Origin of the sequence: Mycolicibacterium rutilum (assembly GCF_900108565.1) — a bacterium.
In the GTDB taxonomy this organism is placed as follows: domain Bacteria; phylum Actinomycetota; class Actinomycetes; order Mycobacteriales; family Mycobacteriaceae; genus Mycobacterium; species Mycobacterium rutilum.
On sequence record NZ_LT629971.1, the window covers coordinates 1986352 to 2041592 of the forward strand.

Genomic DNA, 55241 nt, shown 5'->3' on the forward strand with positions numbered 1-55241 from the left:
CCTACGGATCGTCGACGTCGTCGTCGGGGGTGGTGCGCATCCTCAAGGACCTCGACCGCGACATCAACGGCCGCGACGTGCTGATCGTCGAGGACATCGTCGACTCGGGCCTGACCCTGTCGTGGCTGCTGCGCAACCTGGCGACCCGCCATCCCCGCTCGCTGCGGGTGTGCGCGCTGCTGCGCAAGCCCGACGCGGTACGCGCCGACGTCGACATCGCCCACGTCGGCTTCGACATCCCCAACGAGTTCGTCGTCGGCTACGGCCTCGACTACGCCGAGCGCTACCGCGACCTCGACTACATCGGCACGCTCGACCCGAAGGTCTACGAGAAGTCCTGACCCGCCGCGGGGAACACCCGTCTGGCGCAAGATGAAGGGCATGAGCGAAACAGCCCTTCGCATATGTCCCCTGTGTGAGGCCACCTGCGGTCTGACGCTGAGCATCGACGACGGCCGGGTGACCGGCGCGCGCGGGGACAAGGACGACGTGTTCAGCCACGGCTTCATCTGCCCGAAGGGCGCCAGCTTCGCCGAACTCGACAACGACCCCGACCGGTTGACCGCACCGCTGGTGCGCCGCGACGGGGTGCTGACCGAGGCCAGTTGGGAGGAGGCGTTCGCGGCGGCCGAGGAGGGGCTGAGCCGCGTGATCGCCGAACACGGCGGCGCGTCGGTAGGGGTCTACCTGGGCAACCCGAACGCCCACACCGTCGCGGGCGGGCTGTACACGCCGGTGGTGGTGAAGGCGCTGGGCACCCGCCAGGTGTACTCGGCCAGCACACTCGACCAGATGCCCAAGCACGTGTCGCTGGGTCTGATGTTCGGCAGCCCGGTCGCGTTCACCGTGCCCGACCTCGACCGCACCGACTACCTCGTCGTCATCGGCGCCAACCCGATGGTCTCCAACGGCAGCCTGGCCACGGCCGCCGACTTCCCGGGCAAGCTGCGCGCGCTGCGCAAGCGCGGCGGCCGCCTCGTCGTGATCGACCCGGCCCGGACCCGCACCGCCGAACTGGCCGATTGGCACCTCGCGCCGCGGCCCGGCACCGACGCGGCGCTGCTGCTGGCCGTCGTGCACGTGCTGTTCGACGAGGGGCTCGTCGACCTCAAACACCTCGACGGCCACGTCAACGGCGTCGACGAGGTCGCGGCACTCGCAGCGGACTTCACCCCCGAGGCGGCGGCCGAGCACTGCGGGCTGGACTCCGAGGACATCCGCACGCTGGCCCGCGAGATCGCCGGGGCGCCGTCGGCGGCCGTCTACGGCCGGATCGGCACGTCCACGGTCGAATTCGGCACGCTGGGCAGCTGGCTGGTCGACGTGGTGAACGTCCTCACCGGCAACCTCGACCGGCCGGGCGGCGCGATGTTCCCGCTCTCGCCGATCGCCCCGGCGCCGCGGCCACCGAAGCCCGGCCGCGGATTCGCGATCGGACGCTGGCACAGCCGGGTGTCGGGTTATCCCGAAGCGCTGTCGGAGTTTCCGGCCGCGGCGCTCGCCGAGGAACTCGACACGCCCGGCGACGGGCAGATCAAGGCGGTCGTCACGATCGCGGGCAATCCCGTGCTGTCGGCGCCCGACGGGGACCGTCTGGCTCACGCGCTCGCCGGCGTCGAGTTCATGCTCAGCGTCGACCCGTACCTCAACGAGACCACTCGCCACGCCGACGTCATCCTGCCGCCGCCTCCGCCGTCGCGCAGCGCGCATTTCGACCTCGCGCTCAACGCGCTCGCGGTGCGCAACAACGCCCGCTACTCGCCGCCCGCGCTGCCGCTGACCGGCAGGCCGGACGAGGCCGAGATCCTGTCCCGCATCGCGCTGATCTTTTACGGCGTTGGCGCGCAAGGGGATCCGGCGCTGGTCGACGAGCAGGTGATCGCGGGGACGTTGGCCAAGGAGGTCGCGGACCCGGATTCGCCGGTCGCGGGCCGGCCGGTCGACGAGCTCGTCGCGATGCTGCCCGCCGGCCCCGGCTACGAACGCCGCCTGGACATGATGCTGCGGCTGGGCGCCTACGGCGACGCGTTCGGCGCGAAACCCGACGGGCTCACGCTGGCCAGGCTCAAGGCCGCGCCGCACGGCGTCGACCTCGGGCCGCTGCAGCCGCGGCTGGCGCAGGTGCTGCGAACCCCAACGGGCCGAATCGAACTCGCGCCGCACCAGTTGCTCGCCGACGCCGCCAGGCTGCGCGACGCGCTCGGCGCGCGCACCGACGGGTTCCTGCTGATCGGCAGGCGCCATCTGCGGTCCAACAACAGCTGGATGCACAACGTGCCCGCGCTGGCGGGCGGCTCGAACCGGTGCACGCTGCGGATCCATCCCGACGACGCGGCCGATCTCGGGCTGACCGACACCGCCGTCGTCAAGGGGCCCGGCGGCGAACTGCTGGCGCCGATCGAACTGACGCCCGGGATGCGCCGCGGCGTGGTGTCACTGCCGCACGGCTGGGGGCACGACCGCGACGGCACCGGCCAACGGGTGGCGGCGGGCCAGCCGGGCGTGAATGTCAACCAGCTCAACGACGGCGGTTCGCTCGACCCGTTGTCGGGCACGGCGGTGCTCAACGGGATCCCGGTCGAGATCGCACCAGCGGGTTAGATTCCTGCACCCGCCGACAGCTACGTCAGCTCGTAGACCACCGTCACGTTGAACCCGACGGTCTGCTGACCGGGTTCGATCGGCACGGCCGCCATCTCGGCCGCTCCGCCGCGGGTGCTCGGATACGGGGTGGGCGGTGACGACGACGGCACCTCCGAGATCGAGATGACCTTGCCGAGGTCGAGTTCGGCCAGCAGCGCGTACTGCTCGGCGCGGCTCTTCGCGTCGTTGAACGCTCGCGCGCGGGCCTCGCGGACGAGCTGCGAGTCGTCCTCGATCCCGAGGGTGACGTTGTTGATCCGGGTGGCGTTGCCGCCGGTGCTGGCGATGATCCCGAAGACCCGCGCCGCGTTGTTCAGCTCGCGGACCTTGATGTCGACGGTGTTGGACGCGCGGTAGCCGGCGATGTTCGTGCCGTCGGAGCCGGCGTACTGCGGTTGCACGCTGACCTGAGAGGTGTTGATGTCCTTGCGATCCACGCCCGCGTCGTCGACCAGGCCGTCGATCACGGCGCGCTGCAACTGGCTGGTCTGATTGAGCGCCGCGGCCGCGTCGGGCCCGGTCACCTCCATCGCCGCGGTGATGGTCAGCGTGTCCGGGGTGCCCTGCACCTCGCCGTTGCCGACCACGGTGACCTGACGGGTCTCGGAGTCGCTGTCGGAGACGATCGGGTTGGACGTCGCGTCGCAACCCGACAGGACAGCGATCAGGCCCAGCGCCGCGGCGGCGAGGACTCGGGTGGGCGTCTTCGCCCGCGCTGCGATAGGCATGGCAGGCACCCTACCGTCACCGCGAGCATGGGCGGCCGAAGATCAGGTGTGGTGCTGATGCGAGCATGCCGTCGGCACCGACGCCGGTCCTTGATACGTAGCGACCCCATTTCCTTCGTCGTTAGTTACCGTTTCACGGCAACATCTGAAGTGAGCTCCACATCAGGACCTACGTGCACGCGGAGCGAGTGAGATGAGCGACACCCCCGCAACCGGCGGTCGCGCCGGAACCGACGAGGGCCTGCTGGGTATCGGCGCAGCGGCCCGCCGCTTCGGCCTGGCAGAGTCGGCCCTGCGGTACTGGGAGCGCTGTGGACTGCTCCGTCCTGCCGTCCGCAAGTCGCGATGGCGGCTGTACGGAGCCGATGAGCTGCACCGCATCGGACTGATCCAACTCTGGCGGGAAACGGGGCTGATGAGCCTCGACGAGATCGCCAAGATCCTTGACCATCAGCATGATTGGCGCCACGCCGTCGCGAGTCGCATCGATGCGATCGAGGAACAGCAACGCCGGTTGGCCGCCGCGAAATCCCACCTGGAGCACCTGCTCACCTGCCCCGACGACGATCCCGCCGCACACTGTCCGGTGCTGCGTGACATGACCGCCGGTCGATCGGCCGACGTCACGCGTCGCGAAACTGCGTGACCGGTGGCAGTTTTCACTACCCCTTGACTTGAAGTCGGCTTCAATATCCACGATTGCTCTGACGCGGTGCCACTGGTCCGCAGAAGGAGCGAAAACATGACCACCCTCGCACTGGCGCGTACCGGCGCCTTGGCGCGGCTATTGGCGCCGGTTCGGGCCCATCTGCTGACCTGCGCGACGCTGTCAGCACTCAGCGCGGCAGCCGGGATCGTGCCCTACATCGCCATCGCCGAGATCGCACGCCTCATGCTCGACGCCCCGCACGGGCTGTCTGGCTCGGTGTGGACGTGGGTCGGAGTCGGCGCTGCCAGCGCCGGCATGCGCCTGCTGCTGTTCGTCCAATCGTCTCGTGTGGGCCATTACGCGGATGCCAAGATCCTGCACCAACTGCGCGTGCGGATCGTGCGCCATCTCGGTGTACTGCCGTTGGGCTGGTTCCGCGTCTCGGGTTCGGGCCGGGTAAAGCGTGCGATGACGGGTGACCTCGAAGAGATGCACGAAGTCATCGCACATGCGCTGGGGCAGCTGACGGGCGCGGTGGCGGTGATCGCGGTCGCCACAGGTTATCTGGTGTTCGTCGACGCGTCGATGGCGCTGATCGCGTTGGGCGTGCTGGGCGTGATGGGGGTGTTCTACCGCATCGCCATGCGGTCTATGACGACCCACATGAATCGGCTGATCGCCGCCGAGACGCGCATCAGCGCCGCGAGCATCGAGTACGCCGACGGGATCCAGGTGGTCAAGACCTTCGGCACCGGCGGCCGAATCCTCGCCCGCTTCGACGCGGCGGTGCGCGACTACGCCGAGGCGTTCGCCGCATGGGTTGCCGAGGTGCGCTACAGCTCAGCGGCGTCTCGGCTCTTCGGTTCGGAGACAGCGGTTCTCGCCGTCGTGACCGCCGCCGGACTGGTCTTCGTCGCACACCGGTCGCTCAGCGTCGCCGATCTCGTCGCGTTCCTGGTCGTCGCGGTGGGGCTGCCGAATTCCATCCTGCCGGCCATCACCGCATCACAGGGGGTGCGCAAGGGCAGGATGGGTGCTGTCAACATCGAGCGGCTGTTGTCACTGCCGCCGCTGCCAGAGCCGCAGATCCCGATAGAACCTGAGGGGTACGGCGTCGAATTCGACCGGGTGACCTTCTCGTACAACGGGGTGACCAACGCGGTAGAGGACATCAGCGCGGTCTGCGCGCCGGGACGGGTGACCGCCATCGTCGGTCCGTCGGGAGCAGGCAAGACGACGCTGGCCAGCTTGTTGCCGCGCTTCTACGACGTGACGGACGGGGCGATCCGCATCGGCGGTGTCGACGTGCGCTCGATCCCGTCTGCCACACTCCTGGCGTCGATGGGGCTGGTCTTCCAGGACGTGGCGTTGGTCCGGGACAGCGTGGCGGAGAACATCCGCATCGGCCGCCCCGACGCCGGTGATGCCCAGGTCCACCGCGCCGCGGTCGCCGCGCACGTCGACGAGGTGATCGCGCGTCTGCCCGACGGATACGACACGCTGCTCGACGCCGGCGGTGGCAGCCTGTCCGGCGGTGAGCGGCAGCGGTTGACGATCGCGCGCGCGATCCTTTCCGACGCGCCGATCGTCGTCCTCGACGAGGCGACGGCCGCGCTCGATCCCGAAAATGAGGCGGCGGTGCAGGACGCGCTGGCGACCCTGGCGGCCGACAAGACGGTGATCGTGATCGCCCATCGGTTGCACACGATCGCCGCGGCCGACCAGATCCTCGTACTCGACAACGGCAGGCTGGTCGAGCGGGGCCGTCATGACGACCTGTTGAGGCGCAACGGGCTCTATGCCCGGATGTGGGCCGCGCAGCAGGGAGTCATCGCGTGATCCGCCGGTTGTACCGGCTGTGGCCAGACCCCGGGTTGCTGGCCCGCCTGTGGTTACTTACCGCGGCGCAGGCCGTCTTGCAGGGCCTGCTACTCGGTCTGCTCGTCCCAATCCTCGACGCCGTCGTCCGACCGACGCCCGACATCGCCACGGCCACACCGTGGTTGGTGCTCGGTGCACTCGGCGCCGTGGTGTACGCGGTGCTGGCCGTGCTCATCACGCCGGTCGGGTTCAAGGCGGCGGGTGTTCTCGCCGTGCAGTTGCGTACGCGGCTGATGCGCCATGTGAGCACGCTGCCGCTTGGCTGGTTCACCGCCGAGCACAAAGCGCGGCTCGCCCGGGCGGTCACCGCCGACGTCGGCGACGCGGCGCACATGGCGGTCACGGTCGCCGGTCCGGCGATCACCTCGACGGTGCTGCCGGCGACGATCGTCATCGTCACCCTCGTCGTCGACTGGCGGATGGCGGTCGCCTTGTGTGCGGTCGGAGTACTCGCTTACTGGACGCTGCAGCGCGCCGCCCGCATCGCCGAGATCGTGGAGGTCGAGCTCGAACGTGCGACGGCCGAAGTCGCCGGCCGGGCGATCGAGCTGGGGCAGGCCCAGCCGATCCTGCGGGCCGCCGGATACGCCGACGGCACACCGCGGATGCATGCGGCGCTGGTCGAGCACCGCGAGACTTACCGCGACGGGATGCGGCGGGCGCGCCGGCCGTTCTTCGTCTACACGGGGGTGATCGCGGGCGGGTTCGTCGCGGTGCTTGCCCTGGCCGCCGACTTGATTCTGCGCGAACAAGTTTCGGTCGTTGAAGCGATCGCGCTGCTGGTGCTCGCCGCGCGCTTCCTGGAGCCGCTCGGCAACCTCATCGATCTCATCGGCGCCCTGCGCGCGATGACCAACAAGATCTCGCGCATCGAGGACATGCTGGCGACGTCGGCGCTGCCGATGCCTGCCGGCGCCACGGGCAGAATCGACCGGGCCGACGTGGAGTTCTCGCACGTGACGTTCACTTACCCGGGCAGTGGCACGCCGGCGCTGCGCGACGTGTCGCTGCGCTGCCTCGCGGGCACCACCACCGCGTTGGTCGGCCCGTCAGGATCCGGTAAGACATCGGTGACCCGGCTCATCGCCCGGTTCTTCGACGTCGACGCGGGATACGTCCGCGTCGGAGGTGTCGATGTGCGCGAACTGGACCCGGCGGTGCTCCTCGAGGAGATCGCGATCGTGTTCCAAGACGTCTACCTCTTCGACGACACGGTCGAGAACAACCTGCTGTTGGCGAAGCCGGATGCGACGCGCGACGAACTCGACGTCGTCGCTCGCGCCGCCCGGCTCGACGAGGTGATTGAGCGGCTGCCCGAGGGTTGGCACAGCCGGGTGGGCGAAGGCGGGTCCCAGTTGTCCGGCGGCGAACGACAACGCGTGGCGATCGCCCGGGCGATGCTCAAACGGGCGCGGATCGTGCTGGTCGATGAGGCCAGTTCCGCACTCGACCCGGAGAACGAGGCCGCGATCACCCAGGCGATCGGCAATCTCACCACCGACCCGAACCGCACCGTGATCGTGATCGCGCACCGCCCCGCCACGCTGGCCACCGCTGACCATGTGGTGTGCCTCGAGGCGGGCCGGGTGGCCGAGACCGGTACGCCCGCCGAGCTGCGGCAGACGGGCGGAGCATTTGCCCGTCTGACCCGGCAGTACGAGCGGGCGCGGCACTGGCGCATCGCCGGTCAGCCCTGAGAACCGCGGGTGGGCTGACCATTCACCCGAGGGCGACGGCGGTGCCCGCGGCGGGCGTGATGGCACGGCGTCAGATGTCGAGCGCGCTCAGGAACGTCAACAACTCGGCGTTGACCTCCGCGGGCCGCTCCTGTGGAAGCCAGTGTCCGGCACCGTTGATCATCACCTCGCGGTAGTCGCCGATGACGAGCTCGCGGGCGCGGTGCCGCGGGGTGTAGGGCAGCGTCGGATCCTCGGTGCCGCAGACGAACAGGGCGGGCACGGTGATCGTCGCCGCGGGCAGCGCGGCAGGGTCGGTCAGTTCCCAGTTGCGGTCGAAGCACCGATACCAGTTCAGTGCGGGCGTGAAGCCGGTGCGGGTGAATTCGCTCACGTAGACAGCGAACTCGTCGGCGCTGATCCAGTCGGGTAGCCGGTCGGGCTCGGGCAGCCGGGCCAGGAACCCCTGCGGGCCCGGCGCGGTCATGTGCTCATCGAGCAGTCCGTCCCGGGATTCGGCGGTCGACGCGAACAGCTTGCGCTTGCTGGTGGCCGGGTCGCGGTTCAGCTCCGCGTCGGCGGGCCCGACCTGCTGGTAGTAGAGGATGTAGAAGAACTTCTCGCCGAAGATCCTGCGGAACGCCTGGGTCGTCGGCACCCGCGAGCGCGGCACCGGCGGCGCGCTCACCCCGACCACACCGGCGAACCGGTCCGGGTGCAGCAGCGGCGCCGCCCACGCCACCACGCCGCCGAAGTCGTGGCCGACGATCACCGCCCGCCGGGCACCGACGTCGTCGAGCAGACCGACGACGTCGCCGCACAACTGGACCACGTCATAGGCCTCGACCACCTCGGGCGCATCCGACCCGCCGTATCCGCGTTGATCGGGTGCCAGGACGTGGAAGCCCGCCTCGGCCAGTGCCGGGATCTGATGCCGCCAGGAGTACGCCAGTTCGGGGAAGCCGTGCGCGAGCACCACCAGCGGGTCGCCGCGCCGGCCGGCCTCGAGCACCCGGAGCCGTACGCCGTTGGTCTCGACGAAGCGATGCGATGTGATCACGCCCTCATCTTGACCGTTCGGTCAGAGAACCGTCGGGAACCTTGGTTCGTTGGTCTAGCGGTAGCCTGAACTATTGAGCTGCGCACATTGCAAGTGACAACGGCCGCGCGCGGCCGAACGACGACGGATTGTTGATGAATCGGAAAAATGTCATCCGCACGCTGACCGTGATCGCGGTCGTGCTGTTGCTGGGTTGGTCGTTCTACTACTTCAGCGACGACACCCGCGGGTACAAACCCGTCGACACCACGGTGGCGGTCGCCCAGATCAACGGCGACAACGTCAAGAGCGCGCAGATCGACGACCGCGAGCAGCAGCTGCGGCTCGACCTCAAGAACGGCAACGGCGACACCGAGAACAGCGACAAGATCATCACCAAGTACCCGACCGGGTACGGCGCGACGCTGTTCGACGCGCTGCAGGCCAAGGGCGCGGCCACCAACACGGTGGTGAACCAGGGCAGCATGCTCGGTTCGTTGCTGATCTACCTGCTGCCGCTGCTGCTGCTGGTCGGCCTGTTTGTGATGTTCTCCCGCATGCAGAGCGGCGGCCGGATGGGCTTCGGGTTCGGCAAGTCCAAGGCCAAGATGCTGTCCAAGGACATGCCCAAGACCACCTTCGCCGACGTGGCCGGTGTCGACGAGGCGGTCGAGGAGCTTTACGAGATCAAGGACTTCCTGCAGAACCCCAGCCGCTATCAGGCGCTGGGCGCCAAGATCCCCAAGGGCGTGCTGCTCTACGGCCCGCCCGGCACCGGTAAGACGCTGCTGGCCCGCGCCGTGGCGGGCGAGGCCGGCGTTCCGTTCTTCACGATCTCGGGTTCGGACTTCGTCGAGATGTTCGTCGGCGTCGGCGCGTCCCGCGTGCGTGACCTGTTCGAGCAGGCCAAGCAGAACAGTCCGTGCATCATCTTCGTCGACGAGATCGACGCGGTCGGCCGTCAGCGCGGCGCCGGCCTGGGCGGCGGGCACGACGAACGCGAACAGACGCTCAACCAGCTGCTCGTCGAGATGGACGGGTTCGGCGACCGCCAGGGCGTCATCCTGATCGCGGCGACCAACCGCCCCGACATCCTCGACCCCGCGCTGCTGCGGCCCGGCCGCTTCGACCGCCAGATCCCGGTGTCGAGCCCCGATCTCGCCGGTCGCCGCGCGGTGCTCAAGGTGCACTCGGCGGGCAAGCCGATCGCCGACGACGCCGACCTCGACGGCCTCGCCAAGCGCACCGTCGGCATGTCCGGCGCCGACCTGGCCAACGTCATCAACGAGGCCGCGCTGCTGACCGCCCGCGAGAACGGCACGATCATCACCGGCCCCGCGCTCGAGGAGGCCGTCGACCGGGTCGTCGGCGGACCGCGCCGCAAGGGCCGCCTCATCAGCGAGCACGAGAAGAAGATCACCGCCTACCACGAGGGTGGCCACACGCTGGCGGCGTGGGCGATGCCCGACATCGAGCCGATCTACAAGGTGACGATCCTGGCCCGCGGGCGCACCGGCGGCCACGCGGTCGCGGTGCCCGAGGACGACAAGGGCCTGATGACCCGCTCGGAGATGATCGCGCGCCTGGTGTTCGCGATGGGCGGGCGCGCCGCCGAGGAACTGGTGTTCCGCGAGCCGACCACCGGCGCGGTGTCCGACATCGAGCAGGCCACCAAGATCGCGCGCGCGATGGTCACCGAGTACGGCATGAGCTCCAAGCTGGGCGCCGTGCGTTACGGCACCGAGCACGGCGACCCGTTCCTGGGCCGCACGATGGGCACGTCGCCGGACTACTCGCACGAGGTCGCGCAGATCATCGACGACGAGATCCGCAAGCTGATCGAGGCCGCGCACACCGAGGCGTGGGAGATCCTCACCGAGTACCGCGATGTGCTCGACGTGCTCGCCGGGGAACTGCTGGAGAAGGAGACGCTGCACCGCGCCGAACTCGAGGCGATCTTCTCCGACGTCAAGAAGCGGCCGCGGCTGACCATGTTCGACGACTTCGGCGGCCGGGTGCCGTCGGACAAGCCGCCGATCAAGACGCCCGGCGAGCTGGCCATCGAACGCGGTGAGGAGTGGCCGAAGCCGGTGCCCGAGCCCGCGTTCAAGGCCGCGATCGCCGCCGCCAGCAAGGCCGCCGAGGCGAGCAGGCTGGCCGAGGGCCATCAGAACGGAGCCAACGGCAACGGTGCCGCGGGTAATGCGCCGACGCAGCCGGACTACGGCGCGCCGGCGGGCTGGCACGCGCCGGGATGGCCACCCCAGCAACAGCCGCCGCACCACCAGCAACCACCGGTCCAGCAGCCGCACGGCTACTGGTATCCGCCGCCGCAGGGATGGCAACAGCCCCAGCCGTACCCGCCGTATCAGCCCTACCCGCAGCAGGGTGCACCGCAGGGTGGCCCGCAGAATCCGAACGAGGACCAGGGTCAGGACAACAACCGGCGCTGACCGGCCGGCAGGTGCAACAGGAGGGGCTCCATTGGTGCAGTCACAGCACGCCGCTGTCTCGGACGAGGCTGTCACGTTCAACCCGGCGAAGTTCGATCAGCCGCGCGCGGAGGCCGCGGTCCGCGAACTGCTGATCGCGGTCGGCGAGGACCCCGACCGGCACGGGCTGGAGGCCACCCCCGCCCGGGTGGCGCGGGCGTACAAAGAGGTGTTCGCCGGGCTCTACACCGACCCGGACTCGGTGCTCAACACCACCTTTGACGAGCAGCACGACGAGCTGGTGCTGGTCAAGCAGATCCCGATGTACTCCACCTGCGAGCACCACCTGGTCTCGTTCCACGGGGTCGCCCACGTCGGGTACATCCCCGGGGTCGACGGTCGCGTCACCGGGCTGTCGAAAATCGCGCGCCTGGTCGACCTGTACGCCAAGCGGCCGCAGGTGCAGGAACGGCTGACCGGTCAGATCGCCGACGCACTGATGCGCAAGCTGGACCCGCGGGGCGCGATCGTCGTCATCGAGGCCGAGCATCTGTGCATGGCGATGCGGGGGATCCGCAAGCCGGGTGCGGTCACCACCACCTCGGCGGTGCGCGGACAGTTCAAGACCGACAAGGCATCTCGAGCCGAAGCGCTGGATCTCATCCTGCGGAAGTGAACCGCTGAACCCCATGGTCCCGTCGCGAACGCAGGTGCGAGTCATGGGAGTCGTGAATGTCACCGACGACTCCTTCTCCGACGGGGGGCTGTTCCTCGACCGTGACCGCGCCGTCGCGCACGGGCTGGAGTTGGTCGCCGACGGGGCGGCCATCGTCGACGTCGGCGGCGAATCGACCCGGCCGGGCGCGACCCGCGTCGACCCGCAGGTCGAGAAGTCGCGGGTGCTGCCGGTCATCGCCGACCTCGCCGCCGAGGGCGTCGTCGTCAGCATCGACACCATGCACGCCGACGTCGCGCGCGCCGCGCTGGAGAACGGCGCGCGCATCGTCAACGACGTGTCCGGCGGCCGCGCCGACCCGGGCATGGCGCCGCTGCTCGCCGACGCGAAAGTGCCGTGGGTGCTGATGCATTGGCGTTCGGTCGACGCCGACCGGCCCCACCACGTGCCTGACTACCGCGACGTGGTCGCCGAGGTGCGCACCGAACTGCTGGCCGGCGTGGACGCCGCGGTGGCTGCCGGCGTCGACCCGGGCAACGTGGTCATCGACCCCGGGCTCGGTTTCGCCAAGACCGGGGAGCACAACTGGGCGCTGCTGCGTGCGCTCGACGATTTCGTCGGCACCGGCATCCCGGTTCTGGTCGGCGCGTCGCGCAAGCGGTTTCTGGGCACACTGCTGGCCGGCGCCGACGGGAGCCCCCGACCGCCCGACGGGCGGGAGACGGCGACCGCGGTGATCTCCGCGCTGGCCGGGCTGCACGGCGCGTGGGGCGTGCGGGTGCACGACGTGCGCGCGTCGGTCGATGCGCTCAGGGTGGTGGAAGCGTGGACAGGGCAGGACGACAGGTGAGCGATCGGATCGAACTGCGCGGCCTGCGGGTGCGCGGCAACCACGGCGTCTACGAGCACGAGCGGCGTGACGGGCAGGACTTCGTGATCGACATCACGGTGTGGACGGATCTGCGGCAGGCGGCGCGGACCGACGACCTGACGCACACGCTGGACTACGGGCAGCTGGCGCAGCGGGCCGCCGACATCGTCGCCGGGCCGCCGCGCGACCTCATCGAGACGGTGGCCGCCGAGATCGCCGACGGCGTGATGTCCGACGAGCGGGTCACCGAGGTGGAGGTCGTCGTGCACAAACCGTCGGCGCCGATCCCGCTGACGTTCGCCGACGTCGCCGTGGTGGCCCGGCGGTCGCGAAACGAGGACGCATGACCTGTGCGGTGCTCTCGATCGGCTCCAACCTGGGCGATCGGCCGGCGATGCTGCGCTCGGTCGTCGACGGGCTGGCGGGCGCTGTGCGCGCGGTGTCGCCGGTGTACGAGACCGCGCCGTGGGGCGGCGTCGAGCAGGACCCGTTCCTCAACGCCGTCGTCATCGCCGAGGACGACGCGCTCGATGCCGCCGGCTGGCTGCGCCGCGCGCACGACTTCGAACAGGCCGCCGAGCGGGTGCGCGCCGAGCGCTGGGGCCCGCGCACGCTCGACGTCGACATCGTGGTGTGCCGCGTCGACGGCCGCGAGGTGATCTCGCGGGAGGAGACCCTCACGCTGCCGCATCCGCGCGCGCACGAACGCGCGTTCGTGCTGGTGCCCTGGTTGGCGGTGGACCCTGACGCCGTGCTGACCGTCGACGGCCGGGAGCGCCGGGTCGACGACCTGCTCGACGCGCTCGACGCCGCCGAACGCGCCGGTGTGCGGCGGACCGACCTGGTGCTGCGCTGATGGGACCGACCCGCAGACGCGACCTGGCCGCCGCGGCGCTGCTCACCGCCGCCGTGGCCTACGTGCTGCTGCTGGTGTTGTACCGCTGGTTCCCGCCGCTGACGGTGTGGACCGGTGTGTCGCTGCTGGCGGTCGCGATCGCGGAGGCCGGGTGGGCGTTCTATCTCCGCAACAAGATCAACGAGGGCGAGATCGGCGTCGGGTCGGGGCGGGTGCATCCGCTCGCGGTGGCGCGGTCGGTGGTGATCGCCAAGGCCTCGGCGTGGGTGGGCGCGCCGGTGCTCGGGTGGTGGGTCGGTGTCCTCGTCTACCTGCTGCCGCGCCGCTCGACGATGCGGGTCGCCGCCGAGGACACCGCGGGCGCCGCCGTCGCCGCGGCATGCGCGCTGGCGCTCGTCGTCGCCGCACTCTGGTTGCAGCATTGCTGCAAATCGCCGGGCGAGCCGCCGGAGAACGCCAATGGGGCAACGGATTAGCCGATTCGTGACGTCGGCCGGTCGAATCGCCGATGCGGTCGACACGCGGAGTGACCTGTGGCAGGTACAGTCGCCCCCATGACCGATCCGACCCGCAGCGCCCGGTCCCGGCGCAGCGGTCGACGGCCGGGTTGGATGCTGTTGACCGCGTTGCTGGTGCTCGCCATCGCGGCCAGCTGCGCCCTGGTGTTCACCAATCGGGTCGAGCTGCTCAAACTCGCGGTCATCCTCGCGTTGTGGGCCGCGGTCGTCGGGGCGTTCGTCTCGGTCATCTATCGACGGCAGAGCGATATCGACCAAGCCAAGGTGCGCGACCTCAAACTGGTCTACGACCTGCAGCTGGACCGGGAGATCTCGGCACGGCGCGAATACGAGCTGTCGCTGGAGTCGCAGTTGCGCCGCGAGCTGGCCGGCGAGGTGCGCGCCCAGGCCGCCGACGAGGTGGCGGGCCTGCGCGCGGAGTTGGCGGCGCTGCGGGCCAACCTGGAGATCCTGTTCGACGCCGACCTGTCGCACCGGCCCGCGATCGAGAACGAGCGCACCACCGTGCGGGCCTACCGCGACTGGGCCGCCGATTCCGAGACGACGGGCCGGGTCACCAGCAGCCGCATCGACGACTACCGGCCCGATGCCGACAGCCGCGCCGACCACTTCACCCCGGACGTCGACTCGCAGACCGAAGAAAGCCCGATCATCGACGTTCCCGCCGAACCCCAACCGCCCGAACAGGATTGGCCGCCGGCGGCGACCGCGGGTGGTGCGCACCGACGCGCCGCCGACGCGTCGTCGCCCTGGTCGCCACCTCCGCCGCCGCCTCCGCAGGCGCCGCCACCCCCACCGCCGCCGGCCGCGCCTCCGCCGCCGCCGGAGCCCGTCGCGCGGCCCGAACCGGTCACGCCCGTGTGGTCACCGCCGCCGCCACCGCCCCCGCCCGCGTCCGATTGGCAGCCCGCCCCGGCCGAAGGCCAGTGGTTGCCGCCCGGCGCGCCCGGCAGCAACTGGGTCCCCACGGCGCCCAACGGCGAGCAGAACGAGTACGTCGGCAGGCGGCGGGCCCCCGAACCCGCCGAGGACAACGCGCCGCGCCGCGGCAGGCACTCGGCGCAGTCGGCCGCCGAGCCCCCGCCAGCCGCCGAGCCGCCACCCCCGCCGCCGGAACGCTCCCGGCACCGCAGCGCCGACGACACCGACACCGGCGGTCAGTCGGTCGCCGACCTGCTGGCGCGATTGCAGGCCAACCCGACGCCGGGCGGGCGTCGTCGACGCCGCGACGAGTGAGCTAGGCTCGTAGCGACCGTCCGGTACCCGCACCGCAGGACCGGAACGTACGCACTCTGACTTCAGCGAGGTCGTTTCGGCATGTCGACCCCCGACGGATTCCGCCCTGCGCGGCTCACGGTGGGCATCGTCTCCGCAGGTCGCGTGGGCTCCGCGCTCGGCGTCGCGCTGGAACGGGCCGAACATGTGGTGGTGGCCTGCAGCGCCGTCTCGCGGGCCTCCCGGGACCGAGCGCAACGCCGACTGCCCGACACCGCGGTGCTGCCCGTCGACGAGGTCGCCGGGCGGGCCGAGTTGCTGCTGCTCGCCGTCCCCGACGCGGTGCTCGCCGAACTGGTCACCGGGCTGGCCGCCACGAACGCGGTCCGGCCGGGCACCATCGTCGTGCACACCTCCGGCGCCAACGGCGTCGGCGTGCTTGCCCCGCTGACCGACCAGGGCTGCATACCGCTGGCGATCCACCCCGCGATGACCTTCACCGGCTCCGACGAGGACATCGAGCGGCTGCCCGACACGTGCTTCGGCGTCACCGCGGCCGACGAGGTCGGCTACGCGATCGGCCAGTCGCTGGTACTCGAGATCGGCGGTGAACCGTTCCGGGTCCGCGAGGACGCCCGCACGCTGTATCACGCCGCGTTGGCCCATGCCAGCAACCACCTGGTGACCGTGCTGCTCGACGCCGTCGAGGCGCTGCGCTCGGCGCTGTGGGGCCAGGAACTGCTGGGGCAGGAGATCGTCGGCGACGCGCCGGGCGGCATCGCCGAACGCGTCGTCGCCCCGCTGGCGCGGGCGTCGCTGGAGAACGCGCTGCAGCGCGGCCAGGCGGCGCTGACGGGCCCGGTGGCGCGCGGCGACGCCGCCGCGGTATTGGCCCACCTGGACGCCCTGACGGAGGTGAATCCCGAATTGGCGCAAGCGTATCGGGCCAACTCGCTGCGCACCGCCCAGCGCGCGCACGCGCCCGCCGAGGTGTTCGCGGCCCTGACTGCCGGGAGGCAACAACGATGACCGCCCCACGCGCACCGAAGTTCACCGCGGGCGAGCTCAACGTCTACGCGCGGCCCGCCGACGTCTCGGCGGTCACCCGCGCGCTGCGGACCACCGGTCGCCGCGTGATGCTGGTGCCGACGATGGGCGCCCTGCACGAGGGACACCTCTCGTTGATCCGCACGGCCAAACGGGTGCAGGGCGCGGTGGTGGTGGTGTCGATCTTCGTCAACCCGTTGCAGTTCGGCGCCAACGAGGACCTCGACGCCTATCCGCGCACCCTCGACGACGACCTCGCCGCGCTGCGCGCCGCGGGGGTCGACATCGCGTTCACGCCCACCGCCGCCGACATGTATCCCGACGGGACGCGCACCGCGGTACACCCCGGCGCGCTCGGAACGGAACTCGAAGGTGCCGCTCGCCCAACGCATTTCGCCGGTGTGCTGACAGTCGTGTTGAAACTGCTCAACATCGTCCGGCCCGACCGCGCGTTCTTCGGGGAGAAGGACTACCAGCAACTGGCGCTGATCCGGCAGATGGTCGCCGACCTCAACGTCGACGTGCAGATCGTCGGGGTGCCGATCGTGCGGGAGGCCGACGGCCTGGCGATGTCGTCGCGCAACCGATATCTCACCGACGAGGAACGCGAGCACGCGGGCGCGCTGTCGGCGGCACTGCTGGCCGGGATGTATGCGGCCGGAGAAGGGACGGCCGCCGCGCTGGATGCCGCGCGCGCGGTGCTGGACTCGGTGTCGGCGATCGAACTGGACTACCTCGAGATCCGTGACCCGATGCTCGGTCCGGCCCCCGCGGTCGGCGCCGCGCGCATGCTGATCGCCGGCCGGCTGGGACGCACCCGGCTGCTGGACAACATCGCCATCGACCTCGGTGTGCCCTCCGGGCCAGGCCCGGACGTCCCGTTCGACGAACACGAACTGCCCTGGAGGAACTGATGTTACGAACGATGCTCAAGTCGAAGATCCACCGCGCCACGGTGACGCAGGCCGACCTGCACTACGTCGGCTCCGTGACCATCGACGCCGACCTGATGGACGCCGCCGACCTGCTCGAGGGCGAGCAGGTGACGATCGTCGACATCGACAACGGCGCCCGGCTCGTCACCTACGCCATCACCGGCGAGCTCGGCAGCGGCGTGATCGGGATCAACGGCGCCGCAGCGCATCTGGTGCACCCCGGCGACCTGGTCATCCTGATCGCCTACGGCACCATGGAGGACGCCGAAGCGCGCGCCTACCAGCCGCGGATCGTGTTCGTCGACGCCGACAACCGGCAGGTCGACCTCGGGCACGACCCAGCGTTCGTGCCGGCGGACGCCGCCGAACTCATGTCGCCGCGATAGGTGGCCGCAGATGCTACTGGCCATCGACGTCCGCAACACCCACACCGTCGTCGGGCTGATCTCCGGCTCCGGCGACCACGCGAAAGTGGTGCAGCACTGGCGGATTCGCACCGAACCCGAGGTCACGGCCGACGAGCTGGCGTTGACCATCGACGGGCTTATCGGTGACGACTCCGAACGGCTGACCGGCGCTGCCGGGCTGTCGACGGTGCCGTCGGTGCTGCACGAGGTCCGTGTCATGCTCGAGCAGTACTGGCCGTCGGTGCCGCACGTGCTGATCGAACCGGGTGTGCGCACCGGCATTCCGCTGCTGGTCGACAACCCCAAGGAGGTCGGCGCGGACCGGATCGTCAACTGCCTTGCCGCTTACCACAAGTACGGCCGCGCCGCGATCGTCGTCGACTTCGGTTCGTCTATCTGCGTGGACGTGGTGTCGGCGAAAGGCGAATTCCTCGGCGGCGCAATCGCTCCCGGTGTGCAGGTGTCGTCGGACGCGGCCGCTGCCCGGTCGGCGGCGCTGCGACGCGTCGAGCTGACCAGGCCCCGGTCGGTGGTGGGCAAGAACACCGTCGAATGCATGCAGGCCGGCGCGGTGTTCGGGTTCGCGGGCCTCGTCGACGGCCTGGTGAACCGGATCCGCGAGGACGTCGACGGCTTCGCAGGCGACAACGTCGCGGTGGTGGCGACCGGGCACACGGCGCCGCTGGTGCTGCCCGACGTGCACACCGTCGCCGACTATGACCGGCACCTGACGCTCGACGGGCTGCGGCTGGTGTTCGAACGCAACCGCGACGGCCAGCGCGGCCGCCTCCAGAAGGGGATTTCGGTGTAGTTGGTTGCGCTGAGCGCGACTGCCGACACCGAAATCGCTTAGAAGAAGGTGCGGATCAGGTCGACGACGCGGCCGTCGTCGTCGACCATCGGGATCATCGGCCACTTGTCGAACACCGTGCAGGGATGCGAGATCCCGAACTGCACCCAGTCGCCGACCGCGACGCGGTCGTCGCCGCCGAGCCTCAGGTAGGCGTGCTGGTCGTTGAGCTTGGTCACCCGGCTGTTGGGCAGCCCGCGCGGCGTCGGCATGTCCTGGTCGAACGACACGTCGCGCCGGCCCATCGTCAGCAGCGCCAGGTCGGCCTGCGGGCGCGACACCACCTGCGCCCACACGCTCAGCGCCGGCCGCAACGCCGCGCGCAGCGGCGACGTCCGCGCATAGAGGCCGTCGTCGTGGGTGAGGTAGCAGCCGCTGCGCAGAACGGTCCGCACCGACAGGCCGGCGGGCCAGTCGCTCAGCGCGTCGGCCACCGCGTCGAAGTACGTGCTACCGCCGGCCGTCGCCAGCACGCGGTCGGTCTCGAACAGCGGCCCGAGCCGCAACGCCGCGGCCCGCAGCCCGGCCAGGTACGGCCGCACCCGCGCGAGCCCCTCGGGCCCGACGTCGTGGCCGAGCGCCGCCTCGTAACCGGCCACCCCGACCAGCCGCAGCCGCGGCGACGCGACGACAGCACGGGCGACCTCGTCGACCTCACGCTGATCGCGACACCCGGTCCGGCCGTCGGGCATCCCCAGTTCGACGCACACCCCGACGGGCCGGTCGGTGCCCGCCGCGGTCAGCGCGGCCGTCATGGCGTGCACGCCGGCCACCGAGTCCGCCCAGCACGTCACCCGGAAGTCGGGATCGGCGTCCAGTTCGTCGCCGAGCCAATGCAACCCCGCCTCGTCGACGATCTCGTTGGCGACGATCACGTCGCGCACCCCGAACGCCCGGAACACCCGAACCTGGCTGACGGTGGCGACGGTCACCGCGCACGCGCCCGCGTCGAATTGCCGGGCCAGCAGCTGCGGCGCCATGTGCGTCTTGCCGTGCGGCGCCAGCTCGACGCCGCGCTGGGCGCACCACGCCGCCATGGTCTCGAGGTTGTGCTCCAGGGCCTCGGCGTGCAGCACACAGACCGGGCCGAGGGCGCCGTCGCCGAACAGGTCGGGCCTGCGCGCGCGCACGTCGGCGCCGGTGCTGCCCCACCACGCGGCGGGTAGCCCCTTGAATTTCCAGTCCACCGGTTCGTCGGCCAGCGCGGCCACCGCCGCTGCGTTGATGGGGCCCGCCATGGGTTCATTTAAGCTGGCACGACGTGACCGAACCTGATGCACGCCCCACCGCCGCCGACCCGGCATCCGACCCTGACATTCCGGAGCAGTACCGGATCCGTCAGGCCAAGCGCGAACGGCTGCTGGCCGAGGGACGTCACCCGTATCCGGTCGAGGTGGCCCGCACCCATACGCTCGCCGAGATCCGTGAGGCCTATCCGGACCTCGCCGCCGACACCGAGACCGGCACCGTCGTCGGGGTGGCCGGCCGCGTCATGTTCGCCCGTAACTCCGGCAAGCTGTGTTTCGCGACGCTGCAGGAGGGCGACGGAACGCAACTGCAGGTGATGATCAGCCTGGCCAAGGTGGGCCAGGAATCGCTGGATGCGTGGAAGGCCGACGTCGATCTCGGGGACATCGTGTTCGTGGACGGCGAGGTGATCAGTTCGCGGCGCGGGGAATTGTCTGTGCTTGCGGATTCCTGGCAAATCATTTCCAAGGCGCTGCGGCCGCTGCCGGTGGCGCACAAGGAAATGAGCGAAGAGGCCCGCGTGCGGCAGCGCTACGTCGACCTCATCGTGCGTCCGGAGGCCAGGACCATCGCCCGCCAGCGCGTGGCGGTGGTCCGCGCCGTGCGCTCGGCGCTGGAGCGGCGTGGCTTCCTGGAAGTAGAGACGCCGATGCTGCAGACCCTCGCCGGGGGAGCGGCGGCACGGCCCTTTGTGACGCACTCGAATGCACTCGACGCGGACCTGTACCTGCGCATCGCGCCGGAACTGTTCCTCAAGCGTGCGTTGGTCGGCGGATTCGAGCGCGTCTTCGAGTTGAATCGCGTGTTCAGAAACGAAGGTGCGGATTCCACACATTCACCGGAATTCGCGATGTTGGAGACTTATCAGGCTTACGGTACGTACGACGATTCCGCCGTTGTGACGCGTGAGCTTATTCAAGAGGTCGCCGACGAGGCGATCGGAACCCGGCAAGTGCCACTGCCCGATGGCACCGTCTATGACCTGGACGGCGAATGGCAGTCGGTCGAAATGTATCCGTCACTTTCCGAAGCGCTGGGCGAAGAGATCACACCGGAAACACCCGCCGACGCGTTATGGGCGATTGCCGATCGGCTCGGTGTGGAGATTTCGCGCGACCGCGGCTACGGCCACGGGAAATTGGTCGAGGAGCTTTGGGAGCACACCGTGGGCAGCACCCTGTGGGCACCGACTTTCGTACGCGACTTTCCGGTCGAGACAACCCCGCTGACCCGCGAACATCGCAGTATCCCGGGGGTCACCGAGAAATGGGATCTTTACGTCCGCCGTTTCGAGCTGGCGACCGGTTACTCCGAACTCATCGACCCGGTAATCCAACGCGAACGTTTCGAGGCGCAGGCCAGGGCCGCGGCCGCCGGCGATGACGAGGCAATGGTTCTCGACGAGGATTTCCTCGCGGCATTGGAGTATGCGATGCCGCCGTCGACGGGTACCGGAATGGGTATCGATAGGTTGTTGATGGCCCTGACGGGCCTGTCGATTAGGGAGACGGTTTTGTTCCCGATTGTTCGACGTCACGGCAACTGAACTCGGCGTTATTGCGATCTTGTTGAATAGCGCCCACTTATATGGCACATTGGTTGCGGGGGTTCGAGGCTTACTGCTGAACTAAGGCCATGCAGAAGGGCGTGTGGGTCAATGGCGAAGAAAGTGACCGTTACGTTGGTCGATGATTTCGACGGCGAAGGGGCGGCTGACGAGACGGTTGAATTCGGGCTGGATGGTGTCAGCTACGAGATTGACCTTTCTTCGAAGAATGCCGCGAAGTTGCGTAATGACCTGAAGCAGTGGGTCGAGGCGGGTCGCCGGGTCGGCGGACGTCGCCGTGGCCGGTCGGCCGGCTCGGGCCGCGGTCGAGCGGCGATCGACCGTGAGCAGAGCGCCGCGATCCGCGAGTGGGCCCGCCGCAACGGCCACAATGTGTCCACCCGCGGCCGCATTCCGGCCGATGTGATCGACGCTTTCCACGCCGCCACATAGTCGCTTCACAATCGCGCCCGGCAACCATTCACGAAGTTGCCGGCGACCGTTCGCTAACCGCGAACCTGCTATCACCCGTCCGGGGCTCGAATACGGAAACGAATCTCGCGCCCGATGCGTTGCTATTGCGTGGCGCCGGGTATTCACCCCGGCGCGGGATCGGTGCCCGGTGTGTCCGCTTAGAGCAGACCGGCAGGCGGGGCACCGGGGAGCGCCGCCCATTAGAGTGGACGGCAGGTGCGGTGCGTAGCTCGGGACATCTCGGGGCGCGCATGGCGCCGACCTATTGATGGAGAGCAGGTAACCACCGATGTTTGAGAGATTCACCGACCGTGCCCGCAGGGTCGTCGTCCTGGCTCAAGAAGAGGCCCGGATGCTCAACCACAACTACATCGGCACCGAGCACATCCTCCTGGGACTTATTCACGAAGGCGAGGGCGTAGCCGCCAAGTCGCTGGAGTCGCTGGGCATCTCGCTGGAAGGCGTCCGCAGCCAGGTCGAGGAGATCATCGGCCAGGGCCAGCAGGCGCCGTCGGGTCACATCCCGTTCACGCCGCGTGCCAAGAAGGTGCTGGAGCTGTCGCTTCGCGAGGCGCTGCAGCTCGGCCACAACTACATCGGCACCGAGCACATCCTGCTCGGCCTCATCCGTGAGGGCGAGGGCGTGGCCGCCCAGGTGCTGGTGAAGCTCGGCGCCGAGCTGACCCGGGTGCGTCAGCAGGTCATCCAGCTGCTGAGCGGCTACCAGGGCAAGGAGACCGCGGAAGCCGGAACCGGCGGCCGGGGCGGCGAGGCGGGCAATCCGTCGACGTCGCTGGTGCTCGACCAGTTCGGCCGCAACCTGACCGCCGCCGCGATGGAGGGCAAGCTCGACCCCGTCATCGGCCGCGAGAAGGAAATCGAGCGGGTGATGCAGGTGCTGAGCCGCCGCACCAAGAACAACCCGGTGCTGATCGGCGAGCCCGGCGTCGGCAAGACCGCCGTCGTCGAGGGGCTGGCCCAGGCGATCGTGCACGGCGACGTGCCCGAGACGCTGAAGGACAAGCAGCTCTACACCCTCGACCTCGGATCGCTGGTCGCGGGCAGCCGCTACCGCGGTGACTTCGAGGAGCGCCTGAAGAAGGTGCTCAAGGAGATCAACACCCGCGGCGACATCATCCTGTTCATCGACGAGCTGCACACGCTCGTCGGCGCGGGTGCCGCCGAGGGTGCGATCGACGCCGCCAGCATCCTGAAGCCGAAGCTGGCCCGCGGTGAGCTGCAGACCATCGGCGCCACCACGCTCGACGAGTACCGCAAGTACATCGAGAAGGACGCCGCCCTGGAACGCCGCTTCCAGCCGGTGCAGGTCGGCGAGCCGACCGTCGCGCACACCATCGAGATCCTCAAGGGGCTGCGCGACCGGTACGAGGCGCACCACCGCGTGTCGATCACCGACGGTGCCATCGCGGCCGCCGCGACCCTGGCCGACCGCTACATCAACGACCGGTTCCTGCCGGACAAGGCGATCGACCTGATCGACGAGGCCGGCGCCCGGATGCGCATCCGCCGGATGACCGCTCCGCCAGACCTGCGCGAGTTCGACGAGAAGATCGCCGACGCCCGCCGGGAGAAGGAGTCCGCGATCGACGCGCAGGACTTCGAGAAGGCCGCCAGCCTGCGCGACAAGGAGAAGCAACTGGTCGCGCAGCGCGCCGAGCGCGAAAAGCAGTGGCGTTCAGGTGATCTCGACGTCGTGGCCGAGGTCGACGACGAGCAGATCGCCGAGGTCCTCGGCAATTGGACCGGCATCCCCGTGTTCAAGCTGACCGAGGAGGAGACGACTCGGCTGCTGCGCATGGAGGAGGAGCTGCACAAGCGGATCATCGGCCAGGAGGACGCCGTCAAGGCCGTCAGCAAGGCGATCCGCCGTACCCGCGCCGGTCTGAAGGACCCCAAGCGCCCGTCCGGTTCGTTCATCTTCGCCGGCCCGTCCGGTGTCGGTAAGACCGAGCTGTCCAAGGCGCTGGCCAACTTCCTGTTCGGCGAGGACGACGCGCTCATCCAGATCGACATGGGCGAGTTCCACGACCGCTTCACCGCCTCGCGGCTGTTCGGTGCCCCTCCGGGCTACGTCGGTTACGAGGAGGGCGGCCAGCTCACCGAGAAGGTGCGGCGCAAGCCGTTCAGCGTCGTGCTGTTCGACGAGATCGAGAAGGCACACCAGGAGATCTACAACAGCCTCCTGCAGGTGCTCGAGGACGGCCGCCTGACCGATGGTCAGGGTCGCACGGTCGACTTCAAGAACACCGTGCTGATCTTCACGTCGAACCTCGGCACCAGCGACATCAGCAAGGCGGTTGGTCTCGGCTTCACCCAGGGTGGCGGCGAGAACAACTACGAGCGGATGAAGCAGAAGGTCAACGACGAGCTCAAGAAGCACTTCCGGCCCGAGTTCCTCAACCGCATCGACGACATCATCGTGTTCCACCAGCTGACTCGCGACGAGATCATCAAGATGGTGGACCTGATGGTGAGCCGGGTGGCCAACCAGCTCAAGGCCAAGGACATGGCGATCGAGCTGACGGACCAGGCCAAGGCGCTGCTGGCCAAGCGCGGGTTCGATCCCGTGCTCGGTGCGCGGCCGCTGCGGCGCACCATCCAGCGCGAGATCGAGGACCAGCTGTCGGAGAAGATCCTCTTCGAGGAGATCGGCCCCGGTCAGCTGATCACGGTCGACGTCGAGAACTGGGACGGCGAGAGCGCAGGCGAGGACGCCGTGTTCACCTTCAAGGGCGCCAAGAAGCCCGCGAAGGTGGAGGAGCCGGATCTGGCCCAGGCCGGAGCCGCCGGGGCGGCGAGCGCCGCGGCCGAATAAGCCGAGCAGAAAAGCGGGCGGTCCCCCGAACGGGTGGCCGCCCGCTTTTTCGTGTTCGCACCGTCTCCTACGCACAGCACGGGCCGATTGCTTAGGATGTGCGATGTAATCGGCGGGCGAAGGAATCTGGTGAGAATCCAGAACGGTCGCGCCACTGTGTCAAGTCAGACCCGACGCTCGCCGTCACCGTTGAACCTGGGACGCGAAATCCCGGAAAGGACACCGACATGACCTCGCCCGAGGCACGTAAGAGCATTGCGCCCGCGTTGGACTTCTCCGCGACGAAGGCGGTGCTGTGGCTGACGTTCACGGCGTTCTTCGCGCTGCTCGTGCTCTACTTCGTCGGCCTGGACCAGGGTGCGACGTCGGTGTTCGGCAACAACACCGCCGTGCACGAGTTCGTGCACGACGCGCGTCACCTCCTCGGTTTCCCCTGCCACTGACCGACCGGCAGGGAGACAACCGAAAAATGGAGAAACAGATCATCTGGCGCGGCCTGCTGGCCGGCGCCCTCGCGGGTGTGCTCGCGTTCGTTTTCGCGCGGATCTTCGTCGAACCGCAGATCGAGCGAGCGATCGAATACGAGGACGGCGTCGGCGCCGCGCACGAGGCGATGGCGTCGCACGCCGAGCACGGCCACAGCCACGGCGACGGCGGCGGTTTCGACCGCGCGGTGCAGATGAACATCGGCATGGGGCTCGGTGTGCTGCTGTTCAGCATCGCGATCGCGGCGATCTTCGCGGTGGTGTTCGCCGTGGCGTACGGCCGGGTCGGCAACGTCTCGGCGCGGCTGCTGTCGCTGTACGTCGCGGGCGGGATGCTGCTCAGCCTCTACGTCGTGCCCGCGCTGAAGTATCCGGCGAGCCCACCGGCGCTCAGCCTCGACGAGACGATCCGCCAGCGCACCTTGCTGTACCTGCTGATGGTGGTGCTGTCGGCGGCGCTGCTGGTCGGCGCGGTGTACCTCGGTAGGCAGCTCGTCGCGCGCTTGGGCGCGTGGAACGCGACGCTGGCGGCGGCCGGCAGCTATGTCGCGGCGGTGGCGGTGCTGATGCTGGTGCTGCCGGGCATCGACGAGACGCCCGGTCCGCTGCGCGACGACGGCGGGGCCATCGTCTACGAGGGCTTCCCGGCCGACGTGCTCTACGAGTTCCGGCTCTACTCGCTGGGAACGCAGGTCGTCATCTACGCGACGATCGCGTTGGTGTTCGGGGCCATGGCGGCCAAGCTGCTCGAGAGCCGGCGGGAGAGTCTGCCTGCGTGAGTGAAGTCGTCCGGCTGACCCTCGTGTCGCATGCGATGACCGACGCGATGTCGGCTGGACGCTTCCCCACCGATGAGCCGCTCAACTCCGTCGGGCACCGGCAGGTCGACGCGTCGATCGAGCTGGGTGCCGTCGACGCCGCGTACTGCGGACCCGAGAAACGCACCCGGCAGACCGCCGAACTGCTCGGCCTGCAGGCCGAGGTCGACACCCGGCTCGCCGACCTGGACTGCGGCCGGTGGCGCGGCGACGTGCTGGGCGGTGTCGAGCCCGCCGACCTCGCGGTCTGGCTGACCGATCCGACGCGGGCGCCGCACGGCGGCGAGGCGGTGGTCGACCTGATCGAGCGGGTGCGCGACTGGCTGGACTCGGTGACCACCCGCCACGGCAGGCTGGTCGCAGTCACCCATCCGGCGGTGGTGCGGGCCGCGACGCTGATCGTGCTCGATGCGCCCCCGAAGTCGTTCTGGCGCATCGACATTGCGCCGGTCAGCCGGACGGTGATGCACTTCCGCGGGCACGCCTGGACGCTGCGGTCGAACCCCTGATCAGACCGGCACGAGGCCGAAGGCCTGGTGCACGATCGACAGCAACCAGCCGGCCGCCGTCGGGCTGCGGTAATTCGGCCAGTTGAGCTGGAAGCTCACCACCCACGGCTGACCCGTGTGGTCGACGGCGTACCAGCTGAAAGTCAGGTCGCCGGGCAGGTTTCCGCCCTTGGCGCCGATGTAGTCCCACTTCGACCGGTCCAGGTCGATGCCCGGGATGGCCGAGAGGATCTCGCGGACCGGCGCCGCGGGCCCGACCGCTGCCCGCTGCAGCGCGAGATGCACCCGGCAGATGTCGGCGGCGCTGCCGTACCATTCGGCGCCGTAGTTCGACGCGGGTGTGTGGGTGCGCTGCGGATCCGGTTCGTAGGGACGGGCATTGGTCTGCTTGAGCAGCTGTGCGCGCACCTGCGGGCTGCGTTGCTCGACCGCCCGGCGCCACTGCTCGCGTAGATCCGGTTGGCCCCAGCCGACCGAGAACAGCTCGTGCATCGTCGGGAACGGCGTCATGCTCGCCGGGTCGTGGTGGCCGGCCGCGACCAGCGCCCGCTCCACGGCACCCGGCCCCAGCCGGGCGATGAGCAGATCGGTGGCCATGTTGTCGCTGGCCGAGATCATCTGCTGCGCAGCCGTTCTCACCGACACCTCGGCGCCGGGCGGCAGCTCCTCGAGGCCTGCGGATCCAACTGCCTTGGCCTCCTTGGTGATGGTCAGCGGGTCGGTCCACCTGACGGTGCCCGCCTTCACCGCGTCGGCGACCGCCAGCAGCACGTAGAGCTTGAAGATCGAGGCCAGCGGCAGCGACAGGTCGGTGTTGGTGCCCGCGACGACGTCGCAGCGGGCGTTGTCGCCGGCGACCTTGGAGAACTGATACGAGTACCGCGCACCGGATTTCGTCAGCTCCGCGTCGATGTCCGACCATGTGCCGATCTTCGGCGGCCGCAGCGCGACGTCGAGGCGGTCGACCATGCCCGCGTCGTCGGTGCGCAGATCGATCTGCTGGTCGACGCCGTAGGAGGTGCGCACGCCGACGGTGGCTTCACCCGCACCGATCTTCACGTCGGTGACGGTGAACGGCCGGTCCCACCAGATCCGGTCGAGCGTCGCGGTGATCTGGTCGACCTTCTCCGGGGTGGCCAGGGTGCCCACACTGACCGGGCCGATCGGCCAGTTGGAGTTGAGCATGTCCAGCGTCTGCTTGGCGCGCAGACCCTGCGGCGTGTTGATCTCGATCGGCACGCCGTAGGCGGCGTCGGCGGGCGGGACGGGGTCACCGCCGCAACCCGTGAGCGCGACGACGGCGGCCGCGACCGTCAGCCCGATCGCGCGGCGTGCGTGACGCCGGCGCTCAGCGACTGGCGCCTGCAACGTCGAGAACGACCTCGAACTCGAGCAGCGACGCGCCGGTGGCCACCGGGTTGGTCTGCTGACCCTTGTGGGCCTCGATGGCCGGGCCGGTCGCCCACGCCTGGAACGCCTCCTCGGACTCCCACTGGGTCACCACGAAGTAGCGGTTCTCGCCCTTGACGGGACGCAGCAGCTGGAAACCGAGGAAGCCGGGCTGGTTGTCGACGGCGTGGGCACGGTGGGCGAACCGTTTCTCCAGTTCCGGACCGGCGTCGGGCGGGACCTCGATGGCGTTGATCTTCACCACAGACATGCGAATCAGGCTACCGAACGCCAGATCGGCATGATGTCTGCATGCAATCGCCCGCGCCGCAGGAGGCGCACCTCACCGAGCGCGGCGGGATCGGGCGGCCGCTGGTGCTGGTGCACGGGCTGATGGGCCGCGGCAGCACGTGGACGCGACAGCTGCCGTGGTTGACGGCACTCGGCCGGGTCTTCACCTATGACGCGCCCTGGCACCGGGGCCGCGACGCCGATGATCCCGAGCCGATCGGGACCGGGCGGTTCGTCGCCGACCTCGGTGCCGCGGTCGCGACGCTCGGCGAGCCCGCGGTGCTGATCGGGCATTCGATGGGCGGTTTGCATTCGTGGTGCCTGGCGGCGTCGCGTCCGGAGCTGGTGGCCGCGCTGGTGGTCGAGGACATGGCGCCGGACTTCCGCGGTCGCACCACCGGCCCGTGGGAGCCCTGGGTGCATGCGCTGCCGATCGAATTCGGTTCCGCACAAGCGGTTTACGACGAGTTCGGTCCGGTCGCCGGCCAGTACTTCCTGGAGGCGTTCGACCGCACCGCCACCGGCTGGCGGTTGCACGGCAGGCCGCAGGCGTGGATCGAGATCGCCGCCGAGTGGGGCACCCGCGACTACTGGTCCGAGTGGCGGTCCGTCCGGGTGCCCACCCTGCTGCTGGAGGCGGGCAACTCGGTCACCCCGCCGGGGCAGATGCGCGAAATGCAGAAGACCGGCCACCAGGCGACGTATGTGCACGTGCCAGGCGCCGGTCATCTCATCCACGACGACGCGCCGCAGATCTATCGGCAGGCGGTCGAGAACTTTCTAGCGACGCTCCCCGAGCACGCCTGAGGACGGCCAGACCGGCTGGTGTTCGAACCGGGTACGGATGGCGTCGAGGTCGTGCGCGACCCGCGACATGTCGCGGTCGTCTTCGAACAGGCGCCCGGCCATCGGGGCGGCCAACCGGAACTGGTCGAGGCGCAGCCGAAGCGAGCCCGACCGGTGAGCGGCCCACGCCAACCCCGCGATCAGCGCGAACGGCGACGCGATGATGAGGTAAATCAGTGCTGTGGTCATGGCAGTAATCCTCCGTAAAGAAAAATCCGGCCAACAGTGGCAGGAAGGCCACATTGGGATAAAATGCTGCCATGGCATTGAAGAGCGTATCTACGCTCGTACTCGACGGTCTAGCGATTTTCGAGTTCGGGGTCATCTGCGAGGTCTTCGGCATCGACCGCTCGGCCGACGGGGTGCCGAACTTCGACTTCAAGGTGTGCGGGCCCGAACCGGGCAAGCCGCTGCGCACCTCGGTCGGCGCGACGATCACCCCCGATCACGGACTGGACGACCTGGTGGGCGCCGACCTGGTGGCGATCCCGGCGATCGGCGGATCGGAGTACCTGCCCGAGGCGCTGGCCGCCGTGCGGGCCGCCGCGGAATCGGGATCGATCATCCTGACGGTGTGCTCGGGCGCATTCGTGGCCGGGGCCGCCGGACTACTCGACGGGCGCCCGTGCACGACGCACTGGATGCATGCCGACGACCTGGCCCGGCAGTACCCGACCGCCAAGGTGGATCGCAACGTGCTGTTCGTCGACGACGGCAACCTGATCACCAGCGCGGGCACCGCGGCCGGTATCGACGCGTGCCTGCACCTGGTCCGCCGTGAAATGGGCAGCGAGGTGACCAACAAGATCGCCCGGCGCATGGTGGTGCCGCCGCAGCGCGACGGCGGCCAGCGCCAGTACATCGACCAGCCGATCCCCGTCCGATGTTCGGAACGCTTTGCGCCGCAGCTGGATTGGATTCTCGGCAACCTCGACCGGCCGCACACCGTCGCCACCCTGGCCGCCAGGGCGCACATGTCCGCGCGCACGTTCGCGCGCCGGTTCGTCGAGGAGACGGGGCGCACCCCGATGCAGTGGGTCACCGATCAGCGGGTGCTCTACGCCCGCACGCTGCTCGAGGAGACCGACCTCGACGTGGACCGGATCGCCGAGCGCAGCGGGTTCGGCACCGCGACGCTGCTGCGGCATCACTTCCGCCGCATCATCGGCGTGACCCCGTCCGATTACCGGCGGCGGTTCGCCTGTGCCCCAACCGAATCGGATGACAGCGAGATGGCGACGGCCTGACTCGCGCTAGTCGCCTTCGCCGGCAAGTGCGAACCGGCCGTCGGCGGTCTGCTCGACGAGACCGTCGACCAGCAGCGAGTCCAGCGCGCGGTCACGCTGGGCGGTGTCGGACAGCCACACCACGTCCAGCTCGGCGCGGGTGACCGGAGAGTCCCTGCCGCGCAGCACATCCAGCAGTCGTCCGCGAACCTGACGATCGGTGCCCGCATAGCGCTGCACGCGCCGGGCAGGCGCTGTCGAAGCGGGGAAGCCGCGCGAGCGCCATGCGCACACGCTCAGCGGGCACGAGGCGCAGCGCGGAGCGCGGGCGGTGCACACCGTCGCCCCCAGCTCCATCAGCGCGATCGAGAACTTCGGCGCCAGGGCCTCGTCGGGCAGGAGGGCCTCCACGTCGGCGAGGTCGCGCGGTGACGACGACGGCGCGGCGTCGGCCCTGCCGTGCACGGCCCTGGCGACGACGCGGCGGACGTTGGTGTCGACGACCGGCACGCGCCGGCGGTAGGCGAAGCACGCGACGGCCCGTGCGGTGTACGCCCCGATCCCCGGCAGGGTCAGCAGGGTCTCGACATCGGAGGGCACCGCGTCGCCGAAGTCGGTGGCGATCACCGTCGCACACTCGTGCAGGCGCTTGGCCCGCCGCGGATAGCCCAGCTTGCCCCAAGCGCGCAGCACGTCGGCGGCGCTGGCGGCGGCCGTCGCCGACGGCGTCGGCCAGCGCGCCACCCACGCCCGCCACACCGGCTCGACCCGGGCGACCGGCGTCTGCTGCAGCATGAATTCGCTGACCAGGACCTGCCACGGGCTGACGTCGGGTCGCCGCCAGGGCAGGTCACGCTGCTCGCGGTCATACCAATCGACCAGCTGGGGCACAATGTCGGTCATGCCCAACACCAGTCCAGTGACCGCATGGAAAGCACTCAAGGAGGGTAACGAGCGCTTCGTTGCCGGCCAGCCTGTGCACCCCAGCCAAGGCATCGAGCATCGGGCGAGCCTCGCGGCCGCGCAGAAACCGACCGCGGTGGTGTTCGGCTGCGGCGACAGCCGGGTGGCGGCCGAGCTGATCTTCGACCAGGGACTCGGCGACATGTTCGTCGTCCGCACGGCAGGCCACGTCATCGACTCGGCCGTGCTGGGTTCCATCGAATACGCGGTCGCGGTGCTCGAGGTGCCGTTGATCGTCGTGCTGGGCCACGACAGCTGCGGGGCGGTCAAGGCCACGCTGTCGGCGCTGGACGACGGTGTGGTGCCTGGCGGCTACGTGCGCGACATCGTCGAGCGCGTGATGCCGTCGATCCTGCTGGGCCGCCGCGACGGGTTGAGCCGGGTCGACGAGTTCGAGGCCAGGCACGTCACGGAGACCGGCGCCCAGCTGCTGGCCCGCTCGACGGCGGTGTCCGAGCGGGTCGCCGCGGGCGGCCTGGCGATCGTCGGTGTCACCTACCACCTGGCCGACGGGCGGGTGGTGTTGCGCGACCATCTGGGCGATATCGGCGAAGGCTGAGCACGACACGCCGGGGCGCCTGGGCCGATATGGCGTGACCTGGGCTTACCTTGAACTTGTGCTGGATCTGGAACCGCATGGCCCGCTACCGACGCAGATCTACTGGCGTCGCAGGGCATTAGCGCTGGGCATCGCGGTCCTCGTGATCGGCGTGGTCGCGGCAATCGTGTTCGTCGTCGTCAAGAACACCGGCGGCTCGGGGGACGCGCAGAACACCAACGCCGAGTCCTCGGCGCCGGCCGCCGAAGCCGGGCCGACGCCCCTGCCGGGGGAGAACCCCGAGGTCAAGACACCGGTGATGCCGCCGGCGCAGGACGCGCCCGCGCCCACCCCGACGCCGACCGCGGCCGTCGTCCCGCCGCCGATTCTCAACGAGGGCGACGACTGCCCGGACTCCACCCTCGCGGTCAAGGGGATCACCAACCAGCCGCAGTACGTGGTCGGCGAGCAGCCCAAGTTCACGATGGTCGTCACCAACATCGGCCTGGTCGCCTGCAAGCGCGACGTGGGTGCGGCAGTGCTCGCGGCCTACGTTTACTCGCTGGAGAACGCGCGGCTGTGGTCGAACCTCGACTGCGCGCCGTCCAACGAGACCCTGGTCAAGACGTTCCAGCCCGGCGAGCAGGTGACCACCGAGGTGACCTGGACCGGCATGGGCTCCGCGCCGAACTGCCCGCTGCCGCGTCCGCCGATCGGGCCCGGCACCTACAACCTCGTCGTGCAGCTGGGCAATCTGCGCTCGGCAGCGGTGCCGTTCATCCTCGCCGCGAGCCCGCAGGCGCCGCCGCCCGTCGAGGGTGTGCCGCCGCCACCCGCCGGCTGACGGTCTAGGCCAGCCGGTCGGCGATCGTCGACTCGGCCAGCTGCGAGAGTCCCTCTCGGATGTGGCGTGCCCACATCGAGCCGATGCCCTCGACGGACTGCAGGTCGCCGGCGCTGGCCGCGAGCAGCCCCTGCAGTGAGCCGAAGTTGCGGACCAGCAGGTCGACGTGCGCGAACTGCAGCCGCGGGATGCCGGCCATCGCGCGGTAGCCGCGTGAGCTCATCGCCGAGTCCTGCGCCTCGATCGTCGACGGGTAGCCGAAAACCCTTGCCAGGGTTGTGAAGTCGAGCAGCTCGTTGTCGGACAACCCGTCGAGCTCCTCCAGCGTCGCGCTGACCTGCGCGGCCGACGGCGGGTCGGGATTGGCGTGGTAGTCGCGCACGATCAGCTCGCGGGCGGTGTCATTGTCGCCGACGAGTTCCTCGAGCTGAAGCTTGAGCTGGCGCCCGTCGGTGCCGAGTTCGACGACGTCGGAATCGATCTCGAGGCTGATGCGGCGCACCATCTCGAGCCGCTGCACGACGGTCATCACATCGCGCAGCGTCACGAAGTCCTCGATCTCGGCGGTCGACAGCTGCCTGCTGACCTCGTCGAGCCGCGTCTTGTAGCGCTCCAGGGTGTCGATGGTCTGGTTCGCCCGCGACAGGATCGTCGCCGAGTCGGGGATCACGTGGCGCTCACCGGCGACGTAGACGGTCACGATGCTCATCGAGTGGCTCACCGAGATCACCGGATAACCGGTCTGGATGGCCGCGCGCTCCGCCGAGCGGTGCCGGGTGCCGGACTCCTCGGTGGGGATCGACGGATCGGGCACCAGCTGCACATTGGCGCGCAAGATGTGGTTGCCGTCGCTGGAGAGCACCACCGCGCCGTCCATCTTGGACAGCTCACGCAGCCTGGTGGGGGCGTACCGGACGTCGAGGGAGAACCCGCCGTCGCAGATGGCCTCGACGCTCTCGTCGTAGCCGATGACGATCAGCGCGCCGGTGCGGCCCCTCAGGATGCGTTCCAGTCCGTCGCGCAGCGCCGTGCCCGGCGCCAACCGGGCGATGGTCTCGCGCATCGTCGGCCGGGCCAGCGGCACGACGGTACGGCCGGATCTGGTGCCTTTCACGGCCATCGCGCCCTCCTGTCAGCGAAGCGGTCGCAGCCGATCTTTGCTGATGTCCCGCAGCAGCCGCAACGCCGACGCGATGTTGTCGGCCGAGAACGCCCGCAGCCCGGCGGGCACCGACGTGACGCCAGGGGGGATCACCGCGCTGGTGAAGCCCAGTCGCGCGGCCTCCGCGAGCCGCCGGTCCATGCCCGTCACCCGGCGCAGATCGCCGGCCAGGCCCACCTCGCCGATGGCCACCGTGCCGGCCGGGACGGGCAGGTCCATCACCGACGACGCGATCGCGACCGCGACCGCGAGATCGGTGGAGGGGTCGGTCATCCGCATCCCGCCGACCGTCGACAGGTACACGTCGCGTGACGCGACGGCGAGCCCGGCGTGCCGGTCGAGCACGGCGGTGATCATCGCCGCCCGCGAGGAGTCGATACCGCTGACCGCGCGCCGCGGGGTGCCGTTGGCCGCCGCCCCGATCAGCGCCTGCACCTCGCCGATCAGGGGCCGTTTACCGTCGAGCGTCACGGTGATCGCCGTGCCCGCCACCGGTTTCGGACGCTGGTCGCGGAACAGTCCCGACGGGTCCGCGACCCCTTCGATCCCGTTGTCGTGCAACAGGAAACAGCCCACCTCGTCGGCGGCGCCGAACCGGTTCTTGACGCCGCGGACCATGCGCAGCGAGGAGGTGCGGTCGCCCTCGAAGTGCAGGACGACATCGACGAGGTGTTCCAGTGAACGCGGACCGGCGATCGCGCCGTCCTTGGTGACGTGCCCGACCAGGATCATCGCGACGCCGGAGGTCTTGGCCGCCATCGTCAGCGCGGTGGTGACCGCCCGCACCTGGGTGACGCCGCCGGTGACGCCGTCGGCCTCGGTGGTCGACATGGTCTGCACGGAGTCGACCACCACCAGGCCCGGCTGCACCGCTTCGATGTGGCCGAGCGCGGTCGACAGGTCCGACTCGGCGGCCAGATAGACGTCGTCGTGCGTGCACCCGGTGCGTTCGGCGCGCATCCGGATCTGGCCCGCGGACTCCTCGCCCGACAGGTACAGCGCCCGCTTGCCCGCGCACGCCCAGCGGTGCGCCACTTCCAGCAGCAGCGTCGACTTGCCCACGCCGGGATCCCCCGCGAGCAGCGTGACCGAACCGGGCACCAGCCCGCCGCCGAGGACGCGGTCCAGTTCGGCGACGTCGGTCGGAAAGTGCCGGGTGCGACCGGGATCGATGGAGCTGATCGGCACCGCGGGCGACGCCGGGGCGACCGTCCGGCGCGCGGCCGATCCGGCGACCGCGGACAGCACCGGTACCTCGTCGACGGTGCCCCAGGTGCCGCATTCCGGGCAGCGTCCGACCCATTTGAGGGTGACGTGGTGACATTCCGAGCAGCGGTACTGCGAACGCGCTTTCGTGCCGCCTTTAGTCACGCAGTGACGGTAGCTGTTGGCTCCGACAGAACCCGGTCAGAAAGCCCCGCGACGAGACGCCGTGTCGCCTCTAGTGCCCGCCGCCGTGCCCACCGGCGGCCGCGGGATCCTCGCGGCGCGGCGACTCGCCCGCGGAGATCGGCACCGCCACGGTGGCATCGCCGGCCTTTTCGAACTTGAAGACGAACTTGTAGGTCAGCCCGTTGGTGATCGGCTTGGACAACTCGACCTTCGCCTCGGCGGCCTCGGCGGTCTCCACGCTCTCCAACGGGGTGATCTGCCCGTCGGGGGCGCCGACGGTGAGCACGCCGCTCGCGGGCAGCGCGGTGTCCCCGGTGAGCGTCACCGTGCCGACGTCGGAGGTGATCTCCACCAGCTTGTCGTTGGTGTCGGGCGAGTCGTTGGAGGCCTGGAACAGCAGTTCCACCTCGCTGCCCGGTTGCACGTAGTCGGTGACCTGCTCGGCGCGCAGATGCACGTTGCGCAGCGAGATGGCGCCGAGGTTGGCGCTGGTGCCGTTGACGGCCGGCTCCTGCATGGCGGTCTGGGACACCTGTCCGGCGCCGCAACCAGTGAGTGCGAACGCGGCGGCCAGCCCACAGGCGACCAGTTTGAAGCGGACCACTCGTGCCTCCTGCTCGACCGACAAGGCGACCGGTGCCGGTCGCGGTATTCGACTATGCAGAGTAGTAGGTGCCCGTCGGGGGCGGTAGCTGAGGTCCGGCGCAGGCTCCCGCAGCGGCCCGACAGCTACCTGGAAGCCACCCACGCGATGCACGGATTGTCCGGTGTGTCAAGCCCCCGCGCTCACCCGGGGTGCCCCTGACCTGCACAGTTGGTTCACCCTCGACTGTGCACCGTGCTAGCATTGAGTTGTGAAAGGGGCTCGAAACTGATGATTTTCAAGGTCGGAGACACCGTTGTTTATCCCCACCACGGTGCTGCGTTGATCGAAGCGATCGAAACCCGAACCATCAAAGGCGAGCAGAAGGAATACCTCGTCTTGAAGGTCGCCCAGGGGGACCTCACGGTTCGAGTTCCCGCCGAGAACGCAGAGTATGTCGGGGTACGCGACGTCGTCGGACAGGAGGGCCTGGACAAGGTTTTCCAGGTGCTCCGCGCCCCCCATACGGAGGAGCCGACCAACTGGTCGCGGCGGTACAAGGCCAATCTCGAGAAGCTCGCCTCCGGTGACGTGAACAAGGTCGCCGAGGTCGTTCGCGATCTGTGGCGCCGGGATCAGGAGCGCGGCCTGTCCGCTGGTGAAAAGCGGATGCTGGCCAAGGCGCGGCAGATCCTGGTGGGTGAGCTCGCGCTCGCCGAGAACACCGATGACGAGAAGGCCGCGACCATCCTCGACGAGGCACTCGCCGCCGCCTCCTGACGGCAATGACGAGCCTGCCACGGGTCGGGCTCGGCACCGACGTACATCCCATCGAGGCTGGGCGGCCGTGCTGGCTGCTGTGCCTGTTGTTCGATGACGCCGACGGCTGTGCCGGTCACTCCGACGGTGATGTGGCCGCACACGCCCTGTGCGACGCGCTGCTCTCAGCGGCCGGGCTGGGTGACCTCGGGGAGGTCTTCGGCACCGGCCGCGAGGAGTGGCGCGACGCCGGCGGCGCCACCCTGTTGCGGCACGTCCACGAACTGCTGTCGACGCGAGGTTTCCGCGTCGTCAACGCGGCGGTGCAGGTGATCGGCAACCGGCCCAAGGTCGGTCCGCGCCGCGCGGAAGCCCAAGAGTTGCTGACGCAGTTGCTGCACGCGCCGGTGTCGGTGTCGGCCACCACCACCGACGGCCTCGGCCTGACCGGTCGCGGTGAGGGTCTGGCGGCGATCGCGACCGCGTTGGTGGTCGAAGCCGATTAGGCCGGTAAGCTGGCCGCCCGTGAGTGACCTGCGGCTGTACGACACGATGGCGGGCGCTGTCCGTGACTTCGTGCCGGTGCGCCCCGGCCACGTTTCCATCTACCTGTGCGGCGCGACCGTGCAGGGCCTGCCCCACATCGGCCATGTGCGCAGCGGTGTCGCGTTCGACGTGCTGCGGCGCTGGCTGTTGGCCAAGGGTTTCGACGTCGCGTTCATCCGCAACGTCACCGACATCGACGACAAGATCCTCAACAAGGCCGCCGACGCGGGCCGGCCCTGGTGGGAGTGGGCGGCGACCTACGAGCGTGCGTTCTCGGCCGCCTACGACGCGCTGGGGGTGCTGCCGCCGTCGGCCGAACCCCGCGCCACCGGTCACATCACCCAGATGATCGAGCTGATCGAGCGGCTGATCGAGCGCGGCCATGCGTACGCCGGCGACGGCGACGTGTACTTCGACGTGCAAAGCCTGCTGCCCGAACCTGGCTACGGCAAGCTGTCGGGCCACAGGATCGACGACGTGCATCAGGGCGAAGGCGTCGCGACCGGTAAACGGGATCAGCGCGACTTCACGCTGTGGAAGGGCGCCAAACCAGGCGAGCCATCCTGGCCGACGCCGTGGGGCCGGGGCAGGCCGGGCTGGCACACCGAATGCGTCGCGATGTGCGAGAGCTACCTGGGCTCCGAATTCGACATCCACGCCGGCGGAATGGATCTCATCTTCCCGCACCACGAGAACGAGATCGCCCAGGCGGAAGCCGCGGGTGATCGGTTCGCCCGGTACTGGCTGCACAACGGCTGGGTGACGATGGGCGGCGAGAAGATGAGCAAGTCGCTCGGCAACGTGTTGGCGATTCCCGCTGTGCTGCAACGGGTTCGAGCCGCCGAACTGCGCTACTACCTGGGCAGCGCGCACTACCGCTCCATGCTGGAGTTCTCCGAGACGGCGCTGGCGGACGCGGCCAAGGCGTACTCCGGGATCGAGGACTTCCTGCACCGCGTGCGCAACCGGGTCGGCGCGGTCGAGCCCGGCGAGTGGACCGAGAAATTCGCGGCCGCGCTCGACGACGACCTGTCGGTGCCGATCGCGCTGGCCGAGGTGCACGCCGCCCGCGCGGAAGGCAACCGCGCGCTGGACGCCGGCGACCACGAAACGGCGTTGACCCAGGCACGGTCGATCCGCGCGATGATGGGCATCCTCGGCGCCGACCCCCTCGACGAGCGGTGGGAGTCCAAGGACGAGACGTCGGCGGCGCTGGCCGCGGTCGACGTGCTGGTGCAGGCGGAGGTCAAGCGGCGCGAAGAGGCCAGGGCCCAGCGCGACTGGGCCGAGGCCGACGCGATCCGCGATCGCCTCAAGGCCGCCGGGATCGAGGTCACCGACACCGCCGACGGGCCGCAGTGGACGCTCGTCGATGGGTACACGAAGTAGATGGCCGGGAATTCGAAGCGCCGCGGCGCCGTCCGCAAACCGGGCACGAAGAAGGGGCCGACGGTCGGGTCGGGCGGTGTACGCAGGCGTGGTCTGGAAGGCCGCGGCGCGACGCCGCCGGCGCATCAGCGGCCCAACCACCCGGCGGCCAAGCGCGCCGCCAAGGCGCAGGCCCAGGCGCGACGTCAGAGCGGTAAGAAGACCGACGACACCGAGATCGTGCTGGGCCGCAACCCGGTGCTGGAGTGTCTGCGCGCCGGAGTGCCCGCCACCGCGCTGTACGTGGTGCTCGGCGCCGAGGCCGACGAGCGGCTGACCGAATCCGTGCAGCTCGCCGCCGACGCGGGCATCTCCATCCTGGAGGTGCAGCGCCACGACCTGGATCGCATCGCCACCAACGGTTTGCATCAGGGTGTGGCGCTGCAGATTCCGCCGTACGCGTACGCGCACCCCAACGACCTGCTCTCGACCGCGGCGGCCGACGGTTCGCCGGCCCTGCTGGTCGCGCTGGACAACATCTCCGACCCGCGCAATCTCGGCGCGATCGTGCGGTCGGTCGCCGCGTTCGGCGGCCACGGTGTGCTGATCCCGCAGCGGCGCTCGGCGTCGGTCACCGCCGTCGCGTGGCGCACCAGCGCCGGCGCCGCCGCCCGGCTGCGTGTCGCGAGGGCGCCGAATCTGACCCGGGCGCTGAAGGGCTGGGCCGACGCGGGCCTGCAGATCGTCGGGTTGGACGCCGACGGCGACACCACCGTCGACGAACTCGACGGTTCCGGGCCGATGGTGGTCGTGGTCGGTTCGGAGGGCAAGGGGTTGTCGCGGCTGGTCCGCGAGACGTGCGACGCCGTGGTGTCGATCCCGATGGCCGGGCCCACCGAGTCGCTGAACGCGTCGGTGGCCGCGGGCGTGGTGCTCGCCGAGATCGCCCGCCAGCGCCGCGGCCGCTGAGTTTTTTGGCGAGCAGCCGCAAAGTGTCCAGTTTCCGGCGGTTTTCGGTCAATTTGCGTCTGCTCGGCAGGAATTGGCTACCCGCCGAAGAGCTGAACTCCTGCCCACAATCCCACCACCGACAGCACCAGCGTGGCGGGCACCGTGCACAGCCCGATACGGCTGAACTCGACGGGCCCCGCGGTGAGGTCGCGCCGCACGACGCCGCGCCACAGCAGGTTGGCCAGTGACCCGACATAGGTCAGGTTGGGGCCGATGTTCACGCCGATCAGCACGGCCAGTACGGCGGCCGGCCCGGAGGCGGCGACCAGCGGCAGCAGCACCAGCACGGCGGGCAGGTTGTTGACCAGATTCGAGAGCACCGCCGCCACCGCGGCGATGCCGAGCAGCGCGGGTAGCGATGTACCGTCGGGCAGCACGCCCTGCATGGCGTCGCCGAGGCCGTTGACCATGACCGCGTCGACCACCACGCCGAGGCACAGCACGAAGACCAGGAACGGCACGTCGGCGGCGCTGAGCAGGTGGCTGGGCGTGCTGCGGCGCCGGACCAAAGACTGTGTGCCGAGCACGATCACGCCGCCGAGCGCCGCCCACGCGGGCGAGAAGCCGAGCATCGATGTCACGACGAACCCGGCCAACGTCGCGCCCAGCACCGCCAGGGCGAACACCGGCAGATGGATCTCCGCGTGCGACTCGACCACCGGCGGCGTGGCCAGCTCGCGACGGAAAACCCAACGCAGCACCACGAATTCGACTGCTATCGCGGCCAGCCACGGCAGCGACATGAGCGCGGTGAAATGCAGGAACGAGATGCCTGCGGTCGCGAACGCCAGCAGGTTGGTTAAGTTCGACACCGGAAACAGCAGCGACGCGCTGTTGGCCAGATGTGCCGTCGCGTAGGCGTGCGGTGCGGCGGGCACCTGCAGCAGCCGGGCCATCGCCAGCACCACCGGCGTGAGCAGCACGACGGTCGCGTCCAGGCTGAGGATCGCCGTCGTGGCCGCCGCGATCACGAAAACCATTGCCAGTAACCTGTTTTGACTGCTCCCGGCGGTGCGGGCCATCACCGCGCCCGCCGCCCGGAACACGCCTTCGTCGGCGCACAGCCGGGCGAGCACCAGCACCGCGGCCAGGAAGCCGACCACGGGCAACAATCGCTGTACTTCGGCGAGCGCCTCGTCGACCGAGATGACGTCGAGGCCGATCAGCAGCGCGGCCGCGGGCACCGCGACGACGGCCTCGGGCCAGCGGTGCGGGCGCACGACGGCGAACACCAGGACGACCGCCAGTGCGGCCAGCGCCAGCGTCAGCGCCACGGATCGTCGCGTTGCCAGAGCACGGGCAGGTGCATGGCCACGCCGTCGGCGTCGGCCAACCGCGACAGCACCCGCATCGAGGCGTCGAGATCGTCGGCCGCGTAGGGCAGCGCGCGCAACGGTTCGTGCAGCGGGCGGAAGAAGTCGTCCCAGTGGATCAGCACCACACGGCGGGCGCCTACGGTGCGGACGGTTTCGCTCCAGTAGTCGAGGAGATAACTCTCGGGCTGCAGCCCGAGTTGGCCGACGCCCAGGTACACCACGTCCGCCGAGTGGCCGGCCAGCGCGCCGGGAAGGAAGCCGGCGCTGCCGACGATGAGCAGCCGCCGGCCCGACGGCCGGTGGTGCACGAGCGTCGACCAGGCCTCACCGCACCGGTAGGCCGACGCCTTGACCGGCGGCACCACCGGTCGGTCGATGGTGCCCGGGAAACGGTCCGGCGGGCAGTGGTTGCCCACGATCAGCGTGACGTCGTAGTGGCCGAGTCCGATCGCCGCGCCGGGCGTCGCGACGACGATGCGGTCCGCGGGCAGCCGGTGCCCGCGACCTACCTGGGCTGCCGACTCGCCGCCGACCAGTGTGGCGCCGGTCCGCTCGGCCACCACTGCGCTGTCGAGCGCGTGGTCGTAGTGCGTGTGCACCGGAAGTACCGCCGCCAGCCGGTCGACACGCAGCCGGGCCAGGCAGCCGTCGATGCGCGGTGGCGACGGCGCGAGCCGCCGCAGTCCCACCGCGGCCAGGTTCGGTCGGGAGAAGAACCCGTCGGTCATCAGCGCCGACTCACCGTCGTCGATGAGCAGGGTGGTGACACCGGCCCAGGTCACCGTCAGCGGGGAATCCGCGGTGGCTTGCGGTGCGTCGAAGCGGCCCGCGTACTCGGCCAGGTCGGGCCGGCCCAACTTGAGGCGCATGCGCCAACTCTAGGTGTGGCGCGTCCCGAACCGCCGCCGGAACTTCTCCACCTGACCGGCCGAGTCGATGTGGCGACGCGACCCGGTCCAGAACGGATGGGACGCAGCGCTGACGTCGACGACCACCAGTGGATAGAGCTGACCGTCTTCCCACTCGATGGTGCGGTCACTGGTGATCGTCGACCTGGTCAGGAACGCATCGCCGGTGGTGGCGTCCTTGAACACCACCGGGTGGTAGTCGGGATGGATTCCCTTTCTCATCGGTCCTCACCTTCCTGCTGTGTGCTGAACTCGCCGATCTGCTCGGCCATGTCGCCGCACGGGTCCTCGTGCCAGTCGCCGAAGGGGTCCGGGTAACTCGGCCAGTCGTGCGGGTTCGACCACTCCTCATCGGTCAGCAGCGCACCTCGCAGTGCGTCGACGATGTCCTCGGGCTCCGCCCCGCACACCAGCACGGCGATCGACACGTGACGGTCGCCGAGCCGATCGTCCCAGTCGGCGGCGGCCAGCGCGCAGCGTTGCGGATCGGCGTAGGCGAGTTCGCTGGGGCTCAAAGCGGCCAACCAACGTCCTGCGTACTCGAAACGCATTCCGCCACCCGCTGATTCGAGCCACATGACATCGTCGAACCGGCTGGCCAGCCACATCCGTCCCCGGGTTCGCACCACACCGTCGAGCAGCACATCCAGCGCATCATGGAGTCGCTGCGGATGAAACGGCCTGCGTGCGGAGAACAGCAACAACCCGACGTCACCGTCGGCGTCGAGCGGCGGTTGCCCGGCCAGCAACGGATCGTGAGGGCTGTGGCTGCGTCCCCGGCGGCAGTCCGGTTCGAGATTGGCCAGCGCCATCTCGATCCGTTCGACCCCGACGGTCAGACGTGCCCGGGGGGCGAGTCTGCGCAGCACCTTGAGTGTCTGAGCATGCGGCCGTGTCAGGACGAGCGCGTCGGCGAACTCGGCCTGGCCGACGACCACCTGTGCGACCGTCCGGCCGTCGTCGAGGTCGTCGTCGCCGATCGCCTCATCGAGCCAGACGTTCGAATCGATACAGGTCACCACGGCCCCGATTCGAACGTCGCGCGCTGCGGGTCCGTCGACGTAGCCGGGCCCTACGCGAACCCGGACGTTTTCGATCGCCCAGCAGACCGGCTCCGGTTCGAGCCACGGCATCAGTTGCACCACAATGCGATCAACGTCGCCGCGGCGATGAAGCCGACGCAACAACACCAGCAGGTCGTTCCGGACGGTACAGGTGACACATCCCCTGACGAGTTCGAGCGGCCATTCCGATGTCCCGTTCGACGTCGTCACGCTGCGTACCACGACCTGGCCGTCGTAGACATGACGCACGACCACCGTGCCGGTCGCGCGAGACAGTACCGCCGCGACCTCACCGGTATCGCCCTGACCGCAGACCAGCACCACTGGAGTGCGCACACGACCTCCTTCAGTTGAAAATGGTTTTCATTAACGTTAGCGTACGTGCGAAAGGAGGACCATGTCTGCTCACTGTCAAGTGACCGGTCGATCACCCGGGTTCGGTAACAAGGTGTCGCATTCGCATCGGCGCACCCGTCGGCGCTGGAACCCGAACATCCAGACGAAGACCTACTATCTGCCGTCCGAGGGGCGCCGGGTAAGACTGCGGGTGAGTGCGAAAGGCATCAAGGTCATCGACCGTGACGGGATCGAGGCCGTGGTGGCGCGACTTCGCAAGCAAGGGCAGAAGATCTGATGGCCCGTACCGACATTCGACTGATCGTCAAGCTCCGCTCTACAGCCGGTACCGGCTACACCTATGTCACACGCAAGAACGGGCGCACTGACCCGGACCGGTTGGTGCTGCGCAAATACGACCCGATCATCCGGAAGCACGTCGATTTCCGCGAGGAGCGCTGATGGCCAAGAAGTCCAAGATCGCCAAGAACGAACAGCGCCGGCTCATCGTGGCGCACTACGCGGAGCGCCGGGCCGAACTCAAGGATGCCGTCCGCCGGGGGACACCCGAAGAACGTGCTGCCGCGGTCGCAGCGCTGCAGAAGCTTCCGCGTGACGCCAGCCCGGTACGGTTGCGCAACCGCGACGTGGTCGACGGTCGACCGCGTGGGCACCTCCGCAAGTTCGGGCTGTCGCGGGTGCGGCTACGTGAGCTCGCGCATCGCGGTGAGCTACCCGGAGTGACGAAGGCGAGTTGGTGAGCAAGATGGCGAAGAAGAAGGCCGCGCGGCGATCACCGGCGCCAGAGGTCAAGCGGCCCAAGCGCAACCCTCTCAAGGCTGCCGGAGTGGATCGCATCGACTACAAAGATGTGCACCTGCTCCGGACGTTCATCTCAGAGCGCGGCAAGATCCGGTCCCGGCGGGTGACGGAACTGACCCCGCAGCAGCAGCGACAGGTCGCGATCGCGATCAAGAACGCGCGTGAGATGGCGCTGCTGCCGTTCGGCCCCGCCCGCTGACGGGTCCGGGCAAAAGAGGTAGAAGATCTATCCAAAGGCGTTGATCGCCAACGGTGCTCGCCGACTCTCGATCGCTCGTCGAGGCAATTGCCACGAGAGCAGCGGCGACCCGGCCCAGGGGCACGCCGGTTCGGTGTACCTCTTGTGCGATCTCATTGAACGCGTCGTTCTCTGAACACCCGCGAAGGCCGACGATGATGCCGACGGCGACGTCGATCACCCTGCGCGATTCCGACGGAAAGTGGCGGCATGGTTCATGAAGGTGCCTCCCGACGGTATCGAACTTATTGAAAATCATTTTCGACAACTCGCTGCCGACCACTGTACCGTGACGGCTCGTAGATGAAAATGACTTTCAATAGGAGGACCGATGGACATTCCCCAGGTCGAGCGTGACCGTCCCTCGCGGCCCATCCGGGCCGAGAATGTGGACTGGCAACTGCGCGCCCGGTGTCGGGGTTTGCCGACCGAGATCTTCTTCGCCTTCGACAGTGTCCGAGGCTCTGACCGGACAGCGCGAGAAGAGGCCGCGAAGAAGGTCTGCCGATCCTGCGTGGTGCATGGCGAGTGTCTGCGTTACGCCTTGGCATCGCTTGAGCCATGGGGGATCTGGGGGGCGACGACGCCGGCTGAGCGGAGAAGGATCGCAAGCTGACGCGCCGACTGCTCAAGAAGGCGCTCAACATGACCGTGGACATCTGTGGCAAGATCATTTCCCGATAGGCGACGGCGAACCGAGGAAGCCGGTGTGAATCCGGCGCGGTCCCGCCACTGTGATCGGGCGGTCGATGCGATGCGGCCCGAGAGCCAGACACTCCTCATCGTCGCCTCCTCACGAACTGGGGCGGATCTCCCCGGAGAGGATGGTCGGTGCGTAGGCACTTTCTCGTGGCGGTGATGACAGCGCTGCTGGCCGGGTGCGGTTCGCCCGCGCCGCCTGGCGTCCCGGGCAGCGGTGCACCCCATGGTTTCCCCGTGACTGTGACGAATTGCGGCGTCACCACCACCTACGACCGCCCGCCTGCACGGGCGGTGGCGCTGAATCAGCACGCGATAGAGACGATGCTTGCCCTCGACCTTCAGGACTCCATGGTCGGCACCGCGTTCCTCGATGACCAGATCCTGCCCGAGCACCGGGCCGCATACGAGTCGGTGCCGGTGCTGGCCGAAGAGTACCCGTCCTATGAAGTACTGCTGAACAGCGAGCCGGACTTCGTGTATGGCGGTTGGATGAGCGCGTTCGACGAGAAAGAGGGGCGTGATCGGCGACGGCTCGCCGATGCGGGGATCGCCACCCACCTCAACGCGGAGGATTGCGCCGATGGCCCCGTCACCATGGCGACTGCCGACGACGAAATTCGTACGCTGGGCCGGATTTTCGGCATTGGCCAGCGCGCGGAACGGGTGGTCGAGCAGCAGCGTCACACGTTCGAGGCGGCCCGCGCCGCGGTGGCTGACGCAGCTCCGGTCACCGTGGCGGTCTACGACAGCGGTGATACCACGGTGTACACCTCGGGCGGCCACGGCATCGGTGATCAGATCATCGAGGCGTCGGGCGCGGTGAACCTGTTCGCCGACGTGCCGAAGGTGTGGGCCGACGTTTCGTTCGAGCAGTTCGCCGAACGGGCCCCGGACGTCATCGTGATCTACGACTACGGTGATCAGCCGCTCGAGCACAAGAAGCGGTTCCTGCGGCAGCATCCGATGTTGCAGCAAGTGCCGGCGATACGTCACGAACGTTTCGCCGTGTTGCCGCTGTCCTCGATCACCGCCGGGGTCCGGGTCGGTCGTGCGGTCGATGAGCTTGCCCGGCAACTACATCCAGAGCAGTTCCGGTGACGCCCACCCTCGCCGCGCAACCCCTGTATCGCCGTGTCCGCTACGGCGCGGTGCTGACCGTGCTGGCGATGCTCCTGCTGAGCAGCATGACGATGGGTGTCACCGCGGGGTCGGTCGCGATTCCGGCCGCCGAGGTGTGGGACATCCTTGCCCACCGAATCAGCCCGGTGCCGATGGGCGCCTCGTGGTCACCGGTGCGGGAAGCGATTGTGCTCGATGCGCGGCTGCCGAGGGTGGTGTTGGCAGCCGTGGTCGGTGCAGGGTTGGCGGCCTGCGGTATGGCGTTACAGGCGGTGGTACGCAACCCGTTGGCCGACCCCATGCTGCTGGGCGTGTCCTCGGGCGCGTCGGTCGGCGCGGTGCTGGTGTTGGTGACCGGGTTCGGGCTCGGCCTGTTCGTGTTGCCGCTGGCGGCATTCGCGGGGGCGTTGACCGCGCTGGTCGCCGTCTACCTGCTCGCCCGGGCAGGCGGTCGGATGACCACGGTGCGGTTGATTCTCGCCGGCGTCGCGGTGGCGGAGGTGCTTTCGGCGGCGGCAAGCCTGTTGATCGTCACCTCCGATGACCCGCACAAGGCGCAGTCGGCGGTGCGCTGGATGCTCGGCGGCCTGGGCGGTACGACGTGGTCGATGGTGTGGCTGCCCGGTGCCATCGTGGCAGCCGGAACCGCGGCACTGCTGGCCGTGACGCGATCGCTGAACCTGCTCTACACCGGGGAGGAATCCGCGACGGCGCTCGGTCTGGACGTGCACCGGTTCCGGGCCGGGATCTTCGTGGTCGTCGCGTTGATGGTCGGTGCCATGGTCGCGGTCAGCGGGTCGATCGGCTTCGTCGGCCTGATCATCCCCCACATCGTACGGATGCTCCTTGGTGCCGATCATCGGCGCGCCCTGCCGGCGGCCGCATTGCTGGGGGCGTCGTTCCTCATCGCCTGCGATGTGGTGGCGCGCACCATCGCCGCACCCGAGGAGCTGCCGGTCGGCATCCTCACCGCACTGGTCGGAGGCCCGTTCTTCCTGTGGTTGATGCGACGTGAGGCTCCGTCGTGAGCGCCGAGGTCCTCATCGACGACGTCACGGTGAACGTGGGTCGAAAGACGTTGCTGCACAACGTTTCGGTCCGTATCGGCGCGGGCGAGCGGGTCGCGGTGGTGGGCCCCAACGGAGCAGGCAAGACCACGCTGCTGCGTACACTTTATCGGGTCCAGAGGCCGACGTCGGGGCACGTGACGATCGGCGGCGACGACGTCTGGCGCATGTCCGGCAAGCAGGTGGCGCGCCGGCTGGCGGCCGTGTTGCAGGACGCCACCGGTGATTTCGAGCTCACGGTGTCCGACGTCGTTGCGATGGGACGAACGCCCTTCAAGCGTCCCTTCGACGGCGACAACGCCGACGATCACCGGATCATCGGCGAGACGCTCGCCGCCGTGGATCTCGGCGCATTGGCCGACGAGCCGTTCACCCGGCTCTCCGGTGGCCAGCGACAACGCGCGATGATCGCTCGCGCGCTTGCCCAGCGGACCGACGTGATCGTGTTGGACGAGCCGACCAACCATCTCGACCTGCGCCATCAGCACGAGGCACTGCACCTGTTGCGGGCGACCGGCGTCACCGTCATCGCAGCTCTACATGATCTGAATCTCGCAGCGGCCTATTGCGACCGGATCTGCGTCCTGGACCGCGGTCGCGTCGTCTCGATCGGCTCGCCGACCGACGTGCTGACCGTCGAGATGTTGGCCGAGGTGTACGGTGTCGCCGCCCGCGTCGGGGTTGACCCCGACACAGAACGGCCGCGAGTCGACGTTCTACCGAGAGTCGCGGTCCGATGAGGATCAGCGCCGAACTGTCCGATATCGCGCGCCTCGGAGGCTTTTTCGCCATTGCGGTCGGTGGGCGAACCGCCGGCTGGCAGCCAATCACCCGCTGTTATACGGACGGATTCGCCGATCTGGTCGAGGCCACCGCGCAGCGCAGCGGCACGACCGACCGGCGGGCGGCAGCGTCGTTGGTGCAGTTCAGCCTCGCATCTCGGCTGTGGTCGCCCGCGATCGCCTGCGCGGTCAGCCACGGCATCGTGCCGGACTTCATCGGTCTGCATCGCGCCGACGGATCCGCTGACCTGCTGTTGCCGGCGCCCACCGGGGTACGCGTGGACAGTGAACAACAGCTCGTCCAAGCGCTGTACGAGGCGGCGGTGCAGCGGAACCTGGAGCCGTTCGCGGATGGTCTCGGGGTCAAGCTCGCACCCGGACTGCTGTACGGGAACGCGGCCTCGGCCATGGTGGCGGCGACACATTCGCTGTACGGCATGCGGCCGGATCTGCGCGACCACGCGACCCGAGTGGCCCGGGCACTGCTGCAGACCGGCAAGCTCGCCGATACCGGAACGGTGAAGGGCAACCTGGCATTTCGTCGTCGCAGTTGTTGTCTGTACTACCGCATTGCCGACGGTTCGAAGTGTGCTGACTGCGGACTGGTCAAGCGCTGAGCAGTCAGTTCGCCGGACCGAACGTGTGGGCGGTGACTGTCCCGTCGGCTCCTGCGTTTGCGGGCAGATCTCAGCCTCGTTCGGTCGAGTTGGCTGAACCAGCGGCGATCAGTACGCATACGGGTTGGGGGGCGGGTCGGTACGCGACTGGCTCACCGCGTTGAAAATCGGGACAGTGCGGCCGCTCGGATCACTCTGTCCAGCAGGAATTTTCCCTTCGACACGGACCCAGGTGTCCTCCGGGTAAGCCGCAATCTGGAGCGCCGCCGGACCGCTCAACCGGATCCGGGCCAGTCGCGCGTCGGCCGCACAACACATGATGACGACCCGGGCCAGATCGGTGCGGCCATTCTGCTTCAAGGTGAATCCGGTGACGGTGACGAGCCTGTCGTCGAGCGTGTTCGCGGAGTCCTGCGCCACCCGCACCAAGATCTCGGGCAGCGACAATGTCGGTGCACGCTCGTCGGGAAGTGGCGGAAACGCACGGCGCAGCACCTGGGGTGAGATCTCGGCGACCGACGGGCCCGCGGCCTGCGGGCTGATGGGCGGGGGAACGACGAAGGCCAACAAGGCGATCGGCACGGCGAGCAACCAGGCGACGCCGGGCCGATGGCGGTGGTCGTGCTCATGCTCGTGTCCGTCGTAATGGGCCTCGGATGAGCGGTCCCTGATGTCGCGGACGATCGCCACCAGCGCCAGCACGACCAGCAGCGCCGCCGATGCGACCAGCCACGGCAGCAGGGACGGCTTGACGTACCGGGTGTAGGCGCCGGTGACGGCGATCATCGCTGTACTGATGCCGACCAGGAGCAGGATGGCGTTCTCGGTTTCGCGGCTCATCGCAGCACCAACATGCCGACCCCGGTGGCGACCAGCGTCGCCACCGCGAATGTGGTCGGCGCGAACCGGAGCGCGAAGCCGCGGCCGAACAGGCCCGCTTGCATTGCGCACAGTTTCAGATCCACCGCCGGTCCGACGACGAGGAAGACCAACCGAGGAAGAAGCGGCAGCATCGTCAGGCTCGCGGCCACGAACGCGTCGGCCTCTGAGCACAGCGACAGCACCACAGCCAGCAGGGCCATGGTCAGGATGCCGAGTAGCACCTGGCCCGCGAGATGCTCGTACATCCACTGTGGAACGACTACGTGCAACACCGCGGCCGCGGCGGCCCCGATCACCAGATACGAAGCGGCCTGGAGGAAATCGTGCCGGGCTGCTTCGGTGAACACGGTCCACCGCGAGCCCTCGCCGTGATGCAGTTTGGGTAGGCGTCGAGTGATCCACTCACCACGGCCAAACCGCGACCACAGGGCGCCCATGATCAGTGCCGTCAACAATGACGCGACGCACCGTGCTGCGACCATTTGTGGTTGGCCCGGAAACGCGACCGCGGTCGCCACCAGCACGACCGGATTGATCGCCGGTGCGGCCAGCATGAACGTCAACGCCGCAGCACCGACAGCGCCTTCGCCGAACAGGCGACGCGCCACCGGCACCGAACCGCATTCACAGCCGGGCAGCGCGGCGCCGCTGACGCCGGCGGTGAGGATCGCGGCCGCCGGTCTGCGTGGCAACCAACGTGCCAACCGATCTGCGGTCACGAACGTCGCGACCAGTCCGCTGATCACCACGCCCAGCGCCAGGAATGGGATTGCTTGGACGAAGATGCCACAGAACACGGTCGCGGCCGTCGCGACATCTGGTGTGTCGACTACGAATCCGCGCAACGCGCCGCCGAAGACCGCGAGCATGACTGTGCCGATCACGAGCACCTGCATCGAGCCAACCCGCCGACGCGCCTGCATCAGGACCACGAGTGTTGCTGCCGTCGAACGCTGCTAGACGAAGGCCTTGAGTTCCACGCCCTCGGCGACCAGTCGGTCACGTACAGCGGTTGCGATCTGTACGGCGCCCGGCGAATCCCCGTGTACACAGACCGATTCGACGGTGATCGGAATGGTTGTCCCGTCGACCGCGTCGACCCGGCCGGCGCGGACCATCGACGCGACCCGTTCGGCGATCTCGTCGGTGTCGTGTAACACGGCATTGCGCTCCCGCCGGGACACCAGCTGCCCGTCGGGACGATACGACCGGTCGGCGAATGCCTCGGGCACGGTATGTATCCCGAGCTGCTCGGCTTCCCTGAACAAGGCCGAACCGGCAACTCCCAGGACGGGCAGGTTCGGATCGACGGCATGCACCGCCTCGGCGACGGCACGTGCCTGATCGCTGGAGGTTACAGCCGAGTTGTACAAGGCGCCATGCGGTTTCACGTAATCGACGGACGCCCCGGCGGCCGAGGCGAGGGCCTGGAGGGCGCCGATCTGGTAGATGACATCGGCCTTGAGTTCCTCGGGCGGCACATCAATGTAACGACGGCCGAACCCGGCGAGATCCCGATAGCTCACCTGGGCGCCGATGTGCACGCCGCGCTCGACGGCCGCTCTGCATGTCCGCAACAGCAGCGCCGGGTCGCCGGCATGAAACCCGCATGCCACGTTGGCGCTGGTGACTATGTCAAGCATGGCGTCGTCGTCACCGAGGCGCCACACCCCGAAGCCTTCGCCCAGGTCGGCGTTGAGGTCGATCGTCATTCACCCGAGCTTAGGCCTGCTGGCTTGCTGCGGTGCCAAGAGTTCTCCCAGACGAATTCGTCGAGTGGCCGTCCGACCGTCCACCGGTCTATCTCGAGCGCAGGTCGGTCCGGGAACGCGGGTACCGGACCGAGGCAGATGATCGCAACGGGCTCGGCGTCGGCGGGCATCCCGAGCGTGTCGGCGAGCGCACGCGGATCGAAGATCGAGACCCAACCCATCCCGAGCCCCTCAGCCCGCGCTGCAAGCCATAGATTCTGCAACGCGCATGAGACGGACGCGAGATCCATCTGGGGAAGGGTTCGCCGGCCGAACACGTGTGTCGCCCTGTTGTCGGCAAGCGCTACGACGAACAACTCGGCGCACTCGAGGATCCCTTCGACTTTGAGTTGGAGGAACTCGTCTCCGCGCGGGCCTAGTGCCTCTGCTATGCGAAACCGTTCCTCGTCCACTATGCGATGGATTCGTTGTCGTACATCGGCGTTGGTGATCCGAATGAATCGCCACGGTTGCATCAGTCCCACGCTGGGTGCCGCGTGGGCTGCCTGCAGCAATCTGGCGAGCACGTCTTCGGGTATCTCCGAGTTCGGCACGAAGCGCCGCATGTCGCGTCGCTCGGCGATGACGCGGTAGACCGCGCGGCGCTCCGGTGCGCTGAACGCATGCTCGCTCACGCCGGTGAGCCTAAGGCCAGCGGCATCCGGGTCAACACGAGCACGCCGCTCAACCCAGGCTCAACGCCGCCGCCAGATTCGGTTCGGTGAATATCGCCTCCGGGCTGCCGGTGGCCAGCACGCTGCCGGCACCCAACAGCACGCAGAAGTCGAACCGCCCCGCCAACCCGACATCGTGGGTGGCGGCGACAATGGTCCTCCCCGAGGCCGCGAGCCGAACTATCTGGCGTGCCACCCGGTCCCGGGAGTCCGCGTCCAGACCGACCGTGGGTTCGTCGAGCAACACGACCGGCGACTCCTGGGCGAAAGCCTGCGCCAGGAGAGTGCGCTGCCGCTGTCCGCCGGACAGGGTGCCGAGTCTGCGTCGGCGAAGATCATCGAGGCCCAGTTCGGTGATCCAGTAGTCGACGATCGCGCGGTCCTCCCGGGACGGACGCCGCCACAGCCCGAGCGCACGCCATCGGCCCATCATCACGGTTTCCGCGACGGTGATGGGCAAGGCATCGCTGACCTGACTGTGTTGGACCGCGAACGCCACTCCGTCTGCCCTCGGCGCATCGATGGAACCCTGCTGGGGGAACAGCGTGCCGGCGAGCAGGCCCAGCAATGTCGACTTTCCGGACCCATTGGCGCCGACGACGGCCGTTGTCGCGCCGCCCGGTATGTGCAGGGTCAACCCGTCGAGTACGCGGGTCTCGTTGTAGCCGAACCCTACTCCGTCGACGTGTATCGCGTCGTTCATACATCCGCCTATCAATTGAAAATGATTTTCATTAATGATAAGAGTCTAGGGTGCTTCACTGGCTGACCGACCCGTTCGACTCCGACGTCGTGCTGCGCGCGCTGATCGCCGGGGTGATCGTCGCCTGCCTGAGCGCGATCGTCGGCACCTGGGTCGTGTTGCGCGGATCGGCGTTCCTCGGCGATGCCATGTCGCACGGTGTGTTGCCCGGCGTCGCATTGGCCTCGCTGATGGGCGGCAACATCTTCATCGGTGCGATGGCTGCGGCACTGGTGATGGCCTACGGGGTGTCCGCTGTCAGTGGACGATCCCGGCTGTCAGCGGACACCAGCATCGGTCTGTTGTTGGTCGGGATGTTGGCCACCGGCGTGATCATCGTGTCGCACTCGCAGAGTTATGCCGTCGACCTGACCGGTTTTCTCTTCGGAGACGTGCTGGCGGTGCGGTCGGCCGACTTCGCCTTCCTCGGCGCGGCCCTGGTGCTGACGGCCGCCGCAGCGATAGTGGGCAGGCGTGCCTTCGTTGCGGCCACTTTCGATACGCGCAAGGCCGTCACTCTGGGGCTCCGTCCACAGCTGGCTGCCGCGGTACTCACCGTGCTGATCGCGGTCGCGATCGTTGCGTCGTTCCGGGTTGTCGGCACGTTGTTGGTCTTCGGTCTCCTGATCGCGCCACCGGCGGCGGCCGCACTGTGGGCCAACACCATTCCGCAGATCATGACCGCCGCCGCGACGATCGGCGCGACGGCGGTGGGCCTCGGCCTGGTGATCTCGTGGCATGCGGCGACCGCGGGCGGGGCGACGATCGCAGCCGTCGCGGTAGGGATGTTCTTCCTTTCGCTGGCGGCTTCGACGCTACGTCGCCATGCCGCCAAGGTGGGCGCCGTTGTCGGGGCGGCGGCGTTGGTCGTCGGGTGCGGCGGAGGTGGCGATCGGGCGGTCACCACACCGCTTCCGTCCGGTGACCCCGAGGCCCCGCCTGCCGGTGCCGACGAATCGGCGGAACCGGTGACACGGTTGGTGGTGGCCGACGTCGATACGGGTGAGTCGTCCGTCTTCGATGTGCTCGACGAGGTGGAAACGGGCGTCGGCCGGTTCGGTCCGGTCCGAAAGCTCAGCAGTGACGGCAGATTCGGCTATCTGCACGGTCCTGATGAACTTACCATCGTCGATTCCGGCTCCTGGACGTTCGACCATGGGGACCACAGCCACTACTACGTGGCTTCGCCGGCGCTCGTGGGTACCGTCGCGTTGCGGGCGAACTCCGTCACGGCCAACCAGCAGGCGGCCGCTGTTCGCGCTGGTGATGGCGGGATTCGGGTATGGGACCGGAATCGTCTGGCGGAGCACGAGATCCGGGAATCAGAGGCCGACTTCGGTGTCCGTCACGATGTGGCGCAGGTCGCGCCGCGACGCGACGGCCTGCTCGTCGTCACCGAGACCGGTCAACTGCAGGCCATCGACGACAACGGTTCGGTGCGGCCGGTGGCGGGTGAATGCCCGGCGGCGACCACACCGGTCGTGCTCAGCAGATCTGTGATCTTCGGCTGTGCGAACGGCGCGGTGCGCGTCTCTGTCAGCGGACAAGAACCAACCGTGACACCCATCCCGTTCCCAGCCGGCAAACCCGCGGCGGCGTTCGGCCAGCTGCAGCACCGCGCCCGACACGACGTGCTTGCCGCGATCGCCGGCGACGAGGTCTGGGTGTTGGACAGCGGGCGGCGAACCTGGTCCAGGGTGCCAGCGGTCAACGCCGTCGCGGTCAACGTCGGGGATGACGGGGAGGTGCTGACACTCACCCGGGACGGTGTCCTACACGCGATCGACATCGCTTCGGGTGCAGAAACGTCCAACGTCAGCGTTCTCGCCGACGGCGTGCCGGCCGACGGACCGTTGCCCGCGATCGTGGTCGACCGCGAGCGCGCCTACATCAACAACGCCCGGGATCGCGAGATCTACGAGATCGACTACGGCGACCAGCTGAGAATCGCGCGCACTTTCACCGTCGATGCGAAGCCGGCACTGATGGTGGCGGCAGGCCGATGAAGCAGTTGACGCGCCTCGTCTCGCTGGCGCTTATCGCGTTACTGACGGCGTGCACCGGCGGGGGTGAAGACCAGACAGGCGATCACCACATCGTCGTGACGACGAACATCCTCGGCGACGTCGTGCGAAACGTCGTCGGCGACACCGCAGAGGTCACGGTGCTGATGAAACCCAACTCCGATCCGCACTCCTTCGGGGTCTCGGCGCAGGAGGCGGCAGCCATGGTGACCGCCGATCTCGTGGTCTACAACGGTCTCGGGTTGGAGGAATCTCTACAGCGCCATGTCGATTCAGCTGCCGAGAGCGGCGTGCCGACGTTTGCGGTGGCCGAGCACGTCGATCCGATCCCGTATGCGTCGGGCGACGCCGAAGGGCGTCGCGATCCCCATTTCTGGACGGATCCGCACCGCATGCTCGCCGCGGTGGACGCGATCGTCGAGGCTGTGCGCAAGTACGTCCCGGATGCGGACGGCGGCCGGCTCGAGGCGAATGCGTCGCGGTTCCGGGCGGAGCTGAGCACATTGGCGGACTCGATGGCGAATCAGTTCGAGACCATCCCCGCCGAGCGACGCAAATTGGTGACGAACCACCATGTCCTCGGCTACCTGGCCGCCCGGTACGGCTTCACGGTGATCGGTGCGGTCGTGCCGAGCGGCACGACGCTGGCCTCGCCCAGTTCATCGGATCTCGACTCGCTCGCCGGGGCGGTTCGGGATGCGGGGGTGCCGGCGATCTTCGTCGACTCCTCCCATCCGGACCGACTGGCCCGCGTGCTCGCCGAAGACGCCGGAGTGGACGTGGACGTGGTGTCCCTGTACAGCGAGTCGCTGGACGAGCCCGGAACGCCCGCGGCGACCTACCTGGACATGATGCGGGCCAACACCGACGCGATCGTCGCCGGATTGACATCGCCCTGAACCCAGCAGCAGAGCAATCGATGAGGAGGATCATGTACACG

62 protein-coding genes and 1 riboswitch (2 of these 63 only partly in view) are annotated in these 55241 nt (G+C 68.9%); of the genes, 42 read left to right on the forward strand and 20 right to left on the reverse strand.

Annotated features, from left to right (window positions below; genetic code table 11):
• Window positions 1-341, forward strand: the 3' portion of a protein-coding gene (gene hpt / locus BLW81_RS09635; RefSeq protein WP_083406962.1) for a hypoxanthine phosphoribosyltransferase. It extends 250 nt beyond the left edge of the window; 341 of the gene's 591 nt are visible here — the last part of the coding sequence; its start codon lies beyond the left edge, outside the window; the stop codon is at window positions 339-341.
• A 40-nt stretch (window positions 342-381) separates the two neighbouring features.
• Entirely contained in the window at window positions 382-2601 is a 2220-nt protein-coding gene (locus BLW81_RS09640) for a molybdopterin-dependent oxidoreductase (protein WP_083410432.1), read from the forward strand.
• 20 nt (window positions 2602-2621) lie between these two features.
• Here the strand turns inward: BLW81_RS09640 and BLW81_RS09645 are convergent, their stop codons facing one another.
• Window positions 2622-3371: an SIMPL domain-containing protein gene (locus BLW81_RS09645; protein WP_083406963.1), complete on the reverse strand. Its 750-nt coding sequence runs from the start codon at window positions 3369-3371 to the stop codon at window positions 2622-2624.
• Window positions 3372-3564: 193 nt separating this feature from the next.
• On the opposite strand from BLW81_RS09645, the gene BLW81_RS09650 reads away from it, so the two are divergent.
• From BLW81_RS09650 to BLW81_RS09660, 3 genes are all read left to right on the forward strand, one after another.
• Complete coding sequence (locus BLW81_RS09650) at window positions 3565-4017, forward strand: MerR family transcriptional regulator (protein WP_083406964.1); 453 nt, start codon at window positions 3565-3567, stop codon at window positions 4015-4017.
• A gap of 96 nt (window positions 4018-4113) precedes the next feature.
• On the forward strand, window positions 4114-5859 hold the full coding sequence (locus BLW81_RS09655) for an ABC transporter ATP-binding protein (RefSeq protein WP_083406965.1): 1746 nt from the start codon (window positions 4114-4116) through the stop codon (window positions 5857-5859).
• The gene (locus tag BLW81_RS09660; protein ID WP_083406966.1) at window positions 5856-7598 is read left to right on the forward strand and encodes an ABC transporter ATP-binding protein; all 1743 of its coding nucleotides are present in this window, start codon (window positions 5856-5858) and stop codon (window positions 7596-7598) included. The genes BLW81_RS09655 and BLW81_RS09660 overlap by 4 nt, the downstream gene beginning before the upstream one ends.
• Before the next feature lie 70 nt (window positions 7599-7668).
• On the opposite strand, the gene BLW81_RS09665 is transcribed toward BLW81_RS09660, so the two are convergent.
• A complete protein-coding gene (locus BLW81_RS09665; RefSeq protein WP_083406967.1) occupies window positions 7669-8637 on the reverse strand; it encodes an alpha/beta fold hydrolase in 969 nt (322 codons plus the stop codon).
• Window positions 8638-8771: 134 nt separating this feature from the next.
• Here BLW81_RS09665 and ftsH point away from each other — a divergent pair, with 134 nt between their 5' ends.
• The 11 genes from ftsH (at window position 8772) to BLW81_RS09720 (ending at window position 18384) form a co-directional block, all read left to right on the forward strand.
• Window positions 8772-11069, forward strand: a complete 2298-nt coding sequence (ftsH, locus tag BLW81_RS09670) for an ATP-dependent zinc metalloprotease FtsH (RefSeq protein WP_083406968.1) — start codon at window positions 8772-8774, stop codon at window positions 11067-11069.
• A gap of 34 nt (window positions 11070-11103) precedes the next feature.
• Entirely contained in the window at window positions 11104-11724 is a 621-nt protein-coding gene (folE, locus tag BLW81_RS09675; protein WP_157897643.1) for a GTP cyclohydrolase I FolE, read from the forward strand.
• Window positions 11725-11758: 34 nt separating this feature from the next.
• The gene (gene folP, locus BLW81_RS09680) at window positions 11759-12574 is read left to right on the forward strand and encodes a dihydropteroate synthase (RefSeq protein WP_235632305.1); all 816 of its coding nucleotides are present in this window, start codon (window positions 11759-11761) and stop codon (window positions 12572-12574) included.
• A complete protein-coding gene (gene folB, locus BLW81_RS09685) occupies window positions 12571-12942 on the forward strand; it encodes a dihydroneopterin aldolase (RefSeq protein WP_083406971.1) in 372 nt (123 codons plus the stop codon). The genes folP and folB overlap by 4 nt, the downstream gene beginning before the upstream one ends.
• On the forward strand, window positions 12939-13451 hold the full coding sequence (gene folK / locus BLW81_RS09690; protein WP_083406972.1) for a 2-amino-4-hydroxy-6-hydroxymethyldihydropteridine diphosphokinase: 513 nt from the start codon (window positions 12939-12941) through the stop codon (window positions 13449-13451). Before folB ends, folK begins: the two co-directional genes overlap by 4 nt.
• On the forward strand, window positions 13451-13927 hold the full coding sequence (locus BLW81_RS09695; RefSeq protein WP_083406973.1) for a DUF3180 domain-containing protein: 477 nt from the start codon (window positions 13451-13453) through the stop codon (window positions 13925-13927). Before folK ends, BLW81_RS09695 begins: the two co-directional genes overlap by 1 nt.
• A gap of 78 nt (window positions 13928-14005) precedes the next feature.
• Window positions 14006-15205 (forward strand): DUF6779 domain-containing protein, encoded by a 1200-nt coding sequence (locus BLW81_RS09700; protein ID WP_083406974.1) that lies wholly within the window; start codon window positions 14006-14008, stop codon window positions 15203-15205.
• Between the two features lie 81 nt (window positions 15206-15286).
• Window positions 15287-16213: a Rossmann-like and DUF2520 domain-containing protein gene (locus tag BLW81_RS09705; protein WP_083406975.1), complete on the forward strand. Its 927-nt coding sequence runs from the start codon at window positions 15287-15289 to the stop codon at window positions 16211-16213.
• A complete protein-coding gene (panC, locus tag BLW81_RS09710; RefSeq protein ID WP_083406976.1) occupies window positions 16210-17145 on the forward strand; it encodes a pantoate--beta-alanine ligase in 936 nt (311 codons plus the stop codon). The genes BLW81_RS09705 and panC overlap by 4 nt, the downstream gene beginning before the upstream one ends.
• Window positions 17145-17552, forward strand: a complete 408-nt coding sequence (gene panD, locus BLW81_RS09715; RefSeq protein WP_083406977.1) for an aspartate 1-decarboxylase — start codon at window positions 17145-17147, stop codon at window positions 17550-17552. Before panC ends, panD begins: the two co-directional genes overlap by 1 nt.
• Before the next feature lie 10 nt (window positions 17553-17562).
• A complete protein-coding gene (locus tag BLW81_RS09720; RefSeq protein WP_083406978.1) occupies window positions 17563-18384 on the forward strand; it encodes a type III pantothenate kinase in 822 nt (273 codons plus the stop codon).
• 38 nt (window positions 18385-18422) lie between these two features.
• Here the strand turns inward: BLW81_RS09720 and BLW81_RS09725 are convergent, their stop codons facing one another.
• Window positions 18423-19661 (reverse strand): alanine racemase, encoded by a 1239-nt coding sequence (locus tag BLW81_RS09725; RefSeq protein WP_083406979.1) that lies wholly within the window; start codon window positions 19659-19661, stop codon window positions 18423-18425.
• A 23-nt stretch (window positions 19662-19684) separates the two neighbouring features.
• On the opposite strand from BLW81_RS09725, the gene lysS reads away from it, so the two are divergent.
• The 6 genes from lysS to BLW81_RS09755 all read left to right on the forward strand — a co-directional run bounded on the left by lysS (window position 19685) and on the right by BLW81_RS09755 (window position 26339).
• On the forward strand, window positions 19685-21217 hold the full coding sequence (gene lysS, locus BLW81_RS09730; protein WP_083406980.1) for a lysine--tRNA ligase: 1533 nt from the start codon (window positions 19685-19687) through the stop codon (window positions 21215-21217).
• Between the two features lie 111 nt (window positions 21218-21328).
• The gene (gene lsr2 / locus BLW81_RS09735; protein WP_059101678.1) at window positions 21329-21670 is read left to right on the forward strand and encodes a histone-like nucleoid-structuring protein Lsr2; all 342 of its coding nucleotides are present in this window, start codon (window positions 21329-21331) and stop codon (window positions 21668-21670) included.
• A gap of 310 nt (window positions 21671-21980) precedes the next feature.
• Window positions 21981-24527: an ATP-dependent protease ATP-binding subunit ClpC gene (gene clpC1 / locus BLW81_RS09740; protein WP_083406981.1), complete on the forward strand. Its 2547-nt coding sequence runs from the start codon at window positions 21981-21983 to the stop codon at window positions 24525-24527.
• A gap of 227 nt (window positions 24528-24754) precedes the next feature.
• Window positions 24755-24970, forward strand: coding sequence for a CbtB domain-containing protein (locus tag BLW81_RS09745; RefSeq protein ID WP_083406982.1), 216 nt, complete (start codon window positions 24755-24757; stop codon window positions 24968-24970).
• A 26-nt stretch (window positions 24971-24996) separates the two neighbouring features.
• Window positions 24997-25791, forward strand: a complete 795-nt coding sequence (locus BLW81_RS09750; RefSeq protein ID WP_083406983.1) for a CbtA family protein — start codon at window positions 24997-24999, stop codon at window positions 25789-25791.
• Entirely contained in the window at window positions 25788-26339 is a 552-nt protein-coding gene (locus BLW81_RS09755; protein WP_083406984.1) for a histidine phosphatase family protein, read from the forward strand. The genes BLW81_RS09750 and BLW81_RS09755 overlap by 4 nt, the downstream gene beginning before the upstream one ends.
• On the opposite strand, the gene BLW81_RS09760 is transcribed toward BLW81_RS09755, so the two are convergent.
• Complete coding sequence (locus BLW81_RS09760; protein WP_083406985.1) at window positions 26340-27707, reverse strand: serine hydrolase; 1368 nt, start codon at window positions 27705-27707, stop codon at window positions 26340-26342. It lies immediately after the preceding gene.
• Complete coding sequence (gene mhuD / locus BLW81_RS09765; RefSeq protein WP_083406986.1) at window positions 27688-27999, reverse strand: mycobilin-forming heme oxygenase MhuD; 312 nt, start codon at window positions 27997-27999, stop codon at window positions 27688-27690. The genes BLW81_RS09760 and mhuD overlap by 20 nt, the downstream gene beginning before the upstream one ends.
• Before the next feature lie 41 nt (window positions 28000-28040).
• Here mhuD and BLW81_RS09770 point away from each other — a divergent pair, with 41 nt between their 5' ends.
• Window positions 28041-28826 carry an alpha/beta fold hydrolase gene (locus BLW81_RS09770; RefSeq protein ID WP_083406987.1) on the forward strand — a complete coding sequence of 262 codons (786 nt, stop codon included), beginning with the start codon at window positions 28041-28043 and terminating at the stop codon, window positions 28824-28826.
• Here the strand turns inward: BLW81_RS09770 and BLW81_RS09775 are convergent.
• Window positions 28800-29054, reverse strand: coding sequence for a hypothetical protein (locus tag BLW81_RS09775; RefSeq protein WP_083406988.1), 255 nt, complete (start codon window positions 29052-29054; stop codon window positions 28800-28802). The genes BLW81_RS09770 and BLW81_RS09775 overlap by 27 nt on opposite strands.
• Before the next feature lie 71 nt (window positions 29055-29125).
• On the opposite strand from BLW81_RS09775, the gene BLW81_RS09780 reads away from it, so the two are divergent.
• The gene (locus BLW81_RS09780; RefSeq protein WP_083406989.1) at window positions 29126-30112 is read left to right on the forward strand and encodes a helix-turn-helix domain-containing protein; all 987 of its coding nucleotides are present in this window, start codon (window positions 29126-29128) and stop codon (window positions 30110-30112) included.
• A gap of 6 nt (window positions 30113-30118) precedes the next feature.
• Here the strand turns inward: BLW81_RS09780 and BLW81_RS09785 are convergent, their stop codons facing one another.
• Complete coding sequence (locus tag BLW81_RS09785) at window positions 30119-30994, reverse strand: HhH-GPD family protein (RefSeq protein ID WP_083406990.1); 876 nt, start codon at window positions 30992-30994, stop codon at window positions 30119-30121.
• Between BLW81_RS09785 and BLW81_RS09790 the strand changes: the two genes are divergently transcribed.
• On the forward strand, window positions 30993-31613 hold the full coding sequence (locus BLW81_RS09790) for a carbonic anhydrase (protein WP_083406991.1): 621 nt from the start codon (window positions 30993-30995) through the stop codon (window positions 31611-31613). The two genes, BLW81_RS09785 and BLW81_RS09790, sit on opposite strands and share 2 nt — an antisense overlap.
• A 58-nt stretch (window positions 31614-31671) precedes the next feature.
• Window positions 31672-32436, forward strand: coding sequence for a hypothetical protein (locus tag BLW81_RS09795; RefSeq protein WP_083406992.1), 765 nt, complete (start codon window positions 31672-31674; stop codon window positions 32434-32436).
• 4 nt (window positions 32437-32440) lie between these two features.
• Here the strand turns inward: BLW81_RS09795 and disA are convergent, their stop codons facing one another.
• The 3 genes from disA to BLW81_RS09810 all read right to left on the reverse strand — a co-directional run bounded on the left by disA (window position 32441) and on the right by BLW81_RS09810 (window position 35594).
• Window positions 32441-33556 (reverse strand): DNA integrity scanning diadenylate cyclase DisA, encoded by a 1116-nt coding sequence (gene disA / locus BLW81_RS09800; protein ID WP_083406993.1) that lies wholly within the window; start codon window positions 33554-33556, stop codon window positions 32441-32443.
• A 12-nt stretch (window positions 33557-33568) separates the two neighbouring features.
• Complete coding sequence (gene radA, locus BLW81_RS09805; protein ID WP_083406994.1) at window positions 33569-34969, reverse strand: DNA repair protein RadA; 1401 nt, start codon at window positions 34967-34969, stop codon at window positions 33569-33571.
• A 70-nt stretch (window positions 34970-35039) separates the two neighbouring features.
• Window positions 35040-35594, reverse strand: coding sequence for a copper chaperone PCu(A)C domain-containing protein (locus tag BLW81_RS09810; RefSeq protein WP_083410433.1), 555 nt, complete (start codon window positions 35592-35594; stop codon window positions 35040-35042).
• Between the two features lie 270 nt (window positions 35595-35864).
• Between BLW81_RS09810 and carD the strand changes: the two genes are divergently transcribed.
• From carD to rlmB, 4 genes are read left to right on the forward strand one after another with little or no spacing between them, the layout of a single operon-like run.
• The gene (carD, locus tag BLW81_RS09815) at window positions 35865-36353 is read left to right on the forward strand and encodes an RNA polymerase-binding transcription factor CarD (protein WP_003888533.1); all 489 of its coding nucleotides are present in this window, start codon (window positions 35865-35867) and stop codon (window positions 36351-36353) included.
• A 5-nt stretch (window positions 36354-36358) separates the two neighbouring features.
• Window positions 36359-36838, forward strand: coding sequence for a 2-C-methyl-D-erythritol 2,4-cyclodiphosphate synthase (gene ispF / locus BLW81_RS09820; RefSeq protein ID WP_083406995.1), 480 nt, complete (start codon window positions 36359-36361; stop codon window positions 36836-36838).
• A gap of 19 nt (window positions 36839-36857) precedes the next feature.
• The gene (cysS, locus tag BLW81_RS09825; RefSeq protein WP_083406996.1) at window positions 36858-38267 is read left to right on the forward strand and encodes a cysteine--tRNA ligase; all 1410 of its coding nucleotides are present in this window, start codon (window positions 36858-36860) and stop codon (window positions 38265-38267) included.
• Window positions 38268-39215, forward strand: a complete 948-nt coding sequence (gene rlmB, locus BLW81_RS09830; protein ID WP_083406997.1) for a 23S rRNA (guanosine(2251)-2'-O)-methyltransferase RlmB — start codon at window positions 38268-38270, stop codon at window positions 39213-39215.
• Between the two features lie 77 nt (window positions 39216-39292).
• Here rlmB and BLW81_RS09835 read toward each other — a convergent pair whose 3' ends face one another.
• Genes BLW81_RS09835 through mrf form a run of 4 tightly spaced genes read right to left on the reverse strand, consistent with a single transcriptional unit; the run spans window position 39293 to window position 42881 of the window.
• Window positions 39293-40531, reverse strand: a complete 1239-nt coding sequence (locus BLW81_RS09835; protein WP_173839597.1) for an SLC13 family permease — start codon at window positions 40529-40531, stop codon at window positions 39293-39295.
• Window positions 40522-41442: an MBL fold metallo-hydrolase gene (locus BLW81_RS09840; RefSeq protein WP_083406998.1), complete on the reverse strand. Its 921-nt coding sequence runs from the start codon at window positions 41440-41442 to the stop codon at window positions 40522-40524. Before BLW81_RS09840 ends, BLW81_RS09835 begins: the two co-directional genes overlap by 10 nt.
• A 9-nt stretch (window positions 41443-41451) precedes the next feature.
• Entirely contained in the window at window positions 41452-41703 is a 252-nt protein-coding gene (locus BLW81_RS09845) for a type B 50S ribosomal protein L31 (protein WP_083406999.1), read from the reverse strand.
• Window positions 41700-42881, reverse strand: coding sequence for a ribosome hibernation factor-recruiting GTPase MRF (mrf, locus tag BLW81_RS09850; protein ID WP_157897645.1), 1182 nt, complete (start codon window positions 42879-42881; stop codon window positions 41700-41702). Before mrf ends, BLW81_RS09845 begins: the two co-directional genes overlap by 4 nt.
• A 61-nt stretch (window positions 42882-42942) precedes the next feature.
• Between mrf and rpmB the strand changes: the two genes are divergently transcribed.
• Genes rpmB through rpsR form a run of 4 tightly spaced genes read left to right on the forward strand, consistent with a single transcriptional unit; the run spans window position 42943 to window position 43902 of the window.
• Window positions 42943-43179, forward strand: a complete 237-nt coding sequence (gene rpmB, locus BLW81_RS09855; RefSeq protein ID WP_083407000.1) for a 50S ribosomal protein L28 — start codon at window positions 42943-42945, stop codon at window positions 43177-43179.
• On the forward strand, window positions 43179-43343 hold the full coding sequence (gene rpmG, locus BLW81_RS09860) for a 50S ribosomal protein L33 (RefSeq protein ID WP_083407001.1): 165 nt from the start codon (window positions 43179-43181) through the stop codon (window positions 43341-43343). The genes rpmB and rpmG overlap by 1 nt, the downstream gene beginning before the upstream one ends.
• On the forward strand, window positions 43343-43642 hold the full coding sequence (rpsN, locus tag BLW81_RS09865; protein WP_083407002.1) for a 30S ribosomal protein S14: 300 nt from the start codon (window positions 43343-43345) through the stop codon (window positions 43640-43642). The genes rpmG and rpsN overlap by 1 nt, the downstream gene beginning before the upstream one ends.
• 5 nt (window positions 43643-43647) lie before the next feature.
• Window positions 43648-43902: a 30S ribosomal protein S18 gene (gene rpsR, locus BLW81_RS09870; protein ID WP_083410436.1), complete on the forward strand. Its 255-nt coding sequence runs from the start codon at window positions 43648-43650 to the stop codon at window positions 43900-43902.
• On the opposite strand, the gene BLW81_RS09875 is transcribed toward rpsR, so the two are convergent.
• A complete protein-coding gene (locus BLW81_RS09875) occupies window positions 43853-44200 on the reverse strand; it encodes an ANTAR domain-containing protein (protein WP_083410437.1) in 348 nt (115 codons plus the stop codon). The two genes, rpsR and BLW81_RS09875, sit on opposite strands and share 50 nt — an antisense overlap.
• 72 nt (window positions 44201-44272) lie before the next feature.
• Between BLW81_RS09875 and BLW81_RS09880 the strand changes: the two genes are divergently transcribed.
• From BLW81_RS09880 to BLW81_RS09900, 5 genes are all read left to right on the forward strand, one after another.
• Window positions 44273-44557, forward strand: a complete 285-nt coding sequence (locus tag BLW81_RS09880) for a WhiB family transcriptional regulator (RefSeq protein WP_083407003.1) — start codon at window positions 44273-44275, stop codon at window positions 44555-44557.
• An 81-nt stretch (window positions 44558-44638) separates the two neighbouring features.
• A riboswitch (cobalamin riboswitch) is annotated at window positions 44639-44719 on the forward strand.
• Window positions 44720-44799: 80 nt separating this feature from the next.
• Window positions 44800-45741 carry an ABC transporter substrate-binding protein gene (locus BLW81_RS09885; protein WP_083410439.1) on the forward strand — a complete coding sequence of 314 codons (942 nt, stop codon included), beginning with the start codon at window positions 44800-44802 and terminating at the stop codon, window positions 45739-45741.
• A gap of 68 nt (window positions 45742-45809) precedes the next feature.
• Window positions 45810-46790 carry a FecCD family ABC transporter permease gene (locus tag BLW81_RS09890; RefSeq protein ID WP_083410438.1) on the forward strand — a complete coding sequence of 327 codons (981 nt, stop codon included), beginning with the start codon at window positions 45810-45812 and terminating at the stop codon, window positions 46788-46790.
• The gene (locus BLW81_RS09895; RefSeq protein ID WP_083407004.1) at window positions 46787-47569 is read left to right on the forward strand and encodes an ABC transporter ATP-binding protein; all 783 of its coding nucleotides are present in this window, start codon (window positions 46787-46789) and stop codon (window positions 47567-47569) included. Before BLW81_RS09890 ends, BLW81_RS09895 begins: the two co-directional genes overlap by 4 nt.
• Window positions 47566-48228, forward strand: coding sequence for a (2Fe-2S)-binding protein (locus tag BLW81_RS09900; protein ID WP_083407005.1), 663 nt, complete (start codon window positions 47566-47568; stop codon window positions 48226-48228). Before BLW81_RS09895 ends, BLW81_RS09900 begins: the two co-directional genes overlap by 4 nt.
• 108 nt (window positions 48229-48336) lie before the next feature.
• Here BLW81_RS09900 and BLW81_RS09905 read toward each other — a convergent pair whose 3' ends face one another.
• From BLW81_RS09905 to aztA, 5 genes are read right to left on the reverse strand one after another with little or no spacing between them, the layout of a single operon-like run.
• On the reverse strand, window positions 48337-49068 hold the full coding sequence (locus BLW81_RS09905) for a TIGR03943 family putative permease subunit (RefSeq protein ID WP_083407006.1): 732 nt from the start codon (window positions 49066-49068) through the stop codon (window positions 48337-48339).
• A complete protein-coding gene (locus BLW81_RS09910) occupies window positions 49065-50006 on the reverse strand; it encodes a permease (RefSeq protein WP_083410440.1) in 942 nt (313 codons plus the stop codon). The genes BLW81_RS09905 and BLW81_RS09910 overlap by 4 nt, the downstream gene beginning before the upstream one ends.
• Window positions 50007-50066: 60 nt before the next feature.
• On the reverse strand, window positions 50067-50822 hold the full coding sequence (locus tag BLW81_RS09915) for a LamB/YcsF family protein (RefSeq protein ID WP_083407007.1): 756 nt from the start codon (window positions 50820-50822) through the stop codon (window positions 50067-50069).
• Entirely contained in the window at window positions 50819-51496 is a 678-nt protein-coding gene (gene bluB, locus BLW81_RS09920; protein WP_083407008.1) for a 5,6-dimethylbenzimidazole synthase, read from the reverse strand. Before bluB ends, BLW81_RS09915 begins: the two co-directional genes overlap by 4 nt.
• A gap of 49 nt (window positions 51497-51545) precedes the next feature.
• Window positions 51546-52238 (reverse strand): zinc ABC transporter ATP-binding protein AztA, encoded by a 693-nt coding sequence (gene aztA / locus BLW81_RS09925; RefSeq protein WP_083407009.1) that lies wholly within the window; start codon window positions 52236-52238, stop codon window positions 51546-51548.
• Window positions 52239-52288: 50 nt separating this feature from the next.
• Here aztA and aztB point away from each other — a divergent pair, with 50 nt between their 5' ends.
• The 3 genes in view from aztB to aztD are tightly spaced (at most 32 nt apart) and all read left to right on the forward strand, a layout consistent with a single transcriptional unit that may run on beyond the window.
• Window positions 52289-54283 carry a zinc ABC transporter permease AztB gene (gene aztB / locus BLW81_RS09930; RefSeq protein ID WP_083407010.1) on the forward strand — a complete coding sequence of 665 codons (1995 nt, stop codon included), beginning with the start codon at window positions 52289-52291 and terminating at the stop codon, window positions 54281-54283.
• The gene (aztC, locus tag BLW81_RS09935) at window positions 54280-55200 is read left to right on the forward strand and encodes a zinc ABC transporter substrate-binding protein AztC (protein WP_083407011.1); all 921 of its coding nucleotides are present in this window, start codon (window positions 54280-54282) and stop codon (window positions 55198-55200) included. The genes aztB and aztC overlap by 4 nt, the downstream gene beginning before the upstream one ends.
• Window positions 55201-55232: 32 nt before the next feature.
• Window positions 55233-55241 carry the 5' portion of a zinc metallochaperone AztD gene (gene aztD, locus BLW81_RS09940; protein ID WP_197680363.1) on the forward strand. The gene runs 1164 nt beyond the window's last position, so the window shows 9 of its 1173 coding nt (coding positions 1-9); its start codon is at window positions 55233-55235; the stop codon falls past the right edge of the window.

Bases quoted from the DNA above. Each gene is read 5' to 3' on its own strand.
- BLW81_RS09640 (WP_083410432.1), top strand. From the start codon at position 382: ATGAGCGAAACAGCCCTTCGCATATGTCCCCTGTGTGAGGCCACCTGC.
- BLW81_RS09645 (WP_083406963.1), bottom strand. From the start codon at position 3,371: ATGCCTATCGCAGCGCGGGCGAAGACGCCCACCCGAGTCCTCGCCGCC.
- BLW81_RS09650 (WP_083406964.1), top strand. From the start codon at position 3,565: ATGAGCGACACCCCCGCAACCGGCGGTCGCGCCGGAACCGACGAGGGC.
- BLW81_RS09655 (WP_083406965.1), top strand. From the start codon at position 4,114: ATGACCACCCTCGCACTGGCGCGTACCGGCGCCTTGGCGCGGCTATTG.
- ftsH (WP_083406968.1), top strand. From the start codon at position 8,772: ATGAATCGGAAAAATGTCATCCGCACGCTGACCGTGATCGCGGTCGTG.
- folK (WP_083406972.1), top strand. From the start codon at position 12,939: ATGACCTGTGCGGTGCTCTCGATCGGCTCCAACCTGGGCGATCGGCCG.
- BLW81_RS09695 (WP_083406973.1), top strand. From the start codon at position 13,451: ATGGGACCGACCCGCAGACGCGACCTGGCCGCCGCGGCGCTGCTCACC.
- BLW81_RS09700 (WP_083406974.1), top strand. From the start codon at position 14,006: ATGACCGATCCGACCCGCAGCGCCCGGTCCCGGCGCAGCGGTCGACGG.
- BLW81_RS09705 (WP_083406975.1), top strand. From the start codon at position 15,287: ATGTCGACCCCCGACGGATTCCGCCCTGCGCGGCTCACGGTGGGCATC.
- panC (WP_083406976.1), top strand. From the start codon at position 16,210: ATGACCGCCCCACGCGCACCGAAGTTCACCGCGGGCGAGCTCAACGTC.
- panD (WP_083406977.1), top strand. From the start codon at position 17,145: ATGTTACGAACGATGCTCAAGTCGAAGATCCACCGCGCCACGGTGACG.
- BLW81_RS09720 (WP_083406978.1), top strand. From the start codon at position 17,563: ATGCTACTGGCCATCGACGTCCGCAACACCCACACCGTCGTCGGGCTG.
- BLW81_RS09725 (WP_083406979.1), bottom strand. From the start codon at position 19,661: ATGGCGGGCCCCATCAACGCAGCGGCGGTGGCCGCGCTGGCCGACGAA.
- lsr2 (WP_059101678.1), top strand. From the start codon at position 21,329: ATGGCGAAGAAAGTGACCGTTACGTTGGTCGATGATTTCGACGGCGAA.
- clpC1 (WP_083406981.1), top strand. From the start codon at position 21,981: ATGTTTGAGAGATTCACCGACCGTGCCCGCAGGGTCGTCGTCCTGGCT.
- BLW81_RS09745 (WP_083406982.1), top strand. From the start codon at position 24,755: ATGACCTCGCCCGAGGCACGTAAGAGCATTGCGCCCGCGTTGGACTTC.
- BLW81_RS09750 (WP_083406983.1), top strand. From the start codon at position 24,997: ATGGAGAAACAGATCATCTGGCGCGGCCTGCTGGCCGGCGCCCTCGCG.
- mhuD (WP_083406986.1), bottom strand. From the start codon at position 27,999: ATGTCTGTGGTGAAGATCAACGCCATCGAGGTCCCGCCCGACGCCGGT.
- BLW81_RS09770 (WP_083406987.1), top strand. From the start codon at position 28,041: ATGCAATCGCCCGCGCCGCAGGAGGCGCACCTCACCGAGCGCGGCGGG.
- BLW81_RS09775 (WP_083406988.1), bottom strand. From the start codon at position 29,054: ATGACCACAGCACTGATTTACCTCATCATCGCGTCGCCGTTCGCGCTG.
- BLW81_RS09780 (WP_083406989.1), top strand. From the start codon at position 29,126: ATGGCATTGAAGAGCGTATCTACGCTCGTACTCGACGGTCTAGCGATT.
- BLW81_RS09790 (WP_083406991.1), top strand. From the start codon at position 30,993: ATGCCCAACACCAGTCCAGTGACCGCATGGAAAGCACTCAAGGAGGGT.
- BLW81_RS09785 (WP_083406990.1), bottom strand. From the start codon at position 30,994: ATGACCGACATTGTGCCCCAGCTGGTCGATTGGTATGACCGCGAGCAG.
- disA (WP_083406993.1), bottom strand. From the start codon at position 33,556: ATGGCCGTGAAAGGCACCAGATCCGGCCGTACCGTCGTGCCGCTGGCC.
- carD (WP_003888533.1), top strand. From the start codon at position 35,865: ATGATTTTCAAGGTCGGAGACACCGTTGTTTATCCCCACCACGGTGCT.
- ispF (WP_083406995.1), top strand. From the start codon at position 36,359: ATGACGAGCCTGCCACGGGTCGGGCTCGGCACCGACGTACATCCCATC.
- rlmB (WP_083406997.1), top strand. From the start codon at position 38,268: ATGGCCGGGAATTCGAAGCGCCGCGGCGCCGTCCGCAAACCGGGCACG.
- BLW81_RS09840 (WP_083406998.1), bottom strand. From the start codon at position 41,442: ATGCGCCTCAAGTTGGGCCGGCCCGACCTGGCCGAGTACGCGGGCCGC.
- BLW81_RS09845 (WP_083406999.1), bottom strand. From the start codon at position 41,703: ATGAGAAAGGGAATCCATCCCGACTACCACCCGGTGGTGTTCAAGGAC.
- rpmB (WP_083407000.1), top strand. From the start codon at position 42,943: ATGTCTGCTCACTGTCAAGTGACCGGTCGATCACCCGGGTTCGGTAAC.
- rpmG (WP_083407001.1), top strand. From the start codon at position 43,179: ATGGCCCGTACCGACATTCGACTGATCGTCAAGCTCCGCTCTACAGCC.
- rpsN (WP_083407002.1), top strand. From the start codon at position 43,343: ATGGCCAAGAAGTCCAAGATCGCCAAGAACGAACAGCGCCGGCTCATC.
- rpsR (WP_083410436.1), top strand. From the start codon at position 43,648: ATGGCGAAGAAGAAGGCCGCGCGGCGATCACCGGCGCCAGAGGTCAAG.
- BLW81_RS09875 (WP_083410437.1), bottom strand. From the start codon at position 44,200: ATGATTTTCAATAAGTTCGATACCGTCGGGAGGCACCTTCATGAACCA.
- BLW81_RS09880 (WP_083407003.1), top strand. From the start codon at position 44,273: ATGGACATTCCCCAGGTCGAGCGTGACCGTCCCTCGCGGCCCATCCGG.
- BLW81_RS09885 (WP_083410439.1), top strand. From the start codon at position 44,800: ATGACAGCGCTGCTGGCCGGGTGCGGTTCGCCCGCGCCGCCTGGCGTC.
- BLW81_RS09890 (WP_083410438.1), top strand. From the start codon at position 45,810: ATGCTCCTGCTGAGCAGCATGACGATGGGTGTCACCGCGGGGTCGGTC.
- BLW81_RS09900 (WP_083407005.1), top strand. From the start codon at position 47,566: ATGAGGATCAGCGCCGAACTGTCCGATATCGCGCGCCTCGGAGGCTTT.
- BLW81_RS09905 (WP_083407006.1), bottom strand. From the start codon at position 49,068: ATGAGCCGCGAAACCGAGAACGCCATCCTGCTCCTGGTCGGCATCAGT.
- BLW81_RS09910 (WP_083410440.1), bottom strand. From the start codon at position 50,006: ATGCAGGTGCTCGTGATCGGCACAGTCATGCTCGCGGTCTTCGGCGGC.
- BLW81_RS09915 (WP_083407007.1), bottom strand. From the start codon at position 50,822: ATGACGATCGACCTCAACGCCGACCTGGGCGAAGGCTTCGGGGTGTGG.
- aztA (WP_083407009.1), bottom strand. From the start codon at position 52,238: ATGAACGACGCGATACACGTCGACGGAGTAGGGTTCGGCTACAACGAG.
- aztC (WP_083407011.1), top strand. From the start codon at position 54,280: ATGAAGCAGTTGACGCGCCTCGTCTCGCTGGCGCTTATCGCGTTACTG.